The organism is Lacrimispora brassicae (assembly GCF_054772055.1).
The window spans coordinates 1-57671 of record NZ_BRYH01000057.1; the positions used below are offsets into that span (position 1 = coordinate 1).

Annotated in this window: 53 protein-coding genes; 46 read left to right on the forward strand and 7 right to left on the reverse strand. The window is 44.9% G+C overall.

From position 1 onward, the window contains the following. The first annotated feature begins 71 nt into the window (after window positions 1–71). The 7 genes from ACYVD3_RS25075 (at window position 72) to ACYVD3_RS25105 (ending at window position 5497) form a co-directional block, all read left to right on the forward strand. Window positions 72–869, forward strand: a complete 798-nt coding sequence (locus ACYVD3_RS25075; RefSeq protein ID WP_460645365.1) for an MBL fold metallo-hydrolase — start codon at window positions 72–74, stop codon at window positions 867–869. 97 nt (window positions 870–966) lie between these two features. Further along, window positions 967–1239, forward strand: coding sequence for an ACT domain-containing protein (locus ACYVD3_RS25080; RefSeq protein ID WP_460645230.1), 273 nt, complete (start codon window positions 967–969; stop codon window positions 1237–1239). 39 nt (window positions 1240–1278) lie between these two features. Further along, window positions 1279–2643, forward strand: a complete 1365-nt coding sequence (locus ACYVD3_RS25085) for a DUF711 family protein (RefSeq protein ID WP_460645231.1) — start codon at window positions 1279–1281, stop codon at window positions 2641–2643. Between the two features lie 26 nt (window positions 2644–2669). Beyond that, window positions 2670–3311, forward strand: coding sequence for a histidine phosphatase family protein (locus ACYVD3_RS25090; protein WP_460645232.1), 642 nt, complete (start codon window positions 2670–2672; stop codon window positions 3309–3311). A 58-nt stretch (window positions 3312–3369) separates the two neighbouring features. Next, a complete protein-coding gene (locus tag ACYVD3_RS25095) occupies window positions 3370–4527 on the forward strand; it encodes a class I SAM-dependent methyltransferase (protein ID WP_460645233.1) in 1158 nt (385 codons plus the stop codon). An 81-nt stretch (window positions 4528–4608) separates the two neighbouring features. Further along, window positions 4609–4953 (forward strand): phenylpyruvate tautomerase MIF-related protein, encoded by a 345-nt coding sequence (locus ACYVD3_RS25100; RefSeq protein WP_460645234.1) that lies wholly within the window; start codon window positions 4609–4611, stop codon window positions 4951–4953. Between the two features lie 37 nt (window positions 4954–4990). After that, on the forward strand, window positions 4991–5497 hold the full coding sequence (locus ACYVD3_RS25105; protein ID WP_460645235.1) for an NUDIX hydrolase: 507 nt from the start codon (window positions 4991–4993) through the stop codon (window positions 5495–5497). Here ACYVD3_RS25105 and ACYVD3_RS25110 read toward each other — a convergent pair. Beyond that, a complete protein-coding gene (locus ACYVD3_RS25110; protein ID WP_460645236.1) occupies window positions 5492–6754 on the reverse strand; it encodes a nucleotidyltransferase in 1263 nt (420 codons plus the stop codon). The two genes, ACYVD3_RS25105 and ACYVD3_RS25110, sit on opposite strands and share 6 nt — an antisense overlap. 160 nt (window positions 6755–6914) lie before the next feature. On the opposite strand from ACYVD3_RS25110, the gene ACYVD3_RS25115 reads away from it, so the two are divergent. The 30 genes from ACYVD3_RS25115 (at window position 6915) to ilvA (ending at window position 40680) form a co-directional block, all read left to right on the forward strand. Continuing rightward, window positions 6915–7484 (forward strand): PduL/EutD family phosphate acyltransferase, encoded by a 570-nt coding sequence (locus tag ACYVD3_RS25115; RefSeq protein ID WP_460645237.1) that lies wholly within the window; start codon window positions 6915–6917, stop codon window positions 7482–7484. A 20-nt stretch (window positions 7485–7504) separates the two neighbouring features. Further along, complete coding sequence (locus ACYVD3_RS25120; RefSeq protein ID WP_460645238.1) at window positions 7505–8698, forward strand: acetate/propionate family kinase; 1194 nt, start codon at window positions 7505–7507, stop codon at window positions 8696–8698. A 230-nt stretch (window positions 8699–8928) separates the two neighbouring features. Further along, complete coding sequence (locus tag ACYVD3_RS25125) at window positions 8929–9456, forward strand: YceD family protein (RefSeq protein ID WP_460645239.1); 528 nt, start codon at window positions 8929–8931, stop codon at window positions 9454–9456. Between the two features lie 2 nt (window positions 9457–9458). Continuing rightward, window positions 9459–9638 carry a 50S ribosomal protein L32 gene (rpmF, locus tag ACYVD3_RS25130; protein WP_078765159.1) on the forward strand — a complete coding sequence of 60 codons (180 nt, stop codon included), beginning with the start codon at window positions 9459–9461 and terminating at the stop codon, window positions 9636–9638. A gap of 344 nt (window positions 9639–9982) precedes the next feature. After that, the gene (locus ACYVD3_RS25135) at window positions 9983–10996 is read left to right on the forward strand and encodes a LacI family DNA-binding transcriptional regulator (RefSeq protein WP_460645240.1); all 1014 of its coding nucleotides are present in this window, start codon (window positions 9983–9985) and stop codon (window positions 10994–10996) included. An 87-nt stretch (window positions 10997–11083) separates the two neighbouring features. After that, a complete protein-coding gene (gene deoC, locus ACYVD3_RS25140; protein WP_460645241.1) occupies window positions 11084–11719 on the forward strand; it encodes a deoxyribose-phosphate aldolase in 636 nt (211 codons plus the stop codon). Window positions 11720–11737: 18 nt separating this feature from the next. Then, complete coding sequence (rbsK, locus tag ACYVD3_RS25145) at window positions 11738–12682, forward strand: ribokinase (RefSeq protein ID WP_460645242.1); 945 nt, start codon at window positions 11738–11740, stop codon at window positions 12680–12682. Then, window positions 12676–13074: a D-ribose pyranase gene (rbsD, locus tag ACYVD3_RS25150; RefSeq protein WP_460645243.1), complete on the forward strand. Its 399-nt coding sequence runs from the start codon at window positions 12676–12678 to the stop codon at window positions 13072–13074. Before rbsK ends, rbsD begins: the two co-directional genes overlap by 7 nt. 30 nt (window positions 13075–13104) lie before the next feature. Next, window positions 13105–14616 carry a sugar ABC transporter ATP-binding protein gene (locus ACYVD3_RS25155; protein WP_460645244.1) on the forward strand — a complete coding sequence of 504 codons (1512 nt, stop codon included), beginning with the start codon at window positions 13105–13107 and terminating at the stop codon, window positions 14614–14616. Beyond that, window positions 14600–15562, forward strand: coding sequence for an ABC transporter permease (locus ACYVD3_RS25160; RefSeq protein ID WP_460645245.1), 963 nt, complete (start codon window positions 14600–14602; stop codon window positions 15560–15562). Before ACYVD3_RS25155 ends, ACYVD3_RS25160 begins: the two co-directional genes overlap by 17 nt. A gap of 42 nt (window positions 15563–15604) precedes the next feature. Beyond that, window positions 15605–16633, forward strand: a complete 1029-nt coding sequence (locus ACYVD3_RS25165) for a substrate-binding domain-containing protein (RefSeq protein WP_460645246.1) — start codon at window positions 15605–15607, stop codon at window positions 16631–16633. Between the two features lie 62 nt (window positions 16634–16695). After that, window positions 16696–16902, forward strand: coding sequence for a transposase (locus tag ACYVD3_RS25170; RefSeq protein ID WP_460645247.1), 207 nt, complete (start codon window positions 16696–16698; stop codon window positions 16900–16902). Between the two features lie 254 nt (window positions 16903–17156). Then, window positions 17157–19139, forward strand: a complete 1983-nt coding sequence (locus tag ACYVD3_RS25175; RefSeq protein ID WP_460645248.1) for a sodium-translocating pyrophosphatase — start codon at window positions 17157–17159, stop codon at window positions 19137–19139. A 157-nt stretch (window positions 19140–19296) separates the two neighbouring features. After that, window positions 19297–20064 carry a MerR family transcriptional regulator gene (locus ACYVD3_RS25180; RefSeq protein WP_460645249.1) on the forward strand — a complete coding sequence of 256 codons (768 nt, stop codon included), beginning with the start codon at window positions 19297–19299 and terminating at the stop codon, window positions 20062–20064. A 63-nt stretch (window positions 20065–20127) separates the two neighbouring features. Beyond that, window positions 20128–20859: an ABC transporter ATP-binding protein gene (locus ACYVD3_RS25185; RefSeq protein ID WP_460645250.1), complete on the forward strand. Its 732-nt coding sequence runs from the start codon at window positions 20128–20130 to the stop codon at window positions 20857–20859. Beyond that, window positions 20846–21589, forward strand: coding sequence for an ABC transporter permease (locus ACYVD3_RS25190; protein ID WP_460645251.1), 744 nt, complete (start codon window positions 20846–20848; stop codon window positions 21587–21589). Before ACYVD3_RS25185 ends, ACYVD3_RS25190 begins: the two co-directional genes overlap by 14 nt. A 133-nt stretch (window positions 21590–21722) precedes the next feature. Beyond that, window positions 21723–23330, forward strand: a complete 1608-nt coding sequence (locus ACYVD3_RS25195) for a response regulator (protein ID WP_460645252.1) — start codon at window positions 21723–21725, stop codon at window positions 23328–23330. Between the two features lie 17 nt (window positions 23331–23347). Next, on the forward strand, window positions 23348–24367 hold the full coding sequence (locus ACYVD3_RS25200) for a sensor histidine kinase (RefSeq protein WP_460645253.1): 1020 nt from the start codon (window positions 23348–23350) through the stop codon (window positions 24365–24367). 19 nt (window positions 24368–24386) lie between these two features. Further along, window positions 24387–25832 (forward strand): ATP-binding cassette domain-containing protein, encoded by a 1446-nt coding sequence (locus ACYVD3_RS25205; RefSeq protein ID WP_460645254.1) that lies wholly within the window; start codon window positions 24387–24389, stop codon window positions 25830–25832. A 366-nt stretch (window positions 25833–26198) separates the two neighbouring features. Beyond that, window positions 26199–27701 carry a sugar ABC transporter ATP-binding protein gene (locus ACYVD3_RS25210; protein WP_460645255.1) on the forward strand — a complete coding sequence of 501 codons (1503 nt, stop codon included), beginning with the start codon at window positions 26199–26201 and terminating at the stop codon, window positions 27699–27701. Between the two features lie 22 nt (window positions 27702–27723). Next, window positions 27724–28731: an ABC transporter permease gene (locus ACYVD3_RS25215; RefSeq protein WP_460645256.1), complete on the forward strand. Its 1008-nt coding sequence runs from the start codon at window positions 27724–27726 to the stop codon at window positions 28729–28731. Between the two features lie 71 nt (window positions 28732–28802). Further along, complete coding sequence (locus tag ACYVD3_RS25220; RefSeq protein WP_460645257.1) at window positions 28803–29816, forward strand: substrate-binding domain-containing protein; 1014 nt, start codon at window positions 28803–28805, stop codon at window positions 29814–29816. Between the two features lie 104 nt (window positions 29817–29920). Further along, window positions 29921–30874, forward strand: coding sequence for an ROK family protein (locus ACYVD3_RS25225; protein WP_460645258.1), 954 nt, complete (start codon window positions 29921–29923; stop codon window positions 30872–30874). A 108-nt stretch (window positions 30875–30982) separates the two neighbouring features. Continuing rightward, a complete protein-coding gene (locus tag ACYVD3_RS25230; protein WP_460645366.1) occupies window positions 30983–32341 on the forward strand; it encodes an MATE family efflux transporter in 1359 nt (452 codons plus the stop codon). A 96-nt stretch (window positions 32342–32437) separates the two neighbouring features. After that, on the forward strand, window positions 32438–33436 hold the full coding sequence (plsX, locus tag ACYVD3_RS25235; RefSeq protein ID WP_460645259.1) for a phosphate acyltransferase PlsX: 999 nt from the start codon (window positions 32438–32440) through the stop codon (window positions 33434–33436). A gap of 161 nt (window positions 33437–33597) precedes the next feature. Beyond that, window positions 33598–33828, forward strand: a complete 231-nt coding sequence (acpP, locus tag ACYVD3_RS25240; RefSeq protein WP_460645260.1) for an acyl carrier protein — start codon at window positions 33598–33600, stop codon at window positions 33826–33828. A gap of 73 nt (window positions 33829–33901) precedes the next feature. After that, window positions 33902–34633 (forward strand): ribonuclease III, encoded by a 732-nt coding sequence (rnc, locus tag ACYVD3_RS25245; protein ID WP_460645261.1) that lies wholly within the window; start codon window positions 33902–33904, stop codon window positions 34631–34633. 306 nt (window positions 34634–34939) lie between these two features. Beyond that, window positions 34940–38500, forward strand: coding sequence for a chromosome segregation protein SMC (gene smc / locus ACYVD3_RS25250; protein ID WP_460645262.1), 3561 nt, complete (start codon window positions 34940–34942; stop codon window positions 38498–38500). Between the two features lie 11 nt (window positions 38501–38511). Then, complete coding sequence (ftsY, locus tag ACYVD3_RS25255) at window positions 38512–39453, forward strand: signal recognition particle-docking protein FtsY (RefSeq protein WP_460645263.1); 942 nt, start codon at window positions 38512–38514, stop codon at window positions 39451–39453. A 3-nt stretch (window positions 39454–39456) separates the two neighbouring features. Continuing rightward, window positions 39457–40680: a threonine ammonia-lyase gene (gene ilvA / locus ACYVD3_RS25260; RefSeq protein WP_460645264.1), complete on the forward strand. Its 1224-nt coding sequence runs from the start codon at window positions 39457–39459 to the stop codon at window positions 40678–40680. Window positions 40681–40717: 37 nt separating this feature from the next. Here ilvA and ACYVD3_RS25265 read toward each other — a convergent pair whose 3' ends face one another. The 3 genes from ACYVD3_RS25265 to ACYVD3_RS25275 are packed head-to-tail and all read right to left on the reverse strand — an operon-like array spanning window position 40718 to window position 45254. After that, window positions 40718–41836, reverse strand: coding sequence for an anaerobic sulfatase maturase (locus ACYVD3_RS25265; protein WP_460645265.1), 1119 nt, complete (start codon window positions 41834–41836; stop codon window positions 40718–40720). A gap of 4 nt (window positions 41837–41840) precedes the next feature. Further along, the gene (locus ACYVD3_RS25270) at window positions 41841–43463 is read right to left on the reverse strand and encodes a response regulator transcription factor (RefSeq protein WP_460645266.1); all 1623 of its coding nucleotides are present in this window, start codon (window positions 43461–43463) and stop codon (window positions 41841–41843) included. A 30-nt stretch (window positions 43464–43493) separates the two neighbouring features. After that, entirely contained in the window at window positions 43494–45254 is a 1761-nt protein-coding gene (locus tag ACYVD3_RS25275) for a sensor histidine kinase (protein ID WP_460645267.1), read from the reverse strand. Between the two features lie 318 nt (window positions 45255–45572). Here ACYVD3_RS25275 and ACYVD3_RS25280 point away from each other — a divergent pair, with 318 nt between their 5' ends. The 5 genes from ACYVD3_RS25280 (at window position 45573) to ACYVD3_RS25300 (ending at window position 51390) form a co-directional block, all read left to right on the forward strand. Beyond that, window positions 45573–46925, forward strand: a complete 1353-nt coding sequence (locus ACYVD3_RS25280) for an ABC transporter substrate-binding protein (RefSeq protein WP_460645268.1) — start codon at window positions 45573–45575, stop codon at window positions 46923–46925. A 94-nt stretch (window positions 46926–47019) separates the two neighbouring features. Then, a complete protein-coding gene (locus tag ACYVD3_RS25285) occupies window positions 47020–47937 on the forward strand; it encodes a carbohydrate ABC transporter permease (RefSeq protein ID WP_460645269.1) in 918 nt (305 codons plus the stop codon). A gap of 12 nt (window positions 47938–47949) precedes the next feature. Continuing rightward, window positions 47950–48777, forward strand: a complete 828-nt coding sequence (locus ACYVD3_RS25290; RefSeq protein WP_460645270.1) for a carbohydrate ABC transporter permease — start codon at window positions 47950–47952, stop codon at window positions 48775–48777. Window positions 48778–48794: 17 nt separating this feature from the next. Continuing rightward, window positions 48795–49973: a glycoside hydrolase family 88 protein gene (locus ACYVD3_RS25295; protein ID WP_460645271.1), complete on the forward strand. Its 1179-nt coding sequence runs from the start codon at window positions 48795–48797 to the stop codon at window positions 49971–49973. A gap of 28 nt (window positions 49974–50001) precedes the next feature. Continuing rightward, window positions 50002–51390 (forward strand): sulfatase family protein, encoded by a 1389-nt coding sequence (locus tag ACYVD3_RS25300; RefSeq protein WP_460645272.1) that lies wholly within the window; start codon window positions 50002–50004, stop codon window positions 51388–51390. A 566-nt stretch (window positions 51391–51956) separates the two neighbouring features. On the opposite strand, the gene ACYVD3_RS25305 is transcribed toward ACYVD3_RS25300, so the two are convergent. Then, entirely contained in the window at window positions 51957–52412 is a 456-nt protein-coding gene (locus tag ACYVD3_RS25305; protein WP_460645273.1) for a hypothetical protein, read from the reverse strand. Between the two features lie 500 nt (window positions 52413–52912). On the opposite strand from ACYVD3_RS25305, the gene ACYVD3_RS25310 reads away from it, so the two are divergent. From ACYVD3_RS25310 to ACYVD3_RS25320, 3 genes are read left to right on the forward strand one after another with little or no spacing between them, the layout of a single operon-like run. Next, a complete protein-coding gene (locus ACYVD3_RS25310) occupies window positions 52913–53242 on the forward strand; it encodes a hypothetical protein (protein WP_460645274.1) in 330 nt (109 codons plus the stop codon). Between the two features lie 29 nt (window positions 53243–53271). Continuing rightward, a complete protein-coding gene (locus tag ACYVD3_RS25315; RefSeq protein ID WP_460645275.1) occupies window positions 53272–55542 on the forward strand; it encodes a hypothetical protein in 2271 nt (756 codons plus the stop codon). 19 nt (window positions 55543–55561) lie between these two features. After that, a complete protein-coding gene (locus ACYVD3_RS25320; RefSeq protein ID WP_460645276.1) occupies window positions 55562–56059 on the forward strand; it encodes a hypothetical protein in 498 nt (165 codons plus the stop codon). A gap of 254 nt (window positions 56060–56313) precedes the next feature. Here ACYVD3_RS25320 and ACYVD3_RS25325 read toward each other — a convergent pair whose 3' ends face one another. Continuing rightward, window positions 56314–56745, reverse strand: coding sequence for a transposase (locus ACYVD3_RS25325; RefSeq protein WP_460645367.1), 432 nt, complete (start codon window positions 56743–56745; stop codon window positions 56314–56316). Window positions 56746–56829: 84 nt separating this feature from the next. Here ACYVD3_RS25325 and ACYVD3_RS25330 point away from each other — a divergent pair, with 84 nt between their 5' ends. Next, window positions 56830–57201 (forward strand): hypothetical protein, encoded by a 372-nt coding sequence (locus tag ACYVD3_RS25330; protein ID WP_460645277.1) that lies wholly within the window; start codon window positions 56830–56832, stop codon window positions 57199–57201. A 110-nt stretch (window positions 57202–57311) separates the two neighbouring features. On the opposite strand, the gene ACYVD3_RS25335 is transcribed toward ACYVD3_RS25330, so the two are convergent. Continuing rightward, window positions 57312–57587, reverse strand: coding sequence for a hypothetical protein (locus tag ACYVD3_RS25335; protein ID WP_460645278.1), 276 nt, complete (start codon window positions 57585–57587; stop codon window positions 57312–57314). Between the last annotated feature and the right edge of the window lie 84 nt (window positions 57588–57671).

Here is a 57671-nt window from a genome sequence, read left to right on the forward strand (position 1 = left end):
TGGGCAGGAAAGAGGAAACACCCTACGGGTATACCTTTATGCCCAAAAAGCAGGGCAGGAAAGAGGAAAGTATGAGATTGGCAAGTATTGCAAGCGGAAGCAGCGGAAACTGCATTTATGTGGGTTCCGATACCACCCATATCCTGGTGGATGCCGGGATAAGCAACAAACGGATCGAACAGGGATTAAATGAAATCGGGGTAAAGGGAAGTGAGTTGACAGGAGTCGTCATTACCCATGAACACTCCGACCATACGAAAGGTCTGGGAGTTCTGGCCAGAAAGTATGGAGTTCCCATTTACGGGACAAGAAAAACCCTGGAAGAGATATCAAAGCAGAAATACCTGGGGGAATACCCCAGGGAACTATTTTGTGCCATCAGGCCTGATGTGGATTTTTGTGTGGGGGATCTGGAAGTAAAGCCCTTTTCCATTGACCACGATGCGGTGAGTCCGGTGGCTTACCGGATCCAGCACGGGCAAAAGTCTGTTGCGGTAGCCACGGATATGGGACATTACGACCAGTATATTATTGAACATCTTCAGGGACTTGATGCAGTGCTTTTAGAGTCCAACCACGATGTAAATATGTTGCAGGCAGGGCCTTATCCCTATTATTTAAAGCGCCGGATCCTGGGGGATCACGGACACCTTTCCAATGAGAATGCGGGGCGGCTTTTGTGCTGCATTCTGCATGAAAACCTAAAGAAGATTCTGCTGGGCCATTTGAGCAAGGAGAACAATTATGAGGATCTGGCTTATGAGACAGTAAGGCTTGAAATCACAGAGGGAGATAATCCGTTTAAGGCATCGGATTTTTCCATAGAGGTTGCAAAAAGGGATCAGATGTCGGAAATTATCACAGTATAATGAGCGAAAGTGAGAAGAATGTGCTTGCACATTCGGCGAAGAGTGAATATCGATCATGATTTGCAGAATCATGCTCTAATTGAAGAGGAGAAGTATTATGAACAAAACGATTATTACAGTAGTTGGAAAAGACACCGTTGGGATCATTGCAAAGATTTGTACTTATTTGGCTGACAACAAGGCGAACATACTGGATATTTCCCAGACGATTGTCCAGGACTTCTTTAATATGATGATGATCGTGGATATCAATGACGCAACAAAGCCTTTTGGGGAGCTGGCCGATGAATTGGAACGGATTGGCGATGAAATTGGCGTAAAGGTAAAGTGCCAGCGAGAGGAAATTTTCACCAGTATGCACCGCATCTGATGACGACTGAAAGGCTTAAGAAAAGGATGGGTTCCCGATATGTTGAATATGTTTGAAGTAAATGAAACCAATAAGATGATTGAACAGGAGCGGCTTGATGTGCGTACCATTACCATGGGCATCAGCCTTCTCGACTGCAGTGACGGCGACATAAAAGCAGTAAATGAAAAAATTTACAACAAGATCACAACCGTTGCAAAAAATCTTGTGGCAGTGGGAAATGAGATTGAAAGAGATTTTGGAATCCCGATTGTGAATAAAAGGATTTCTGTGACCCCTATTGCCATGGTCGGTGCCGCCGCCTGCAAAAGCCCGTCAGATTTTGTGACCATCGCTCAGACCCTTGACCGTGCGGCCAAGGAGGTAGGTGTGAACTTCATCGGCGGCTACTCCGCCCTGGTAAGCAAGGGAATGACAGCAGCGGATAAAAACCTGATCTGTTCCATACCGGAAGCTCTTGCCTGCACGGACCGTGTATGCAGCTCCGTCAATGTGGGTTCCACGAAAACAGGCATCAACATGGATGCAGTGGCTCTTATGGGAGAGATCGTAGTGGAAACGGCAAAGGCTACGGAGGATAAGGATTCTCTCGGCTGTGCCAAGCTGGTGGTATTCTGCAATGCTCCGGACGATAATCCCTTTATGGCGGGAGCATTCCATGGGGTGACGGAAGCTGAGACAATCATCAACGTGGGAGTCAGCGGTCCGGGAGTTGTTAAGACCGCCATTGAAGAAGCAAGAGGAAAGGATTTTGGAGTCCTGTGCGAAATCATTAAAAAAACTGCTTTTAAGATAACCCGTGTGGGACAGCTTGTCGCCCAGGAAGCCTCAAAAAGACTGAACGTTCCCTTTGGAATTATTGATTTATCTCTTGCACCCACTCCTGCCGTTGGTGACAGCGTGGCTGAAATCCTGGAAGAGATCGGCTTAGAGCGGGTTGGTGCTCCGGGTACAACGGCTGCCCTTGCTTTGTTAAATGATCAGGTGAAAAAGGGCGGCGTCATGGCATCTTCCTATGTAGGCGGTTTAAGCGGTGCGTTTATTCCGGTCAGCGAAGATCAGGGAATGATCGATGCGGTGGCAATGGGAGCACTGAACATAGAGAAGCTGGAGGCAATGACCTGCGTTTGTTCCGTAGGCCTTGACATGATCGCGATTCCGGGAGATACGCCGGCCACCACCATTGCAGGAATTATTGCAGACGAATCCGCCATCGGCATGGTAAACCAGAAGACTACGGCGGTCCGCTTAATCCCGGTCATTGGAAAATCAGTGGGAGATACGGTGGAATTCGGCGGCCTTTTAGGATACGCTCCTGTTATGCCGGTCAGCAGGTACTCCTGTGAGAAATTCATAACAAGAGGCGGACGGATTCCGGCGCCCATCCACAGCTTTAAGAATTAAGTGCCGGCCAAGGAAGGATGCAGTAGATGAATATTTATTTAATTCGCCATGGACGGCAAAGCAGTAAGCTTTGTAATGTTGATGTAAATTTGTCCAAGGAAGGCCTCCGCCAGTCGGCTTTGGTAGGAAAACGCCTGGCCTCCAAAGGCATTGAAGCAGTGTATTCCAGCCATTTGATCCGGGCGGTGGAGACCGCCAGGGAGGCGAACCGTTACTGGAATGCAGAACACATCATAAGACAGGAGCTTAAGGAGATTTCCTTTGGGGAAATGGAAGGCCTGGCGGATGAAGAGATTGGGGTAAGGTTCGGGGATTTTAAGAAAGAACAGGAATGTATGGAAAAGGATCTCCCCTATCCTGGAGGCGAATGCGCCGGGGATGTAATAAGGCGGGCAATGCCGGTTTTTGAGGAAATTGCAGCATGCGGCTACAAAAATGCAGCAGTCGTGACTCACGGAGGAGTGATCCGCACCGTGACCTCCGCACTGCTTCATATGGAACCGAAATATTACCGTCTTCTTGGAAACTCGCTTGAAAACTGCAGCATCACGGAATTGCGCTGGGATGAAAAAACAGGGCGTTTTTTCGTGGAACGCTTTAATGATTATGCACATCTGGAACCCTGCCCGGAGCTTTTGCGGGCAAGCTGGGTGGATGCAGAAAACTGAAAGCAGAAACACCCTGGGGTGTACTTTTATATAAAGAAGAAAGGAATTGCCTGATTTCATGGAACAAAAGGAAAAAGAAAGTTTAATTCAGACGGTCAGAGAGTTTCTTGATGAAAATTTACTTCGGATTGTGATCAGCAATCCGGTGGATAAGCAGGGCGTTTCCAAGGTAAAGGTACGCCCGCTTTTGCTAAAGGGAAGTCTGGTTTTTCAGGCGGAGGAGCTGGTGGGAAACCAGGCCTTTCATAAAAACTATTCTGCCGGAGAATGCATCAGCTATATGGCAGATTTACTGGATGGAAGGCTGCGCCAGATGGAGCTAGAATCCGGGAAAGGCCAGGTAAGAGTTCTGATAGGCAAAAAAGGGAGCTTAAGCATCAAGGTGAAACGACTGCAAAAGATTGTGGCATCTTCTCCTGTTCCCCAGCATAACAGGCAGAAGACTTATATTTTAAAAGAAGGGACAGCCGTTCCGTTTCTGGTTGATTTAGGCGTCATGACGGAGGAAGGGAAGGTCATCGCTTCCAAGTATGACAAGTTTCGGCAGATCAACCGGTTTTTGGAGTTTATTGAGGACATTCTTCCCAGGCTCCATAAGAACAGAGAGAATGTGATCATTGATTTTGGATGCGGAAAGTCCTATCTGACTTTTGCTATGTATTATTATCTTCATGAGCTAAAGGAGTATCCCATCCGAATTATCGGGCTGGACCTAAAGCAGACGGTCATTGATGACTGCAACCGCTTGGGGGAACGGTATGGATATAATAAATTGAAATTTTATCATGGGGATATCGCTTCCTATGAGGGAGTGGATCATGTAGACATGGTGGTGACCCTTCATGCCTGTGATACCGCTACGGATTATGCCCTGGCAAAGGCAGTCCGCTGGGGAGCCTCTGTCATTTTGTCTGTTCCCTGCTGCCAGCATGAGCTGAATAAAACCATGGATCAAGAGCTTATGGCTCCTGTATTTCAATATGGACTCATCCGGGAACGGATGGCTGCCCTTTATACCGATGCCCTCAGGGCGGAAATTTTGGAAAACCAGGGATACCGCACCCAGATCCTGGAATTCATCGATATGGAGCATACCCCAAAGAATATCCTGATCCGGGCAGTAAAGCAGGGCGAAAAGAAGGAAAACCGAAAGGAGATAGAGGAGATCCTGGAATTCCTTCACGGCAAGCTGACCCTTTCGGACCTGTTGCTTTAAGAGGATACAAAATGGAAAGCAGATGGTAATTTCTGATTATATGTGGTATGATATAGAAAATTATATAAGGAGGAGCTGTCAATGCCTTTTATTAATTCTAAAGTAAACGTTCCATTATCAGAAGAAGAAAAAACAACCTTAAAGGCCAGGCTTGGACAGGCGATCAGCCTCATTCCCGGCAAATCGGAAAGCTGGCTCATGATTGGTTTTGAAGATAACTGTTGTCTTTATTTTAAAGGGAAAAATGATACAAAGATGGCTTTTGTGGAAGTGAAGATTTTTGGTCATGGATCAGAACGGGATTACGACCGGATGACTGCTGAGATCTGCAAAATCTATAAGGATGTACTTTCTATTGCCCAGGATAAAATTTATGTAAAATATGAAGAAGTAGATCACTGGGGCTGGAATGGTGGAAACTTTTAACTGCACCAGCTGATTCTTAGGTCGGGAGGAATGGCTTATGGAGCTTTGGGATGTTTACGATGAAAACAGGGTAGCCACCGGAAAAACCCATGTCAGGGGAGTTCCGCTGAACCAGGGAGAATATCATCTTGTAGCAGATGTATGGCTGGTGAAGGAGGATCAGGAAATTTTACTGACCAAGAGGCATCCGGATAAGCCCTACGGCCTTATGTGGGAATGTACCGGGGGCTCTGTTCTTGCGGGAGAAACAAGCGTGGAAGGAGCCCTTCGGGAGCTGTCCGAAGAGGTGGGTGTCCGGGCGGAAAAAGAGCAGCTCCTTCTGATCCATTCCATCCGTCAGAAAGAGCGTTTTGTAGATACCTATATCACCAGGCAAAAGATCACCATAAAAGATATAACCATTCAGAAGGAAGAAGTGGTAGATGCCAGATTCGTCACATTTGAAAAGCTCCTTGAAATGTGGAAACAAGGGATCGTAGTTCCCAAATCCCGGTTTCTTCTATATAAAGACAGGATCCGGGAATTCCTTCAGCCGTCGTCATAGGATGACGACGGATTGGGTGAACTCATTTTTCATTTTTATATGATATTTCTCCTGCACAATGGTCTGGTAGATGTGAGAACAGTAAAAATCCTGTCTGAGCATGGACCAGGCTGTGCCGGAAAGAATGAGCCTGGCATCGGCAGTTTTTGTAATGAGAGGGATGTTCCCTCTCTTTTTTATTTCTCCCATAAGCCCTGCGGAGGTTTTCTTAAAGCCTAAAACCCGGGCATATGGAGCGTAACCTGCATTCCGTCCCAAAGCGGCCTGATGGGAAGTGATTCCTAAAGCGATATGGAGAAGGGCACGGCTGATCCGGGTATAGGTATACTGTCTTGTCTTTAACTGGCTGATCCTTTCTTCAAAAGGAAGGAAATCCGTAAGCTGCTTTAAAAGCCTTGCCCCCAGTTCTTCTGAAACATCGGCATACTTATGGAAGGGAATTCCCTCATAGTCCAGCTTCAGCAGGGAGGTATTTAACAGGGCGCTGAGATCCTCAGGAAACACAGGATAGCCTTGAGACATCATCTGCTTTACAGGATCCGGTATCTGCATCAGGGAAGGCTCTGTCTGCTTTAGGATATCCGGGTTTTCGTGAAGGGCTTTCCGGATCCCGGTGGCAGAGCTGAAATGTTCTGAAATCAGGCTGGTATCGTGATAGCCGCATCCTTTCCTGGAAAGGGTGACAGGGACCATCGGGCTTTTCTGCCGGTAAAGAGCCTTGCAATATTCAATCCCTAAAATGTTGTTTGGAGATGCCAGGATGGAAGCGTCTTCATTTTTTAAGATCCCGCAGGAAATCAGGGCCTGGTTTCTGGCTTCCGGAAAGGTGGCGCCCTTTTTCAGCTCTCTGCGCAGCTCCTTCGTATAAACAGGGGGTTCCGTGGCTAAAATAGAAGCAATACCGGAAAGTTTTTCCACATCTGCGCATTCGCTTCCAAAGCAGACAGAGCCCACCACTCCCAGATTGTTTAGGAGGGCAATTCCGCAGGCGGCAAAATCCTCTGCGCTGCTGGAGGCAAAGACGGAGGGGATCTCTATCACAAGGTCGGCTCCGCAGGACAATGCCATGGCTGTCCTGGTATATTTATCATAGATGGCAGGTGCTCCTCTTTGGACAAAATCCCCGCTCATGACAGCGATGCAATAGTCCGCCTGAGTCATTTCCCTGGCCTTTTTAATGTGGTAGGCATGTCCATTGTGGAAGGGGTTGTATTCGGCGATAATGCCAACCGCAAGAGAATTTTTGTTCTTCACCATAAAAACGTCCTTTTTCTTTTTTTTATACTCTATTATGCTATTGTTTCGCAAAAAATGCAAATTATTTTAGCACAAGACTTGAAAAATTTAACGAATACACATAGAATAGAGTGAGAATCGATGAAAAACATTGATTACAAGAACAGGAGAATAGATTGGTATGAAGTTTATCGTTGAAACATCAGCTCGTCATGTACATTTATCTCAGGAACATCTTGAGATTTTGTTTGGAAAGGGCTATGAGTTAACAAAGAAAAAATATTTATCCCAGCCGGGCCAGTATGCCTGTGAGGAGAGAGTAACTGTTGTAGGTTCTAAAAGCGAGTTTAACGGTATTTCCATTTTAGGACCAGTCAGAAAAGCGACTCAGATAGAACTCTCTATGACCGATGCCCGTTCCATTGGAATTGCTGCGCCTTTGAGAGAATCCGGCGCCGTTGCCGGGAGCGGTGCATGCAAGATCATTGGACCTGTGGGTGAAATCGAAATAGCAGAGGGCGTGATTGTTGCGAAGCGTCATATCCATGCAACTCCTGCAGAAGCAGAAAAACTTGGTGTTAAGGATGGTGAAATCGTTTCTGTAAAAGTTGGCACGGACGGAAGAAGCCTTATTTTCGGAGATGTGGTTGTGCGTGTCAATGAAAATTATGCTTTGGCCATGCACATTGATACAGATGAATCCAACGCAGCAGGCTGCGGCAGAGAACAGTACGGCGAAATTATAAAATAAATAAAGGAGAATTATAAAATATGAAAATTTTAGTTATTAACTGCGGAAGCTCTTCCTTAAAGTATCAGTTGATCGATATGGAGAATGAGGGAGTCTTGGCAATAGGCTTATGCGAGAGAATCGGCATTAATGGTTCCAAACTGTCTCACAAGGCAGAAGGAAAAGAAGGAATGGCAGTAGAAAAAGAGATGCCAAACCATACTGTAGCGATCAAGCTGGTTATGGATGCATTGCTTGATCCGACATACGGTGTAATTAAGGATACCAGTGAAATTTCTGCAGTAGGACACCGGGTTCTCCATGCCGGCACGATTTACAGCGATTCCATCGTAGTGAATGACGATGTGAAAAAGGTTATTCGTGACTGTTTTGATTTAGGACCTTTGCATAATCCGGCAAACCTGGTGGGAATCGAAGCTTGTGAAGAAGCAGTACCGGGCGTTCCTAATGTAGCCGTATTTGATACTTCTTTCGGTATGGGTATGCCTGAAAAAGCTTCTATGTATGCAATTCCTCATGAATACTTTGAAAAATACAGCATTCGCCGTTACGGCTTCCATGGGACAAGCCATAAATTTGTATCCAATGAGGCTTTAAGCTACTGCGGTCTGGATCCGGAAAACGGCAAGGTAATCGTTTGCCATTTGGGAAATGGCGCCAGCATTTCTGCCTCCATCGGCGGCAAGTGTGTGGACACCAGTATGGGTCTTACACCATTAGAGGGCCTTATCATGGGAACCAGAAGCGGTGATATTGATCCTGCTGTTGTTCAGTTTATCTGCAATAAAGAAGGCAAGAGTGTTAATGAGGTATTGGATATTTTAAATAAGAAGTCCGGTATTCTGGGTATGTCCGGCGGCATTTCCAGTGATTTCCGGGATGTACAGAAGGCACAGGGAGAAGGAAACCACCTGGCTGATGTTGCCATCCAGGCCTTTGTTTACCGCGTAGCAAAATACATCGGCGCTTATACAGCAGCAATGAACGGCGTTGACGCCATCGTATTTACTGCAGGTGTTGGCGAAAACGACAAGCCTATCAGAGGCGCTGTTTGTGAATACTTAGGTTACCTTGGTATTTCCATTGATGGGGAAATCAATAAGGCAAGAGGAAAACGTGTCATGATATCAACACCGGATTCCAAGGTAAAGGTATGTGTCATTCCTACCAATGAAGAGCTGGCTATCGCAAGAGAGACAAGGGCTCTGGTATAATTCGGGTAAAACGGTACATGATGTTGTGTATGGGTTACAGTTCAGCCATACCATTCATAATTCAGCGGTCCCAGAAACATGAGTATCATTTGTGCTTAGTGAACAAGCTTCCACGTACAAATCCACAAATGGTTCTGCATGGCTGAACTGTTACTTCAAATATGGAAATATTTGTTGACAAATGATGCACCCATATGTATAATAACATAGGTGCGTATTAGGAGACTAGTATGCTTATTAATTTAACTGAGTTGTTTGCCCTGGAAGGGAAAGAGAAAACTTATACGCCTGATCTTGAAATGAAGGTCTATCACGGGCCAAACGGTGATTATGAAGTGGCGGATGCAGAACCTGTGCTGCTGCGGATTATAAATCTGGGAGACAAAAAGCTGGAAGTGGAAGGAAAGGCGAAATTAGCTTTGATCATTCCATGTGACCGCTGCTTGGATCCGGTGCGTGTTGACCTGGATTTTGATGTAATCCGTACGATTGATTTAAGTGAAACGGATACGGGATTCGTAGAAGATTTCGAAGAACAACCATTTGTTAACGGTTATAATCTGGATGTAGACCAGTTGGTTTGTGATGAACTCATACTGAACCTGCCTATGAAAGTTCTCTGCAGTGAAAACTGCAAGGGGATTTGTAATAGATGTGGAACAAATTTCAATCACGAGACTTGTGACTGCAATATTAGGTCTGCAGACCCTAGAATGGCAGTCATCCAGGATATTTTTAAACAGTTTAAGGAGGTGTAACCATGTCTATTTGTCCAAAGAACAAATCATCTAAAGGAAGAAGAGACAAACGTAGAGCAAACTGGAAGATGAGCGCTCCAAACTTAGTGAAGTGCAGCAAGTGCGGTGCACTTATGATGCCTCACAGAGTATGCAAGGCTTGCGGTTCTTACAACAAGAAAGAAATCATTTCTGTTGATTAATCTTTTTGAAAGAGAATAAGCTGTAAAAGCTGGTAAAAACAAGGCTTCCCGGAGTTCCGGGCGGCCTTGTTTTTTTGGCGTTTTTTATTTTTTGAAAGAGTTTTTATGGAAGGCGTGGAAAAACGAACATTTTCCGGTTAACTGAATTCGCCATAGTTCGTCTTGATACTACAAGACTTCCTGGATATATTATTATGTCCATCGTTGTGGCAGTAGTAGGCACTATTTTCTGCTTTCATTAAAAAGTATCAATTGTCATTGTAAAAAATGATAAAAAAAGCTTTACATCCGCCGCGCAATATGTTAATATGCATATGTAACCGGTTACATAAAGGAGATTTGACATGAACATACGGGATATTGCCAAAAAAGTAGGTGTTTCTTCTGCGACCGTGTCCAGAGTAATTAATCAGTCTGGATATGTAAAGGACGAAACCAAGCAGAAAGTTTTAGCAGCGATTGAAGAAGCGGATTTCGTACCTAATGCCATAGCAAGAAGTCTAAGTACCCGTGACTCTTCCAGTATCGGAGTTATTGTTCCGGATATAGCCAATGAATTTTTTTCCAGCGTCATAAGCGGAATGGGAGAGATAGCGGCAAATAACCAGTATAACATTGTTTTGTTTGATACAAGTGAAATGCAGGAAAGAGAGCATCTGTACCTTCAGATGGCAGAGGGCCAAAGACTTTCCGGTTTAATTATAACCCCGGTTTCTGAGCTTGATATGGTGACCCGGGATAAACTGATACAATTTGAAAATAAGGGCATTCCAGTGGTTTTAGTTGACCGTAATATTAAAAATTCCACTTTGGATGGGGTTTTTGTAGAAAATGCTGCCGCTGCTTATAAAGGAGTGGAATCGTTGATCCAGGCCGGTCACCGTAAGATTGCAATCATTACAGGTCCCAGCACTTCTATGCCGGGGAAGGACCGGTTAAAGGGATACAAGGCAGCCCTAAAGGATTATAAGATTGAGCTTAAGGAAGAGTATATTGTATCCGGAGATTTCAAGATCATCAAGGCATATGAACGGACAAAAGAATTGCTGGAGCTTCCGGATCCTCCGACTGCAATTTTTGCCTCCAATAACCAGACCAGTCTGGGAGTGCTTAAGTATCTCACAGAACATAAACTTAAAATGGGCAGGGACATATCAATGGTAGGCTTTGACCAGATCGAGTCCCTTAAAATAATTGATTACAGGTTATCTACTATCGAGCGTGATGCAAAGAGACAGGGACATGAAGCAATGGCAATGCTCATTGACAAGCTGTCTCATAAGGAGAGTAAAAGCTCCGGCAGAAAAATCTTTGTTCCGTATCAGGTAGTGCTTCGCGGGTCAGAGTTAATAAAATAGGCTGCAGTTAGCAGTTTATTTTTACCCCGGGTATGTAACCGGTTACATACCCGGAAAAATAGATAATAAGAAAAAGAGGAGAAGAAAATGGACATTAAAAAAATGGTAGATCACACGATGCTGAAGGCAGATGCTACATCAGATACAATCAGGAGATACTGTTCAGAAGCAAAAGAATATGGATTTGCATCGGTGTGCGTGAATACATGTCAGGTACCTCTCGCTGCAGAGGAATTAAAAGGCAGCGGCGTAGCTGTTTGCTGTGTGGTGGGATTTCCTTTGGGAGCGATGCTGACTTCTGCAAAGGCCTTTGAAGCCTCCGAAGCAGTGAAGGCAGGGGCGGAAGAAGTGGATATGGTAATGAATATCGGCGCCATGAAGGACAAGAATTATGATATGGTGCGTGACGATATAAAAGCAGTTGTGGAGGCTTCCCAAGGTAAGGTTGTTAAAGTTATTTTAGAGAACTGCCTTTTAACAAAAGAGGAAATCAAAATGGCCTGTGAGATTTCTGTAGAAGCCGGAGCTGATTTCGTAAAAACATCCACAGGTTTTAGTACAGGCGGTGCTGTAACCGAGGATGTGGCACTTATGAAGCAGACAGTAGGGGACCGGGCAAAAGTAAAGGCAAGCGGAGGGATCCGCACACCGGAAGAGGCTCAGGCCATGATAGAAGCCGGAGCAGACCGGATTGGGGCAGGGAATGGAATCGCCTTGTTATAAGGAGAGGAGAGAAAGGTCATGGGAAAAAAAGTAACAGTTTTTGGAAGCTTTGTAGTGGACCTGATGGGAAGATGTCCTCATCTTCCGGTTCCTGGAGAAACCGTTAAAGGAAGTGTTTTTAAAATGGGTCCGGGCGGCAAGGGATTCAATCAGGGGGTGGCCGCCCATAAGGCGGGAGCCGATGTGACCATGGTAACGAAACTTGGAGAGGATGCATTTGCAGATGTGGCCTTAAGTACCATGAAGAAGCTGGGAATGGATACCGGACGGATATTCAGCACCTCCCAGACAGAGACCGGCAGTGCACTGATCATGGTGGATGAAAACACCAGCCAGAATGAGATTGTTGTCATTTTGGGCGCCTGTGACACGATTACAGACGAAGAAGTTGAATCCATTTCAGACCTGCTGGATCAATCGGAATTTTTGCTGACACAGTTGGAAACTAATCTTTCTTCCGTGGAAAAAGTCATTGATATTGCATATGAAAAAGGCGTAAAGATCATTTTAAATACTGCTCCGGTACAGCCGGTCAGTGACAGCATATTAAGTAAGGTGGATTTAATCACGCCCAATGAGGTAGAAGCTGAAATATTAACCGGGATACCGGTAGATGGGGAAGAAAATGCAGGAAGAGCTGCAGACTTCTTTTTTGAAAAGGGAGTTAAAAATGTACTGATTACCATGGGGGGAAAAGGGGTTTACTTAGCAACTCCTGAGAAGAGGGGCATCATTCCCGCATACCGGGTCAACGCAGTTGATACAACAGGTGCGGGGGATGCATTTAATGGCGGCCTGGTGGCAGCCCTGGCAGAGGGAAAGGATTTATGGGAGGCAGCAGCCTTTGCCAATGCATTAGCAGCTATTTCGGTACAGCGAATCGGAACGACACCGGCCATGCCTGACCGGGAAGAAATTGACTCATTTATCAGAGAGCAGGAGAAGGAGGAACGGTCATGTTAAAAACAGGAATTTTGCACCCTCAATTGGCAAGGGTCATGGCAGAGCTCAGGCATATGGATATGCTGGTAATCGGTGATGCCGGGCTTCCTATTCCAAAGGGAGTGGAGCGGATAGACTTAGGCTGGAAGCCGGGAAACCCTTCTTATCTGGAGGTATTGGAAGAAATAGAAAAGTATATGGTAACGGAAAAGGCCATATTTGCAGAAGAGGCCCTTGACGTAAGTCCAGGACTTCATGAGAAGGCACTGGCTCTCTTGCCGGAAGGAATCCCGGTGGAGTATGTTCCCCATAAGGAATTAAAAAAGATCACGGAAGGGGCCAAGGCGATCATCCTGACAGGCGAATTTACAGGATATACTAACGTAGTACTGGTCTCAGGCTGCGCATATTGACCGGAAGTAAAGGGGAAATGGTGAAATCATATGGGAGGAAGGTTAATTTTAAAACTGGAATCAATCGTAAAGACGTTTCCAGGTGTCAAAGCTCTTGACGGGGTCCATCTGGAGATTTTTGAGGGTGAAGTCCATGCCTTGTGCGGAGAAAACGGGGCAGGGAAATCCACCTTGATGAAAATAATTGCAGGAGCCCAGCCTTATACTTCCGGCGCCATGTATCTGGCTGAGAAAGAGGTAGTGTTCCATTCTGCCAAGGATGCGGAAAAACATGGAATCGCCATGATCTATCAGGAATTTAATATGGTTCCGGAATTGTCGGTGGCAGAAAACATGTATCTTGGAAGACTTCCTGTGAATCAGTTTGGGAAAGTGGACTGGAACAGGCTGTATCGGGATGCACAGGAAAATCTGAATCATCTGGGTTTAAAGTTCAGTGCAAGGACCAAGGTCCGGAACTTATCTGTGGCAGAGGCTCAGATGACAGAAATTGCCAAGTGCCTGACCATCGGGGCAAAAATCATTATTATGGATGAGCCTACTGCAGCGCTGGCGGAAGAGGAAATCCAAATCCTCTTCCGGACGATTGAGGAACTGAAGAAAAAGGGAATTGCGATCGTTTACATTTCCCACCGCATGGATGAGATTTTTCAGATTTCAGACCGTCTTACGGTTTTCCGTGATGGAAAATTTGTCGCATCAAAACTCATTGGTGAGACGGACTATGATGATGTGGTATCCATGATGGTGGGACGGAATGTATCCAATCTGTACCCGGTAAGGGATTACAAGCCTCAGGAAGTGGTATTTGAAGCCAGGAAAGTAAACAGCCGCGGGGTCCATGACGTCAGCTTAAAGCTTCATAAAGGGGAAATTTTAGGGATTACAGGTCTTTTGGGTGCAGGTACCATAGAACTCTCCAAGCTGATTTATGGCGCTATGCCAATGGACAGCGGAGAAATTTACGTACATGGTGAAAAAAAGAATTGTTCTTCTCCAAGAAAAGCATTAGAAGCAGGAATTGGATTTGTTTCAGATGACAGGAAGCAGGAGGGGCTGGTTTTAATAAGAAGCATCAAAGAAAATATTTCCCTGTCCTCTTTAAAAAAGCTGTCAAAAGGATTCCGGCTGGATAACAGGCTGGAAATGGAACGTGTAAAGGAACAGGTTAAGGCGTTGAATATTAAAGTCAGCTCTGCGCAGCAGCTTGCCGGAAAGTTAAGCGGCGGGAACCAGCAGAAAATAGTGTTTGCAAAGGTACTGTTAGCAGATTCTGATATTCTGATTTTAGATGAACCCACACGGGGAGTAGATGTGGGGGCCAAGGCAGAAATCTATACCATTATGAACAAGCTGACAGAGGCCGGCAAGAGTATCCTGGTAATTTCCACGGATCTGCCGGAGTTGATTGGAGTCAGTGACCGTGTCATTGTCATGCGGGAAGGACGAACGGTATTAGAAATCTCCAAACAGGAAATGAATCAGGAAAAAATATTAGCGCATGCATCTGGAGGGGTAAGCGAAAATGAATCAGGAAACTAAGAAACGGTTAATCAACCAAATAAATATATATCGCTCGGTTTTGATCTTACTGGTAATCTGCACCTTTGCCGCTTTTTTTTCAAAAAGCTTTTTAAGTGTTTCCAACCTGTTTAATGTTTTTAAGCAGGTGACAGTTGCCGGTATCATTGGATGCGGCATGACCTTTGTAATTCTTACCGGCGGAATCGATCTGTCCGTTGGTTCCATTCTGGGGTTTGCCGGAGTTGTGGCCTCCGGTGTGCTGGCTTCCACGGGTAATACTCTTTTGGCAGTATTTACAGCAGTAGCAATCGGAATTACCTGCGGGATCATAAATGGATTTTTTATTTCTGGGTGTGGGATTCCCCCGTTTATTGCCACCTTGGGCATGATGACTCTGCTTCGGGGCTGTGTTTTGATCTACACCAAAGGCTCCCCCATTCCGGTCAAGATAGATTCCTATAAATTTATCGGAAAAGGTACGGTTCTGGGAGTTCCGGTGCCTGTTATCATACTGATAGCGCTTTTCCTGCTGGCTCATTATATATTGACGCAAACCAGCTTTGGACGCAGCATTTACGCATTTGGCGGAAACCGGGAAGCTGCCCGTTTATCCGGAATTTCAGTAAAAAAGACGGAGTGGATGGCTTACATCATCAACGGATTCTTAAGCGGCATTGCGGCAGTGGTTTTAACAGCCAGACTGGGGTCTGCCCAATCAACCAGCGGACAGGGAATCGAGATGGATGCCATTGCAGCCGTCATACTTGGAGGAACCAGCTTAAGCGGTGGAACCGGATTTGTGCTTCCTACGGTGGTAGGTGCCATGATCATGGGAATTATTGATAATATTCTAACGCTTATGAACGTAAATCCCCATGCCACCAATATTGTAAAGGGCGCAGTTGTGCTCATTGCAGTTCTGGTGGACAAAAAGGTCAAGGATTTATCTGCGAAAGCAGAATAAATAAAACTATTAATGTAAAAAGAGAAGGGAAGGTAAAAAATTATGACGAAAAGAAAACACATGACAGCAGTGGTAGCAGCTGCAGGACTTGTTCTTGCATCATTGGCAGGATGCAGCAGCGGAGAGAAGGCGGCTGAAACCAAACAGGAGACCACACAGACAGAAGCAGCTACCACAACAGCAGAAGCTCAGACAAAGACAGAGGCTAAGTCAGGGGACAAGAAATACGTAATAGGACTTGCTATGAATACTCAGACGAATCCGTTCTTTGTAGATGTAAAAGATGGGGTGCAGAAAGCCGCAGAGGAATTAGGGGTGGAGCTTTATATCACTGATGCCCAGGATGACCCTGCAATTCAGATGAAGGACGTAGAAAACCTGATCACCAAGAAGCCGGACTGCATCATCATTGATACCTGTGATTCAGATGCAATCGTATCTTCCATTGAAGCATGTAACGAAGCCGGTATCCCGGTGCTTACCATGGACCGTGAGGCCAGCGGCGGGGAAGTGGTTTCCCATATCGGTTACGATGCCATTAAATCCGGTAAACTGGCCGGACAGTATCTGGTTGACACACTGGGCGGAAAAGGTAATATCGTTGAAATCCAGGGCATTATGGGAACCAATGTAGCCCAGAGCCGTTCCAAGGGCTTTAACGAAGTCATAAGCCAGAACCCGGACATGAAGATCGTTGCATGCCAGGTTGCAGATTTTGACCGTTCCAAGGGCATGAGCGTAATGGAAAACATTCTTCAGGCCAATGACCACATCGACGGATTATATGCAGCCAATGATGAAATGCTTCTTGGCGCATTGGAAGCAATTGAAGCTGCCGGCCGTCTGGATGAGATCACCATGATCGGATGCGATGCCATTGATGATACCATTGAAGCCATTAAAGAAGGAAAGGTCGAGGCAACGATTGCAGAACCTCCCTTCTTCCTGGGAAAAGCGATTTTGAATGCTGCATACAATTATCTTCAGGGGAAAGAAGTAGACAAGTATGTGATCCTGGACAACGAACTGGTAACAAGTGATAACGTAAATGAATTAGTTACAAAAGAATAATCAATATTTATGCTGGCAGCGGCATCGGACTGGGTTGATCGGTCTGGTGCCGCTGTTTTTTAATGGGGTGTGACCCAGTTGAGACTGCAAAGTGCGGGAAACAGCTCCTTGATATTTTGAAGCAGTTATGCAATGATAAAGGTATAGAAATGTTGAAAGGACATATTATGGATCATATGCACATGATGCAAGATATAGGGCCGGAAACAACTGTTAAATGGATCGTGAAGAAATTACATGATAGTTTTTTTGTCATGAAAGCAGTATAAACATTTAGAAGGGAGGAGCCAGGACTATTAATTTTTCTATATAGAAGGAGGGAGAACAGAGCGGTTTATAACATGGCTGTGTGGGTATATTAATTAAAATATACTGTAGCAATTTGCATGGAGATAATAGAAAAGGGGGAGGGGAAGATGCTATGTTTAAGACGAGGATTAATGTCATTATAATGGAATAAATTAGATTTTTGCAGACCTGCTTCTGTATGTGTTAATGAATAAACATAGGTAAGGAGAATGGTATGGACTATTTATTATATCTGATTCCGGTTATAGGAATATTAACACTTGTTTTTGCTTATTACCTGGCCGCAAAAGTGTCTAAAGAAGAAGCCGGCAATGAGAAGATGAAGGAAATCGCTGAAGCAATCAGCGAGGGGGCGACTGCATTTCTAACGGCAGAATATAAAATATTGGTTATTTTTGTTGTTGTATTATTCTTTTTAGTTGGCTTTGGGATCGGGAATTGGATGACTGCGTTCTGCTTTGTGGCAGGTGCTGTATTTTCGACTCTGGCCGGTTATTTCGGTATGAATGTAGCAACAAAAGCAAATGTTAGAACTGCAAATGCTGCAAAAGAAAGCGGTATGAACAAAGCTCTGTCAATTGCATTCTCCGGAGGAGCTGTCATGGGGATGTGTGTGGCTGGTCTGGGTGTGCTTGGGGTAAGCGGTATTTATGCTTTGACAAAAAATCCGGATATTATATTTGGGTTTAGTTTGGGAGCGTCATCCATTGCGTTGTTTGCCCGTGTGGGTGGAGGAATTTATACAAAAGCAGCCGATGTAGGAGCAGATCTGGTTGGTAAAATAGAGGCTGGAATCCCGGAAGATGATCCCCGGAACCCGGCAGTTATTGCGGATAATGTAGGGGATAATGTAGGGGATGTGGCTGGAATGGGAGCTGACTTGTTTGAATCCTATGTGGGTTCACTGGCTTCTGCATTGACCATCGGGTTATTGTATGACAAAGCCGCCGGTGCGCTTTATCCCCTGGCAGTTGCAGCTCTTGGTTTATTAGCTTCTATTATAGCCACCTTTTTTGTGAAAGGGGATGAAAGATCAAGCCCTCACAAAGCATTGAAAATGGGAAGCTATGTATCATCACTTCTGGTGGTTGTGTTTTCGCTGGCGTTAAGTAAGTTTTTCTTCGGTAATTATAATGGGGCCATAGCGGTTATTGCAGGACTCATTGTCGGTATATTGATCGGAGTTGTTACTGAACTATATACCTCTGCCGATTATCGGTTTGTAAGAAGGATCGGCGAGCAGTCGGAAACCGGTACAGCGACTACGATCATAAGTGGTATTGCAGTTGGTATGCAGTCTACTGCAATGCCGTTGATTCTGATCTGTATTGGTATTTTTGCAGCATATCAGGCCTGTGATTTATATGGAATTGCATTGGCAGCCGTTGGGATGCTTTCTACAACAGGTATCACAGTGGCTGTGGATGCCTATGGTCCCATTGCTGATAATGCAGGAGGCATTACTGAAATGTCCGGCTTAGATAAATCCGTCCGTGAGATAACGGATAAGCTGGATTCCGTAGGGAATACCACTGCAGCCATGGGGAAGGGGTTTGCCATCGGATCTGCGGCTCTGACTGCGCTGGCACTTTTTGTATCCTATGCAGAGGCTGTAAAACTGAAAACCATTGATATCCTGGATTACCGTGTAATTATAGGATTGTTTATTGGCGGCATGCTTCCATTCCTGTTTTCTTCGATGACCATAGAATCTGTGTCAAAGGCGGCCTATAAAATGATTGAAGAGGTAAGAAGACAGTTTAAGGAAAATCCTGGGATCATGGAAGGGACTGCAAAACCGGATTATGCTTCTTGTGTTGCGATCTCAACAAAAGCGGCACTGAAAGAAATGCTTTTACCAGGCATCATGGCTGTGGCAGCTCCCTTAGGTGTAGGGATTCTCCTTGGAACCCAGTCTTTAGGGGGTATGCTTGCAGGTTCATTAGTGACCGGCGTATTGCTGGCGATATTTATGTCCAATGCCGGAGGAGCATGGGATAATGCCAAAAAGCATATAGAAACAGGGCACCATGGTGGCAAGGGCAGCGAGGCCCATAAAGCTTCCATCGTAGGCGATACGGTAGGGGATCCATTTAAAGATACCTCCGGTCCTTCCATCAATATATTGATAAAGCTTATGACAGTAGTAGCCTTAGTATTTGCTCCGTTGTTTATTGCAATCGGAGGAGTGTTATAAATTTAACATCTATTTAAGTTTTTAATACCTGTTAATTATCGCCGGCCGTTTTATTGTATTTTTTATTCTTATAAGTTACAATGATAACTCTCCATTATAACACCAGACTTTTAAGTCATGATAATATGGTGGAATAGAATGGCGGTGATAGAAGAGAATGAATATTTACAAGACATCTGAAATTGCACACAGTACAGGAATCCATCCCAATACGGTTCGCCTTTATGAGGAGCTTGGGCTTATTCCAAAACCAGAGCGAATGGCGAATGGCTATCGCATTTTTACAGATTTTCATATGGAACAGATTAAGTTTGCAAGAACCGCCCTAAAGGTTGAGGTCCTGCAAAATGGACTGAGAAAGCAGGCAATTGTTATTATTAAAACCTCGGCTGCCGGGAATTTTGACAAAGGGATTCAGTTGACGGAACATTATCTGCACCAAATAAGAAATGAACAAAGAAACGCAGAAGAAGCCATTGAGATCACTGAAAAGCTGTTATCAGGGAACGGCCAAAGACAAAAAAATGATACTATGGTTTTAACCAGAAAAGAAACGGCCGATTATTTACAGATCTCAATGGATGCCTTAAGAAATTGGGAAATGAACGGCTTGCTGACCATAAAACGAAAGCAAAACGGTTATCGGGTTTATAGGGATGAAGATATCCGGCGGCTCAAGATCATACGCTCCCTGCGCTGCGCCAACTACTCCCTTTCGGCAATTTTGCGAATGCTGAACACCTTATCCCAGGACCCCAAAGCAGATATCCGGCAAGTGATTGATACGCCAAAGGAAAGCGATGATATTATTTCCGTATGCGATAAGCTGCTCACCTCTTTGCATTACGCTGAGGAAAACGGGGAAGTTATGTTGGCCCATCTTAAGAAAATGAAAAAACAATTTGATACAAACCCTACACTTTGACACCAGACTTTGTTCTGGTGTTATTCTTTTTATGAAAAAAGAAAACAGGAGGGATTTCAACACATGGAAACAACCATTGAAGTCAAAGGGCTGTGTAAGTCCTACGGCCATGTCAAGGCGATAGAGAATATTAATATCTCAATTTGCCGCGGAGAAGTATTTGGATTGCTGGGAGCCAACGGTGCAGGTAAAAGCACTGCAATTGAATGTATTCTGGGAACGAAAAAACAGGATAGGGGAACAATATCCATTTTGGAAATGGATCCCAGAAAGGACAGGAAAAAGCTTTTTGAAAGGGTTGGCGTTCAATTTCAGGAAGCCAATTATCAGGACAAAATCAAGGTGGCTGAACTTTGTGAAGTCACATCTTCCCTTTACAAAGCCTCCCTGGATTATGGTGTTCTTCTGGATCAGTTTGGACTTTCCGGCAAACTGGAAAGCCTGGTCAGCGAGCTTTCAGGAGGCCAGAAGCAGCGGCTTTTTATCGTGCTTGCGCTGATCCCCAATCCTGAAGTGGTGTTTTTAGACGAACTGACAACAGGGCTTGATGCCAAGGCACGGCGGGACGTGTGGAAGAGCCTTTCCCAGTTAAAAGCGAAAGGGATCACCATTTTGCTGACCTCTCATTTTATGGATGAGGTGGAAGCCCTTTGTGACAAAATCATGATACTGAAAAATGGGGAGAGCATATTCGGCGGCAGGATACAAGAAGCAATCGCAGCAAGTCCTTATAAAACATTGGAAGATGCATATCTTTGGTATACCGACGGGGAGGGTGAACATGGGAACATTTAAAACGTTACTGAAAATTGAAGGAAAGTTGTCCCTTCGCGGGCTGGATATGTTTATTTTTGCCATCTGCATGCCTGTTGCCGTTGTTGTCATCTTAGGAGGAGTCTTTGGAAATAAGCCCGCTTTTGACGGCGCAGAATATACGTTTCTGGAACAGTCCTTTGGTGCCGTATCTTCCATAGCCATTTGTGCAGGCGGTGTGATGGGCCTTCCTCTGGTTGTGTCTGATTATCGAAACAGAAAGATATTGAAGCGGTTTAAGGTAACGCCTGCTGCGCCTGCCCTTATCCTGGCAGTACAGGTTGTCATTTATGCTCTTTATTCCATTGCATCCCTTATTCTTATTTACACAACAGGGGTGATATTTTTCGGTTACCAATTAAAAGGCTCTTGGCTTCAGTTTCTGGGGGCATACTTACTGGTTATGCTGTCCATGTTCAGCATTGGGCTGCTGGTTGGAGGAATTGCGCCTAACACAAAAATAGCCGGTGCAGCCGCCAGTCTGTTATATTTTCCAATGCTTATTTTTTCAGGTGCCACCCTGCCTTATGAAGTAATGCCCGCTGGGTTTCAGAAAGCCGCAGATATACTGCCGTTAACACAGGGAATTAAACTTCTAAAGGCTGCTTCCCTGGGTTTGCCCATGGAGGATGTTTTTGTGCCTGTTATGGTGATGCTTGTGATTGCAATGGTATGTATCAGCATTTCACTCCGCTTTTTCAAGTGGGAATGACAAATGCCATTAAGCTGATTAAGGAAATGAAACCTCTCCAGGCATTATGCCTGCTTTTCTTTTAACACTACTTCCTTCACCCGGACGAACATGTTATAATGGCAGAAGAAACGGGGACAGCAGGGGGATAAACATGTTAAAAGTATTGATAGCAGACGATGAAGAAAAGATCTGCCAGTTGATCGAGAAGCTGATCGACTGGCAGGCACTGGATATGAAGCTTTGCGGTGTGGCCAACAATGGGATCGAGGCCCTGGAAAAGATCGAAGCCCTTTCTCCTGATGTGGTGATTACGGATATCCGGATGCCGGGATATGACGGCCTGGACCTGGTAAAGAAAACCAGGGAACTGAATGTTGGCGTGGAATTCGTGATCATCAGCGGATACCGCCATTTTGAATATGCCCAGACAGCGATCAAGTACGGAGTCAGCGATTATTTGTTAAAGCCCATTAAAAAGCAGGAACTGACGGAAACTCTGGAGAAATTAAGAGAGCGGTATAATGAAAGAAATGAACAGTTGACCTATGAAGAACGGGTCAGACTTGTAAGAAAAAGTGATGCGGAAAGGCTGCGGACCACCTGGTTTTCCAGTGTTCTGTACAGGGACAGGAGCGAACAGGACCGTTCCGGTCTGGAAGAAATCAACAAGCAGTATTACTATCAGCTAAAGCCGGGATGTTTCCAGATTGTTTGTGTCAAATTTGATGGAATTTCCATGCCTGATGAGAAAAACCTGGAATTTCTGACAGAAAAGACAACTCAGATTGCGGATCAGATGCTGAAAAGCCAGGTATTTGACTGGGAATTGTATGTGGAAAACAGCCATATTTATTTATTCCTGAATTATGGAGAGGAAAGCAGGAAACTTATCCGCAGGCAGTGTAAAAACATATTAAATGAGCTTGCTGTGCTGGAATCCATTTTGGAAGGGCTTCGTGTGACCATTGGCTTTGGAACACCTGTAAGGGATGTGGCCCAGCTAAGAGTTTCCTTAAAATCAGCCAGGCATCTGGTAGAACAGCGGCTGGTGGCCGGAAACGGCAAGCTATTGGAAGGAGAACTGCGCAGCTCCCTTCATCTGGCATCAAGCCAGTGGTTCACCCAGTTTAACCAGAACATGAATACGGCCCTGGAAAGCCTGGACCGGCAGCAGGTGGGGGACTGCCTGATGAAACTGAAGGAAGGGCTTTTGGAGCAGCCGGATATGACAGGGCATGAAATTTTGCAGATGTGCCGGGAAGTGTGCAATCTCTATCTGTTTTTCATGAAAAATCATAAGATCCCCATTGAGCAGAATTTCATGGAACGGTTTAACCAGGGGGTGGAATTTTGTTCCTCTGCAAGAGAGGTCCTGCGCTATCTTATAAAAGAGATCTCCGCTTCCTATGATAAGGCCGTAGCCGGAAAAATCCAGGAGAATAACCGCCCCATCCGCATGGCAAAAAAATATATCAGGGATCATTACAAGGAAGCCATTACCTTAGAAACTGTCAGTGAAGTCGCCGGATTTAATCCAACCTATTTCAGCTCCCTGTTTAAGAAGGAGACAGGTAAGAATTTTCTGGAATTTTTATCTGAGGTGCGCATGGAACAGGCGAAAAGCCTGCTAAAGGAAACGAATTTAAGTGTGGCGTCCATATGCGGGGAAGTAGGATACAGCGATGTAAAGTATTTTACTAAAAACTTTACAAAATATTCCGGATTAAAGCCAAATGAGTACCGGAAGCTTTATTCCTGACAGGAAGGAGACGTATCATGAAGGAAAAGTTTCGGTTTCTGTCCGTGAGAGTGGTTCTTCTCTTATCAGGCCTTTTTATTGGATTTTTACTTTTGCTTGGGTATGCCCTGTATCTGACCGTGGGGCGGCCGGAACAAATGTGGCTTTTGATGGCGGCCTCAGTTCTGATTGCGCTGTTTATATACGGCGGATATTATGGGATTTATAAGCCCATGGAGGAAACAAAACGGGTGGAGCGGCAGTTTGCTTCCGGCAGCGTTTTAAATGACATATTTAAAATACGCTATCCCTACGGCCCGGAATCCGAACAGGTAAATCAAAGGTTTCTGGAGATGCTGGGAACCAGGGAGCTTATTAATGTATCAAAGAAACAGGCGGAATACCTGGCTCTTCAAAACCAGATCAATCCCCACTTCCTGTATAACACCCTGGAGGGCATACGAAGTGAGGCCCTGACCCTGGGAGTTGACAGTATTGCGGAGATGACAGAGGCCCTTGCCACCTTTTTCCGCTATACCATTTCCAATGTAGACCATCTGGTGAACTTAGAGGATGAGCTTGCAAATATAGAGAACTATTATTACATCCAGCAGTTCCGCTTTGGGAAAAAATTGCAGTTAAGCATCCAGTATGCCTTTTCCGAGGAACTGGATGAAATGGAGATCCTCCAATACCGCCTGCCAAAGCTGACCCTTCAGCCGGTGGTTGAAAACTCCATCTATCATGGGATCGAACGGAAAATAGGAGAAGGGCATTTAATCATTAAAATCTCTGTGACAGATTCCAGGCTGATCATCAAGGTATCTGATGATGGGCTTGGCATGGAGGCGGACAGGGTGAGAAAGCTGAATGAAAAGTTGAAAAGCCTGTCCTTAGATGACGTTAACCCTGATACGGACCGGAAAGGCGGCATTGCAATCCAGAATGTCAACAACAGGATCAAGCTGCTCTTTGGAGAAGAATATGGCATCCATGTCTACAGCCAGGTAGATGCAGGGGCGGATGTGGAGATATCCCTTCCCCTGGTAAAGGACTGACCAACTGTGAGGTGATGAGATGAGAAAGGAAATTCTCCGGCTGAATCATGTTACCCTGGAAGAAAACGGGGAGCGTTATCTGGATAATCTGGATTTTTATATTCTCCAGGGTGAGATTATGGGCTTCCTTATATCTGATGCAAAGGGCTGTACCCAACTGATCCGCCTCATCTGCCATAATATTCCCATTAATTTTGGCGGAGTCTATTACGAAGGGAACCGGGTAAACCATTATTCCTACTCGGATTTCACGGACAACCGGGTCTATGTGATCGAGGAGGGGGGAAGGCTCATAGACAGCCTGACCATATCGGATAACTTATTTGTCATGCGGAAGGGGTTTAAAAAGTATATCATCAACAGCAGGGTGCTGGATCATCAGGTGGAGCTTTTGATGGGGGAGTTGGGGCTGTCCATTGATCCTAAGCGCCGGGTTTCCACCTTAAGCGCCTTTGAACGGTGTGTGACGGAGCTTTTAAAAGCCATTTTAACGGGGTGCCGGTTCATCATCCTGGACCGGATCAGCAATTTTTTAAGTCAGATGGAGCTAAAGCAGTTTCAGGACATTATCCGGGAGCAGGCAAAGCGGGGGATCGCATTCCTGTATATGGGAAACCACCATCAGGAGGTGTTCCAGATCGCTGACCGGGCGGCTCTTTTTCATCATGGGACCATCTGGAAGGTCTTCGAGAAGGAGGAAATGGTGGAAACTGCCCTTCAGCCATATACCATATCCTTTGACTTATCCGGCAGCCGGATCCGGGAACCAAAGGAGGAGGCTGTCCTTAAGCTGGAAGGAGTGCACTTGAATGGGAAAGAGCTGGTGGACTTTTCTTTAAGAAAAGGGGAATGCCTGATGATACTGGATACGGATAACCAGACATGGGAGCCTTTGGTGGAAGTTCTCTCCGGCCGCAGGGGAATCAGCGGAGGCAGGATCTGTCTGGGGGAACGGTTCTTTTCAGGAGAGGAGCCTAAGGACTTTTTTAAGGAAGGGGTAGCCGTCATCCCCGATGACCCGGCAGAAACCTTCCTGTTCCGGGATATGAGCTACATGGAAAACCTGACCTTTCTACTGGACAGGAAGGTGCGGCTGGGGAATTTAAAGCGCAGCCATCTTCGCAGTGTAGGTCAGGAATATAGGAAAAAGGTGGGGGCCTGCATTGATGCGGCCAAGATTGACCATTTAAGCCTGCGGGAAAAATACGGGCTGGCTTATTACCGGATCCATCTGCTTCACCCCAGGGTCGTTGTATGCGTCCAGCCTCTGGCAAAGGGAGATATGTACTTAAGGCGTTATGTGCTGGATTTAATCCAGGAATTGAAAAACAGCGGGATCTCGGTGCTTATTCTCACCAGTAACCTTGCTGACAACATGGATGTATCAGACCGGATGATAATCCTCCAGGCTGGAAAGGCGGCGGTAGAGTATATGAAAGAGGAATTTTATAAAGTAGGCTGGTGACAAAAAAGATTAACAGGCGGTTTGGCTGCCTGTTTTTCATTTATGCAGGCAATGAGCCAGATGCAGGATTGTTTTTACTCCTGCACTTGCCAAAGATTGCCCCCCTTAAACGAAAGAATCTCCCCTACTATCCGTAGGCTTCCGATGATATACTGATTGCAGAAGTTACAACAACTGGAATTTAAGCCACAGTTCAGCCTGGATGCAGTAAATCCGCTGCTCCATGAGCAGAGCAGGCGGCGGATGAGAGGGCCTTCCTCCTTTGGAGGCAAAACCATACGCCTTCCGGGAATATATTCTGTCCACCAATGGTAAGTGGCATGGCTGAACGACAACGAATTTAAGAGAAGTATGAGGGTGAGAGTTATGCAGGAAGATATTGTGCGGATGCAGAATATTACAAAGACATTCCCTGGTGTAAAAGCGCTTGACGATGTTTCCTTTTACTTAAAATCAGGAGAAGTTATGGCATTGCTAGGTGAAAACGGTGCGGGAAAATCAACACTGGTGAAAATATTAAGCGGTGTCTACCCAAGGGATGGGGGGACCATAGAGGTATTCGGTGACCATATCCGGGAAATGACCACACAGAAAGCAAAGGAACTGGGAATAGCGATCATCCATCAGGAACTGAACATGTGCCAGCATTTGACCGTGGCGGAAAATATTTTCCTGGGACGGGAACGGACAAAGGGAATGATCCTTTCTGAAAAAGAGATGAACAAGGCGGCGGCCGAGATTCTGAGCCGTATGAATATTGAATTAGATCCTGAGGAGCTGGTAGGAAGCCTGGCGGTATCCAAGCAGCAGATGGTGGAGATTGCCAAGGCTCTTTCCATGAATGCCAGGGTATTGATCATGGATGAGCCTACATCGGCACTGACATCAAAGGAGATCAATGATCTTTTCACGATCATTAGAAAGCTGAAAAAGGAAGGCTGCGGAATTGTATACATATCTCACCGCCTGGAAGAACTGAAGCATATTGTGGACAGGGTCACCATCATGAGAGACGGAAGATTCATCACATCCATGGATTTCGATCAGAACCGGATGGAAGAGATCATCTCCCATATGGTGGGACGTGAAATCAAACAGAAATTCCCCAGGGTCACCTGCAAAAAGGGGGAAAAGATCCTGGAGGTACGTAATCTAAATGCCGGACGCCTGGTCCGGGACATCAGTCTGGAGCTTCACGAAGGCGAGATCGTGGGCATTGCAGGGCTGATGGGAGCGGGAAGGACGGAGACCACCAGAGCCATATTTGGGGCAGATCCCAAGGAATCGGGGCAGATTTTCCTGGATGGAAAGGAAGTCGTCATTCATAGGGTGGAGGATTCCATAAAGGCCGGCATCGTGCTGGCTCCTGAGGACAGAAAAAAGGATGGCCTCTGCACGAAGCTCAGCATACGGGATAATATTGCCCTTCCCAATCTGGATATGCTGTGCGGAAAGCTGGGGATTGTCAACAGGAAAAAAGAAAGGGAAATGACAGATAAAACAGTGGTTTCCTTAAAAATCAAGCTGCCGAACCCAGAGGTGGATGCAGGAAGCTTATCCGGCGGCAACCAGCAAAAGGTGGTGGTTGGAAAATGGCTGGCACGAAATTCACGGGTGGTGATTTTCGATGAACCCACCAGAGGCATTGACGTGGCGGCAAAAGTAGAGATCTATAACCTGATGAACGAATTAAAGCAAAAGGGCATCGGCGTTTTGTTCGTCTCATCGGAAATGCCGGAAGTTCTGGGCATCAGCGACCGGATCATTGTCATGTGCGACGGGAAGATTACAGGGGAACTGATGACGGCTGAGGCAACCCAGGATCTGATCCTGAAATTTGCGACTCAGTTTGAAAGTAAGATCAGTTAAGAAAAGGGCAAGGAGAGGTAACATGAATAGTAAAAGACAGAGTTGGTATAAAAGGCTGTTTGCCGTTCGCGGGATGGGGCAGGTAGTTACCGTAGGTTTAGGACTTATCGTTATGTGCGTTGTTTTTGGCATCATAAACCCTACATTCTTTTCCGGGAAAAATGTTGCGAACCTTTTACGCCAGATTGCGCCGATTCTGTTAATCGGCATCGGCCAGTCCTATGTATTGATCACCGGCAACATTGACTTGTCTATCGGTTCTGTAGTGGGCATGAGCTGTATGATATCTGCGACAATGATGACAAAGGGCATGAATCCATGGGTCGCAGTACTTGTCACCTTGCTGTGCTGTCTGATCGTAGGTATCGTCAACGGCCTTTTGGTGGCAAAATGCAAGCTTCCCCCCTTTATTGCAACCTTAGGCACCATGACAATTGCCAGAGGCATTGCCCAGATCGTCAATAACAACTACAATACCGATGCCATCGGAGACGGGGCAAAGAGATTTCGGGATTTCTTTTATTATGGAAAGATCGCCGGAGTGTACAATACGGTAATCATATCCATTGTATTATGGCTGGTATTTAATTTCTTATTGAGTAAAACCAGGACCGGGCGGCATATTTATGCAATCGGCAGCAACATAGAGGCTTCCAAGCTATCCGGGGTAAATATCGTTGCAACCACAATAAAGGCTTATCTGGTCAGCGCCTTTTGCTCCTGCATCGTAGGACTGGTGATCTGTGCAACAAGCGGTATGGGCACCATGGATGCCGGCAATGCCTATGAAATGTATGCTGTGGCTGCTTCCGTAATCGGAGGGGTATCGACCTTAGGAGGCCAGGGAATCCTTATCGGTACGGTGATCGGCGCTTCCATCTGGGGAGTGCTGCAGAACGGGCTTCAGTTTGCAGGGGCTCCGGTTGCCATCCGAAATATTGTCATTGGCGCCATTGTGGTGATCTCCGTATTGATTGATGTGATCGTAAGAAGCGGAAAGCTTGGGAAGAAAAGTAAGTTAGAATCGTAAACATGGTATTGGAGCCTGAGGCTTTAATATAGGTAAATTTAAAATATCCAAATTTAAGGAGGAAAAGGTTTATGAAGCGAAAGGTATTGGCGGCTGTTCTTTCTATGGGAATGATTGTATCCATGTGCGCAGGCTGCAGCAGCGGGCAGAAGGAGGCTGCTGCTACGACCGGGGCAACCACTGCGGCTGCTACGGAAGCAGCGGCTACTACAGCAGGGGAAACAAAGAAAGAGGAAGCTTCAGGAGGAGGCTCTCACAAGGTTTATTTAATCACTATGGATCAAATGGACCAGCACTGGGTAAACGTGGATGCAGGTGCTCAGAAAGCGGTGAAGGAGCTTGGGAATGTAGATTATAAATGGCTGGCTCCTGATGTGAAAGATGATGCAAAGCAGATCGAATGTATTAATAATGCAGTGGCAGGAGGTGCTGAGGCCATTTTACTGGCAGCCAACGGTCCTGATGCAGTTACCGCATCCTTACAGGAAGCCATGGACGCAGGAGTGAAAGTGGTATACGTAGACTCCGCAGCATCCCTGCCGGCCATCCAGACCCTTGCAACAGATAATAAGGCTGCTGGAAAAACCGCAGGAGAAGAAATGATCAAAGCCTTAAAGGAAAAAGGAATTGAATCCGGTAAGATCGGTATCGTCAATGTCAATGCTGCTACTGCATCTACAGTAGCCAGAGAAGAAGGCTTCCGTTCCGCATTTGAGGGAACAAAGTTTGAAATTCTGGAAACCCAGTACGGGGAAGGCGATGCGGCAAAATCCAAGGATATTGCAGCAAACTATATCACCCAGGGCTGCGTAGGCATCTTCGGAGCCAATGAAGGCTCTACCGTTGGAGCCGGCAATGCCATTCAGGAAGCAGGCGAGACTGTTATCGGCGTGGGCTTTGATAAATCCGACATGATCCTTCAGTTGATCAAGGAAGGCTATCTCCTGGCAACCATGGCTCAGAATCCTGACGTTATGGGATATGAGGGAGTGAAGACAGCAGTTAATTCCCTGGAAGACAAGGATACAGGAGACAAGAACATGGACACAGGAGTTTCCGTTCTGACAAAGGAAACACTGAAGTAATATGGGGGTAACCCCATAGACAGATTTCATGACAGAGATAGAGCAGGGCCGGTACGCCGGTTCCTGCTCTGTTGGCATATTTTTAGAAGGACTGAGGTATTACAATGCATATCATAGGGTTTGATATTGGAGGAACAAAGTGTGCAGTGCTGCTTTGCCGCTTGGATCGGGAAAATGTCGTATGGAAGGACCGGGTGGAAATACAGACAACACCGGACTGGAAAGGAGTTTTAGACGCCTTATGGGGCCATGCAGAAGGGATGCTGAAAACTCATGGAGTCTGCCGGACAGACTGCCGCATAGGAATCTCCTGCGGAGGCCCTTTGAGCCAGGACCGCATGGTCATCAGCTCACCCCCAAACCTGCCGGGCTGGGTTAATGTCCCTGTTGTGGTTTATCTGTCGGAAAAGCTTCAGATCCCTGCCAGGATGTTAAATGATGCCGATGCCTGCGCCCTGGCCGAATGGAAGTATGGAGCCGGAAGGGGATCTCTTCATATGATATTTCTCACCTTTGGCACCGGTCTTGGGGCAGGACTTATTTTAAACGGCCGTTTATATACGGGAGCCTGCGGCATGGCAGGAGAAGTGGGGCATATCCGCCTTAAAGAGGATGGACCGGTGGGGTATGGAAAGGCAGGAAGCCTGGAGGGATTTTGCAGCGGCGGAGGAATCCGGCAGATGGCAGTAAAAAAGGCGGAGCAGATGGAAAAAGAGGGGAGAAGAGCCTCCTTCCAGACGGGAGAAAAAGGGGCGATTAAAGCAAAGGATGTGGCGGATGCCGCCAGGGCAGGCCATGAGGATGCCATAGAATTGTTAAGGGAGTCGGGAGCATATTTCGGGAAAGGACTGTCCATACTTATCGATATCCTGAATCCGGAAGTAATAGTGGCCGGAAGCATATACGCCAGAAGTCATGAATTCCTGGAAACAGCCATGTGGGAGGAAATCCGCAGGGAGGCTCTTGCCTCTTCGGCTGCCACGTGCAGGATCGTTCCTGCCCTGCTTGGGGAGAGAATCGGGGACTATGGAGCTGTTATGGCTGCGGTCTATGAATAAGGTATGGGATTTTTGAAAAAGAACGGTGACAACTGAGAAGGAACGTGGTAAAATAGCCTTTGCGCCTCATAAAAGGCGATAAAATTTATGAGCTTAGGATGGAAAAAAATGGAAACCGATATGACAAGAGGCAATCCGCTTCCCATCATTTTAAAATTCACACTTCCCCTTCTTATGGGAAATATCTTTCAGCAGCTTTATAACATGGTTGATACCATTATCGTGGGCCGCTTTGTAGGTCCGGATGCCCTGGCTGCCGTTGGCTCCACCGGCACGATTATGTTTCTGGTCATAGGATTTTCCCAGGGTATGAGTACCGGGTTTACGGTCCTTACCAGCCAGCGGTTTGGAGCAGGGGATGAAAACGGCGCAAAACGTTCTGTGGCCAATGGGATCATCCTGTCATCTTTTGTTGTTGTGTTTATGACGGTTTTAAGCCTTTTCTTCATGAAAACGCTTTTAAGAGTTATGAACACGCCTGAAAATATTTTCCAGGATGCCTATACTTATATTTCTATCATCTGTATGGGAATCGTTACAAATGTATTTTACAATTTGTTTTCCTCTTATCTCCGTTCCGTCGGGAACAGCCGGATCCCTCTTTTGTTCCTGATGTTTTCTGCCGGCCTGAATGTGGTACTGGATCTGGTTTTTGTTATTAATTTCAAAATGGGAGTGGCGGGAGCTGCGTGGGCGACCAATTTATCACAGGGAATATCCGCGGTTCTTTGCATTTCTTATATCTATAAAAAGGTGCCGGTTTTAACTCCAAAGAGGCATCACTGGAAGCTGAATGAGACAGACACAAAGCGTCAGCTTTCTGTGGGGATTCCCATGGCTCTTCAGTTTGGGATCACGGCTTCGGGAACCATTATCATGCAGTCGGCCGTTAATCTATTCGGTTCAACTGCAGTAGCAGCCTACACGGCCGCCAATAAGTTTCAGGGCATGGTTCTTCAGGGAATGGTAGCCATGGGTCAGACAATGGCTACGTATTCGGGTCAGAATTATGGAAAGGGAGATATAAAAAGGATCCGCTACGGCGTCAGGCTTGTGCTGGTGACAGAGATCGTTTATTCGGCTCTTTCTTCTGTCATAGTCTGCCTGATCCTTCCTTACGCATTAAGACTGTTTTTTTCCGGTGATGTGGATATTACGGAAATGCTCCCATGGGCCAAAACCTATATTTACTTATGTGCAGTTTTTTATATCCCTCTCGGAATGATCTTTATATTCAGAAACACCATGCAGGGATGCGGTTATGGTTTTCTTCCCATGCTGGGAGGAGTCGTAGAGCTTGCTGCAAGGCTGATAACCGCTGCATTGGCTATCCGGCTTCTTAGCTTTCCTCTGGCCTGCGCCTGCGATCCGGCAGCCTGGACAAGCGCCGGAGTGTTTACGGGAATTTCATATTTCTACATTATGAAGAAGGTGGAAAAAAGCAGGAAAAACAGCGGTTCTGCATGATCTTTTAAATTTCTTAATTTATTATTGATTTATAGATTAATATTTAGTATATTATGTAATAGATTATCTTAGGCAGTTATCGAAAGGAGGATCACGATGATAAAAGTAGCTGTAGACGCCATGGGCGGCGACAATGCACCGGCTCAGATAGTTGCCGGAGCCGTAGAGGCGGTAAATGCGAATAAAGAAATTCAGGTTCTCTTAGTAGGGCAGGAACATATTGTATCAGAAGAACTGAAAAAGTATACGTACCCAAAGGAACAGATACAGGTTGTGAATGCGTCAGAGGTAATCGAGACGGAAGAACCTCCGGTTAATGCCATACGGAAGAAGAAAGATTCTTCCATCGTTGTGGGAATGAATCTGGTAAAACAAAAGGAGGCGGATGCGTTTGTATCAGCCGGCAGTTCAGGCGCTGTATTGGTTGGCGGACAGGTGATTGTCGGACGGATCAAAGGGGTGGAACGACCACCGCTGGCATCGCTTATTCCTACGGAAAAAGGCGTTTCCCTGCTGATTGACTGTGGAGCCAATGTGGATGCAAGGCCTTCCCATCTGGTACAGTTTGCCAGAATGGGATCCCTTTACATGGAGCATGTAGTGGGGATCAAAAATCCAAGAGTGGCTATCGTCAATATAGGAGCAGAAGAGGAAAAGGGAAATGCGCTTGTAAAGGAGACCTTTCCACTGTTAAGGGAGTGTGAGAATATCCATTTTACCGGAAGCATTGAAGCCAGGGAAATTCCCCGTGGCGGTGCAGATGTCATTGTTTGTGAGGCATTTGTAGGCAATGTAATCCTGAAGCTTTACGAAGGAGTAGGTGCGACCTTAATAGGCAAGGTGAAAAGCGGTATGATGGGAAGTTTAAGGAGCAAGATTGGAGCTCTGCTTGTAAAGCCTGCTTTAAAGGAAACCCTAAAATCATTTGATGCATCCCAGTACGGCGGAGCACCGCTTCTGGGGCTGAATGGCCTGGTAGTAAAAACCCATGGGAATTCTAAAGCAATAGAAGTAAAGAACTCCATACTTCAATGTGTAACCTTCAAAGAACAGGGAATTAATGATAAGATAAGAGAAAGTCTTATAAAAAAATGAAGGAATGCTCTTCGAGCATACCGCTACACCCGATATAGCGGGGTGGGTTCTGCCCAAAAAGAATGGGCAAGAATAAGGAACGCCCTTCGGGCATACCATTATGCCCAAAAAGAATGGGCAAGAATAAGGAAATCAAGATTAGGAGAGAGGAAGGAAAAAAGATGGAATTTGAGAAGTTACAGAACATAATTGCAGAGGTGTTAAATATTGAGCCGGATGAGGTGACCATAAACTCCACATTTGTGGATGACCTTGGCGCTGATTCCCTTGATGTGTTCCAGATCATTATGGGCATTGAGGAGGAATTTGATATTGAGATTCCGACGGAAGTGGCAGAAAACATCGTAAGTGTCAGCGACGCAGTAGAACAGATCAAGAATGCTTTAAATTAATAGATGTGGGTGCTGCCAGGGACTTTTTAGTCTGTCCGCAGCACCTTCTTTCATAATGAGAAAGAGGTGTATAATGAGCAGAAATTTAAAAGAACTGGAGGAGCGGATTGGCTACCGTTTTTCGGACAGGCATCTCATGACACAGGCCATGACTCACAGCTCCTTTGCCAACGAACACCGGTTAAACAAGCTGGAATGCAACGAGCGCCTGGAATTTTTGGGAGACTCTGTTCTGGAAGTGGTTTCCAGTGACTGCCTGTATCACAAGTATCCGGAAAATCCGGAGGGGGATTTAACAAAGATACGCGCCAGCATCGTCTGCGAGCCGACTCTTGCCTATTGTGCAGAGAATATAAGGCTTGGAGAATACCTGCTTTTGGGCAAAGGAGAAGAAGCCACAGGAGGCAGGGGGCGTGCGTCGATTGTGTCTGATGCTATGGAAGCGCTGATTGGGGCCATTTATCTGGACGGTGGTTTTGCTAATGCAAAAGAGTTTATCCTTCGTTTCATCATGAATGATCTGGAACATAAACAGCTCTTTTATGATAGCAAGACTATCTTACAGGAGATCGTACAGAGTAAAACGGACGAGCCATTAAGCTATGAACTTTTGCGGGAAGAGGGACCGGATCACAACAAGGTGTTTGAGGCTCAGGTCCTTATCGGCCAGGAGGTAATCGGCCGGGGAACCGGACGGACGAAAAAGGCAGCGGAGCAGGTGGCTGCCTATCATGGGATCCTCAGTGTTAAGAATATGGAAACACCCTCCGGAGATACCTTTATGTCCGAAAAGCATGGACAATAAATAGGAAATACCCTTCGGGTATACCTTTATGTCCAAATAGCATGGACAAGAAATAGGAAACACCCTTCGGGTATACCTTTATGTCCAAATAGCATGGACAAGAAATAGGAAACACCCTTCGGGTATACCTTTATGTCCAAAAGGCATGGACAAGAAATAGGAAACACCTTTCGGGTATACCTTTATGTCCAAAAAACGTGGACAATAAATAGGAAACACCCTTCGGGTATACCTTTATGTCCAAAAGGCATGGACAAGAAATAGGAAAAGAAAGGGCAGGCCCTGTAAGGTCTGTCGGCGTGGGATATGTATTTAAAAAGTATTGAAATCCAGGGTTTTAAGTCTTTTGCAAATAAGATTGTCTTTGAATTTCATAACGGGATCACCGGCATCGTCGGCCCTAACGGCAGCGGCAAGAGCAATGTTGCCGATGCCGTGCGCTGGGTGCTTGGAGAGCAGAAAGTAAAGCAGCTTCGAAGCTCCAACATGCAGGATGTGATTTTCTCCGGTACAGAGACGAGAAAACCTCAGGGCTTTGCTTATGTTGCCATTACCCTTGATAATTCCGACCACCATCTGGCCATTGATTACGATCAGGTGACGGTTTCCCGAAGGGTTTACCGTTCCGGTGAAAGCGAGTATATGATCAACGGCAGTGCCTGCCGTTTAAAGGACATTTTTGAATTGTTCTATGATACGGGAATCGGAAAAGAAGGCTATTCCATCATCGGGCAGGGACAGATCGATAAGATTTTAAGCGGTAAGCCGGAGGAACGCAGGGAATTGTTTGATGAGGCCGCCGGCATCGTTAAATTTAAACGGCGCAAGCTCATTGCCCAGAAAAAGCTTGAAGATGAAAAACAGAATCTCATCCGTGTCAATGACATCCTTACAGAGCTTGAAAAGCAGGTAGGGCCTCTTGCAAGGCAGTCTGAGGCGGCAAAGGAGTATCTTCGCCTAAAGGAAGAGTTAAAAAGATACGATGTGAACCAGTTCCTGATGGAGACAAAGGGGATACAGATCCAGGTGAAGGAAAACCGGGAAAAGGAAACCATTGTATCCCATGATCTGGAAGACGCAAAGCAGGCATCGGAAGGGATCCGGGAAGAGTATGACGTTCTGGATACATATTTAGCAGAGCTGGATGAAGCCGTCAGCGGAGCCAGGAATGAGAAAAATAAATCCAATGTGGAAATGGGAAGCTTAGAAGGCCGGATCAATGTATTAAAAGAACAGATCAATACAGAACAGATGAATGCGGAACACATTGCCGGGCGTATGAGATCCATTCATGGAGAGATCCAGATGAAAGTGGATCAGGAGACTTCTTACGAGGAAGAACGTTCCCTGATCGCCGGCCAGGTGAAAGCTGCGGTAAAGGAGCTGAAAGAGGCGGAAGAGATCCTTGGTTCAGAGGATGAGAAAATCCGCCTTTTGGAGCAGCAGATCGAGGAGGGAAAGGGCGGCATCATTGACATTCTCAATGAAAAGGCTTCCCTGACTGCAAAACAGCAGCGGTATGAAACCATGCTGGAACAGGTGAATGTACGCCGCTCCGAGGTTTGCCAGAAGCTATTAAAATTTAAAAGCGATGAATCGGAGCAGGATGAACAGTTGGCGGCTCTTCAAAAGGAAGCTGATGAGATCGAAACCGGGATCGCCCAGGGGGAGAGCGCCCAGGCTTTCAGTGAGAGCAAGGCAGAGGAGCTGGAAGGTGAGGTCAAACGGCTCAATAAAAATTTAAATGATAAGCAGCAGGAATACCATACCAGCTATACAAAGCTGGAATCCTTAAGAAACATTGCCGAACGGTATGAAGGCTACGGCGGAAGTATCCGCCGGGTAATGGAGGTAAGGGACCGGATCCACGGCATCCACGGAGTTGTGGCGGATCTGATCGCAGTCCCGAAAAAATACGAGGTCGCCATTGAGACCGCTCTTGGAGGAAGCATCCAGAATATTGTTACTGATTCTGAGGCAACCGCAAAGCAGTTGATCGAATACTTAAAGAAAAACAGGTACGGAAGAGCTACCTTCCTTCCATTAACCAGCATTGCCAACAGGGATTCCTTCCGTCAGGACCGGGTGTTAGCGGAGCCGGGAGTTTTGGGGCTTGCCAATACCCTGGTGAAAGCGGATGACCAGTATGAAGGCCTTTTAAATTATCTGCTGGGCCGTGTGGTTGTAGTGGATACCATTGACCACGCCATTGCCATTGCAAAGAAATTTCAGTATTCTGTCAGGATCGTAACCCTGGAAGGAGAACTCTTAAGCGTAGGCGGTTCCATGACAGGCGGCGCTTTTAAGAATACCAGCAATCTTCTGGGACGTAAACGGGAAATGGAAGAACTGGAAGGGATCTGCACCAAGGCCCTTTCTGATGTGGAACGGCTGGAGAAGGAGCTGGTGATAAATGAGGGACTCCTTGCAGAATGCAGGGAAGAACTGGAAAAGATCCGCACGGAAAAACAGCAGCTTTATTTAAAGCAAAATACGGTTAAAATAAATATACGCCGGATCGAAGATAAAAAAGAGGAAATCAAGGAATCCTACGGAGACTTGGAACGGGAAAACGGCCAGCTTGAAGTACAGATACGGGAGATCAGCGCCAGCCAGCAGGAGCTTTTTTCTGCCGTAGACAGCCTGGAAAAACAGAACCAGGAAACCGTTGGAGCACTGGAACGTTTAAATGGGCAGCTTGAAAAGGCCAGGGCAGACAGGGAGCAGTATTCCAAGGATCTGTCGTCCGTCCAGCTTAAAGCTTCAGGTTTAAAGCAGAAGGATGATTTTGAACTGGAAAATATCCGGCGCATAAAGGAAGAGATTCATCGTCTGGAAGAAGAACTTGACGGACTTTCAAGCGGAACCAATGGTCCCAATTCCATTATTGAAGAGAAACAAAAGGAAATTGAAGGCTTAAAGGGCAGGATCCAGGAGGAAATGATACGATCGGAAGAGCTGGAGCGGATCATAAATGAGAAGTCCGCACAAAAGGAAACCAGCTCCAGGGAGCAGAAGGAATTGTTCCAAAAGAGGGAAGAACTTACCGGCCGGATCAGCCTTTTGGATAAAGAATTATTCCGTCTGCAAAGCCAGAAGGAAAAGCTGGATGAGTGGATGGAGAGCCATGTCAATTACATGTGGAATGAATATGAACTGACCTATTCTACCGCAGAGGACTTGAGAAATGAAGAATGGACGTCTCTGCCTGAGATCAAACGAATGATCCAGTCCTTAAAAGAAGATATCCGAAAGCTTGGCAATGTCAATGTCAATGCCATCGAGGATTACAAGGAGGTATCAGAGCGCTACGTCTTTATGAAGACCCAGCACGATGATCTGGTTACAGCCGAAGCCACCCTGTTAAAGATCATTGATGAACTGGATATTGGAATGAGAAAACAGTTTGAAGAAAAGTTCCGTGAAATACGGTTGGAGTTTGACAAGGTGTTTAGGGAGCTTTTTGGAGGAGGACGGGGAACCTTGGAGTTGGTGGAGGATGAGGACATCCTGGAAGCAGGAGTCCAGATCATATCCCAGCCCCCTGGCAAGAAGCTTCAGAATATGATGCAGCTTTCCGGTGGGGAAAAGGCATTAACAGCCATTGCGCTGCTGTTTGCCATCCAGAACCTAAAGCCCTCACCATTTTGCCTGCTTGATGAAATTGAGGCGGCCTTAGACGATTCCAATGTGGACCGTTTTGCAAAATATTTGCATAAGCTGACAAAATATACACAGTTTATTGTCATTACACACAGACGTGGTACAATGGTTTCTGCGGACCGTTTGTATGGTATTACCATGCAGGAAAAGGGCGTTTCGACGCTTGTTTCTGTAAACCTGATTGAAGAAGATTTAGAAAGTTAAGGAGGCCGACTATGGGTGAGAAAATGGGATTCTTTGGGAAGCTGGTTGCTGGACTGCAGAAGACAAGGGATAATATTATCGCAGGCGTGGATTCCATATTCAGCGGATTTTCAGCCATTGATGATGAGTTTTATGAAGAGATTGAAGAGATCCTGATCATGGGGGATTTAGGCATTCAGACCACCATGTCCATTATGGAGGATTTGAGGAAAAAGGTAAAAGAACAGAACATCAAGGATCCGCTGGAGTGCAAGCAGCTTCTCATGGACAGTATCATGGAGCAGATGGACCTGGGGGAAAATGCCTATGAATTTGAAAAACAGCGGTCCGTTCTTTTGGTGATTGGCGTAAACGGAGTGGGAAAGACCACATCAGTGGGCAAGCTGGCCGGGCAGATGAAGGATGACGGTAAAAAGGTCATCGTTGCCGCAGCAGACACTTTCCGTGCGGCAGCCATTGAACAGCTAAGCGAGTGGGCCAGAAGGGCAGGAGTGGACATCATAGCCCAGCAGGAGGGCTCTGACCCTGCGGCAGTTGTTTTTGATGCAGTAGCTGCGGCAAAATCCAGACATGCGGATATTTTGATCTGCGATACTGCAGGCCGCCTGCATAATAAGAAAAACCTGATGGAAGAGCTAAAAAAAATCAACCGGATCATTGATAAAGAATATCCGGAAGCCTACCGGGAGACCCTGGTAGTGCTGGACGGAACCACGGGACAGAATGCTCTTGTACAGGCAAAGCAGTTTATGGAGGTTGCCGACATTACCGGTATTATTCTGACAAAGCTTGACGGTACCGCAAAAGGGGGAATTGCAGTGGCGATCCAGTCGGAGCTGGGGATTCCAGTCAAATACATTGGGGTAGGAGAGAAAATTGATGACCTGCAGAAATTCAATGCAAAAGAATTTGTAAGCGCATTGTTTCACGTAGAAGAGAAAGTAGAGGCGTAAAGTATGTTGACATTGGAAAAGTTTGAAGAAGCATCGGAAGTCGTTAGCAAGGTTATCCTGGAAACGAAGCTGATATACAGTGAATATTACTCCAACCAGACTGGCAATAAGGTATATTTAAAGCCGGAGAATATGCAGTATACCGGTGCGTACAAGGTGAGGGGAGCTTATTATAAGATCAGCACCCTTTCAGAGGAGGAGAAGTCAAAGGGCCTTATTACCGCCTCTGCAGGAAACCACGCCCAGGGTGTCGCCTATGCGGCAAAGCTGGCAGGAATTCCGGCGACAATCGTCATGCCTACAACAACGCCTCTTATGAAGGTCAACCGCACTAAAAGCTATGGTGCCGAAGTGATACTGGAGGGAGACGTATTTGACGAGGCATGTGATTACGCCAACAAGCTTTCCGAGGAAAAGGGACTGACCTTTGTCCATCCCTTTAATGATCTGGATGTGGCTGCCGGGCAGGGAACCATTGCCATGGAGATCGTGAAAGAACTTCCTACGGTTGATTACATTCTGGTTCCCATCGGCGGCGGCGGCTTATGCACCGGAGTTTCCGTTTTAGCAAAAATGCTGAATCCTAAAATCAAGATCATCGGCGTGGAACCGGCCGGCGCCAATTGTATGCAGGAATCTCTGCGCCAGGGAAAGGTGGTGGAATTGCCCACCGTCAACACCATCGCCGACGGCACGGCTGTAAAATGCCCGGGAGACAAACTTTTCCCTTACATTCAGGAAAATGTAGATGATATCATTACCATTGAAGACTCTGAACTGATTGTCGCATTTCTGGATATGGTAGAAAACCATAAGATGATCGTGGAAAATTCCGGACTTTTGACAGTTGCGGCCTTAAAGCATATGAACGTGGAGAATAAAAAGGTCGTTTCCATATTAAGCGGAGGAAATATGGATGTAATCACCATGGCATCCATCGTTCAGCACGGTCTGATCCAGAGAGACCGTATCTTTACCGTATCCATTCTTCTGCCGGATAAACCAGGAGAGCTTGCAAAGGTATCTGCACTCCTTGCAAAAGAACAGGGGAATGTCATCCGCTTAGAGCACAACCAGTTTATCAGCATCAACCGGAATGCGGCAGTGGAGCTTCGCATCACCCTGGAGGCATTCGGAACAGAGCATAAGAATGCCATTATGGCTGCCCTTACGGCCCAGGGTTACCGGCCAAAGCTGGTGAAATCAAAAGGAACTTATGGGGATTAAAATTTATGACAGTTGGATGAAAAAAAGGGGTAGAAAGCTACCCCTTTTTTTGCATCCAGAAGGCCGCCTGTTTAAGCCTCGGAAGGCAGCGGTCAAAAAATATCTGATAAGATTTGCAGAAGTAATTGCGTTGGTCCTCTTCCGGAGACATGATGCGGTGGCGGTAGCAGCCGCCCCGGCACAGAGGAAAGTAGGAACAGGCCTGGCACTGGCCGTCAGGCGCTTTTTGGGAAGAGAGAAAACCGGTTTCCATTCTCTTTTTGTGTATTTCATCAAAATCTGTATTGTTTAAATTGCCCAGCTTGTATTCATCCAGAACAAAGAAGTCACAGGGATAAACCTCGCCATCGGCTTCAATGACGTTTTGAATGCTGCATAAGCCGTTCATATCACAGGATTCCGCGTTTCCGGTCAATATAATGGAGAGGTAATTGTAAAACTGGCGGATGTAGATCTCATTTCCGGCACTTAGATCCTCATACCACAAGTCAAACAGATCACACAGGAATTGCCCGTATAACTCCGGCGTCAGGGAATATGCCATGGTTCCTGAGGGAGTATCCAGCGGATCCAGGCAGGGAATGAACTGGAGATAATGAAAGCCCATCTTCTTATAATACTGATATATTTTTCTGATGGAAGAAGCAGTTCTCCGGTTCACCACGGTGAGGATGTTATATTCCACACCATATTGGTTGAAGCTGTCCACTGTTTTCATGATATTTAAAAATGTATCTTTGCCATCTCCGCCTTTCCGGTAAGAATCATGGGTATGTATGGTCCCATCTATGGAAATTCCTATCAGAAAATGTTCTCTGGCGAAAAATTCCGCCCATTCAGGTCCCAGGCTATAGCCGTTGGTCTGAAGGGCGAAGTGTATTTCCAGGTTTTTCCTATTATATTCCTTTGAAAGCTTGACGGCCTGCTCAAAAAAGGGAAGACCAGCCAGGGTGGGTTCTCCACCCTGAAAGGCGATGGTGCAGGCGATGTCTGCGTGGTCAAGGGCTTTTTCCAGGACGTTTTTTAAAGTTTCCTCCGACATGAAGCCATAAGAACCTTGCTCTCTTTTTTCCGTAATATCATGGTAAAAGCAATAATGGCATCTCATGTTGCACATGCCGGAAGCTGGTTTGATCAAAAGATTAACTGGAGGCATGGATTTAACTCCCTTCATCTGTAATTGGATAGATGATCCGGTTTTCGTGTTCTCTTGGTGATATGCCTGTAACTTTTTTAAATACCTTGCTGAAATAATAGGGGTTATCAAAGCCCAGCTTATCAGAGATTTCATACATCAGGTACTGGTGGGTATCAATTAGTTCCATGGCATGCTGTATCTTCACTTGTGCAATGTAATCGGACAGGGTAGTCCCTGTCAGTTTCTTAAAGGTATTGCTTAAATGGCCGGAGCTGATGTTTAAGGCTTCCGCAACATCGGCCAGGGTCAGCTTTTCCATGTAGTGTTCTTTAATGTAGTTTCTGGCTAAGTCCACCAGCTTGTCGGAACGGGTGGATTTCCGGTCGTTTAAAAGCCGGCAAAGCTTCTGACAGAAGCTTCTCAGCCATTCCAGGATGTCTTCCAGGCTGTTAAAATGATTTAACTGCTCGGCAATGTTGATGGTATAGGGAAAGATGTCCTGGTAACTGTCATCCCCTGTTTCAAAAAATGAATAAAGGTAGGTGTAGATGTTGATGCAGGCGCTGGTGGCCTGTTCCTTACGCGGCTTGTTTTCCCGGAACAGGATGATGATTTCTTCAAAGATGGTGGCCAGCTTTTCACTGTCGTTTTGGCTGATATAAGCGGTCAGCTCCTTTTTAAATACATTGATGTTGAATTTCTTTGCCTGGCTGAAATGGGAGGCCTGCCCCTCATAAAACACCACCTGGGATGAAGAGTCAAAGTAATAGTATTCCAGCGCTGTCAAGGCCTCGGAGAATGCTTGGGGAAGCTCTGAAATCGTTTCCTTTCCCCTGCTGACCCCATAAACGGCAGATAGTTCGAAATAGGTTTTTAATGCAACGCTGAATTTCTGGCAAAAATCCCTTATAACGCTTTGGGAAAAAGCTTCCCCTTTTAAGGAAGCTGTGGTGAGAAAGGTATCCTGCCGGTATTCAAGAATCGTATAATGAAAGAAAAACCTTGCTGCGATCCCGCCCAGTATGTCAATAAGCTGCCTGCTGACGGAATGCAGGTCATAGCTGCCCCCGCCTGTCTCAAAGTCTATATGAATAGGGTTTAAGGAAAACAGAATAACAAAAGGAGCCGGATACTGTTTCTCCAGTTCTTCCGGAACTTCAAAAACCTCCTCCTGAGAAAGAAAAAGGTGGCGAAACATGGTCTTTGCCAGGTCCTCCTGATTGCTTTTAAGCTGGCTGTCCGCAATCCGCTGCTGTTTATTGACAAGCAGTTCGCAGGCTTCCTTGGCCCGCTCCAAAGCGGCCACAAGAGCTTCTTCATTTAAATCGATTTTTACCAGATAGTCAGAGGCACCCAGGGAAAGGGCCTTTTTCACCAGATGGAATTCCTCTAAGTTGGTCAACACGATAAAAGCAAAGCTGCAGCCGCTTTCTTTACATTTTTCCACCAGATCCAGCCCGCTTAACACAGGCATCCGGATATCCGTTATAACGATATCCGGATGAAGATCCATGATCATGTCATAGGCGGAAGGGCCGTTGGTCGCCTTTCCGATAATGGTGCATTCATAATTTTCCCATATGATCAGGGAAGCGATGCCGGCCAGAATGAGCGGCTCATCGTCTATAATAATAATTCGGTACATGCTGTTTTTATACCCCTTTGTCAGCCCTTTCTAGAATTCCAGAGGAAGGGCAATGGTAATCAATGTGTATTGATCTAATTCGCTTTCCAGTTTTAATCCGTATTCTTCTCCGTAAACCAGCTTTAACCTCCGGTCTACATTTGGAAGGCCGATTCCGCTCATGTTGCTTCTGGTGATGCGGGAGGTATCCGTCAGCAGGTTTTCAATGTTTTCCGGAGAAATGCCGATGCCGTTGTCCCTCACAGTAATATAAAGAACGCCGTTTTGGGCAAAAACGTGTATCTGTATGAGCCCGTTTCTTCCGCTTGGCTCGATTCCGTTAAAGATGGCGTTTTCCACAATCGGCTGAAGGGTCAGCTTTACGATTTTGGCATCATAAAGAATCTCCTGGTCAACATCAGTGGTCACATCAAAGAGTTCAATATATCGGATCTTTTCTATAATAACATAATTCTGTAAAAAATCCAATTCCTGACGGAGGGTCACTTTTTCGTTGAAGCCTTTTGCCATGTTTTTTAACAGGGAGGACAGGGCAGTGACTACCTGGACGATCCCGCTGTTTTTCTGCATGGTTGCGATCCATTTTATGGAATCCAGGGTATTGTAAAGGAAATGAGGATTGATCTGTGCCTGAAGCATTTTAATTTCTAAGTCCCGTTTTTCTTTTTCGCTTTGGACCCTGGTTTCCAGGAGGTCGGAGATCCGGTTGGACATCTGGTTGATCTGCTTTCCTATGCTTCCGATCTCGTCGTCTGTCTCAATGGAACGGTCCGGATCGAAATTTCCCATGGATATGAATTCCAGGCGTTTTTTCAAGCGGCCGATGGGAGCGCTTAACTGGCGGGATATGAACCAGGATAAGGTCAGGCCGATGGCAAAGCAAAAAAAGAATATAAGGGCAATGGTGCCCCCGATCACTCCGTGGTCCAGGTTTAAATCTGAAATCGGAAGGATCTGAAAGAAGATCAGCCCGCTGACGGCTTGTCTTTGATAGGCAATGATGCATTCTTTTCCATTCAGCCAGGTGCGGAAATTGCCCTGGGGTTCTTTAAAGTCTTTCAGAGCGGCCAGCAGATTGGAGACATCAAAAGAATCCCCGTTCACAGAGGAAATAATACTTCCATCTAAAGTGGCTGCATAAAGGATCTGCCCATCCCCCATGCTTTTCAGTGTATCGGAAAACAGACGGGGCGAAATGGCCAGAAATATCCAGGCATCTTCCGGATGGCCGCCGGAGACATATTTTAAGGGCCTTAAAAGAGGAAGAAGCTTTGGCGTGTAATTCGTCGGAGAAAAGGGGTTGTCCTCCAGAGAAAGGAGATACTGGGTATTCTCTCTGGAAATCAGATCATGGAACCAGGGGGCATTTTGGATGTCTCCGGCATCGCGGGTGGAGCCGTAAGCATTCCCGGCCTGGAGGACTTCCCCATTGTTATAAAGTGTGATTTTGTAAATATATTTGCTGTAGCCTGAAATCGCACAGAAATCCCTCAGCACATTGGAGGCATACAGCTTAATATAGGCAGATTCCCCATTGTCCGACCGTCTTAAGGAGGAGGAAGAAAATAAAGACTTTCTTTCGGAACAGGTCACAACGATATTGACCATTTCCTCATAAGCCACTTCCATCCGGTCTGACAGTATCTGGATGCGGTTGACAGTATTTTCCGTTTCGTTTTCAATAGCATCCTTATAATAGGAGTGATAATTATAAAAACTTACGGCGCAGGCAATGCTTATAACTACCAGAAGATTATATAGAAGAAATTTATACTGGAATGTGCGGGGCATGGCAAGGATCCTTTCTGAACCCCGTGAGCAGTCGCCAAAGTCAAACAAGCTTGACTTTGGCTCGTTGTTTTCACGAGAATAAATTCAGTAATATCATATCCTTTATTCCAAAGAAATTCAATGAAATAGAAATTAATCTTAAAAAAGTATAAAAATCTGAATAAAATATATGTTTGGAAACATGAAAACCTGGGAAGCGTAAAAAAAATAATAGAATTATGCAAATCGTTTATTCCGATATGACCCCAAATCTGGTATCCTTTATAACATAAAGAACACATACGCGCGTAGTTCTAAAAAAAGGGAGGTTTCAAATCAATGAGATTAAGACGAGTTTTAGCTATTGTTTTAGCAGCCGGTATGGCTTGCGCATCTCTAACAGCATGCGGCAGTAAGACTGCTGAAAGCAGTGCTGCAGATACAACCGGAGCAACATCTGCTGCAGAAACAACAAAGGCAGACGAAAAAGCACAGGGCTCTGGCGAGAAGAAGGTTCTTTCCGTTACTACATGGGACTATGATTCATCACCTCAGTTCCAGGCAGTTGTTGACGCTTATATGAAAGAAAATCCAAATGTGGAGATCAAAGTCATCGACACATCAGCCGACGAGTACAACAATTCCTTAGGAATCAGCTTGTCCGCAGCACAGCCGGATCCGGATATCATCTGGGTAAAGGATATGGGCTCCATGCTTCAGATGGCAGATAAAAAGCAGCTCCTTCCTTTGGATGATTTCATGAAGAAGGATAACTTCGATACATCAGTTTACAACGGTGCGGCAGAACAGCTTCAGTACAGCGGAGTTACCTATGGACTTCCATATCGTTCCGACTGGTATGTGTTGTATTACAATAAGGATCTTTTTGACGCTGCAGGCGTTGCCTATCCTTCCAATGATATGACCTGGGATGAGTATGATGCTCTTGCAGCAAAGATGACCTCTGGAGAAGGCAGTTCAAAGGTATACGGAGGACATAACCACACATGGCAGGCGCTTGTAACAAACTGGGCCGTTCAGGATGGCAAGCACACAGTTGTTGACAAGGATTATTCCTTCTTAAAGCCATGGTATGAAGCAGCTCTTTCCTTACAGGATAATGGTTATATTCAGGATTACTCTACTTTAAAGACAGCGAATATCCATTACTCTTCCGTATTTAAAAACCAGCAGTGCGCTATGATGCCTATGGGAACCTGGTTTATCTCAACCATGATCCAGTCCCGTGCATCCGATGAGACTTCCTTTAACTGGGGCATTGCAAGGATCCCTCATCCGGCTGATACAGAAACCGGTTATACAGTAGGAGCTCTTACTCCCCTTGGAATCAGTGCTTACACTGATGAGCCTGACTTATCCTGGGATTTCGTAAAGTTCGCAACCAGCAAAGAGGCAGCAAACATCCTGGCTGAACAGGGCGTATTTACCGGTATCCAGACAGAGGAATCCTTAAAGACTATCTCTTCTGCACAGTTCTTCCCAGAAGGAGAATCAAATGTTGAAGCACTGTCTTATACACACTACTCATTTGACCGTCCTTTAGACCCACAGATCGAAGAAATCCGTAAGGTACTGGATGAAGTTCATGAAATGATCATGATCAAGCAGTATACCGTTGATCAGGGGATTGAAGAACTGAACAAACGTGTTACGGAAATCAAAGGCTGGTAAAATATAATTGCTTGCCCGGAGAGCGCCTTTTCTAAAATTACAGCAAGGCGCTCTTTTTGCGGCAAGAAGCAGGTGAAAAGGAGGTAAATCCTGTATGAAAGAAGTAAAAAAGACACTGACGTCACACCAGATGAAGGCAATCCGAAGTAACCTGATCGGTTATTCCTTTATTCTGCCTAATTTAATCGGGTATGCTATTTTCGTATTCATTCCCGTTATCTTTTCCTTTATTTTAAGTGTTATGAAATGGGATGGCTCTCAGGCTCCCATGGAGTTCGTAGGATTACAGAATTTTGCCCAGATTTTTAGTGACAGGATATTTGTCCAATCTTTTGTTCACACCATTCAATACGCACTGCTTACAGTATTCCCGACCTTAGTACTGTCGCTTTTACTGGCAGTTCTTTTGAATCACAAACTAAAGGGAATCGCCATTTTCCGTACTGCATTGTATTTCCCATATATTGCTTCCATCGTGGCAGTAGGAGCGGTGTGGAATATGTTGTTCCAGCCGGATTTTGGACCGATCAATGAATTTTTGAAATTCATCGGCATTTCCAAGCCTCCCAGATGGGTCGTGGATGTGAAGTGGGCCATGGTGGCCATTTCCGTGGTAAGCATATGGAAATACATGGGATACTATATGATCGTGTATCTGGCAGCCCTTCAGGGAATCTCAGGTTCTCTTTACGAAGCGGCCGGCATAGACGGTGCCAATGGCTTTCAGAAGCTGCGGTATATTACCATTCCCATGCTGACGCCAACCACATTCTTTGTTCTGATCATGCTGACCATCCAGTGCTTTAAGGTATTTGACCTTGTATACGTAATGACAGGCGGAGGTCCTGGCAACGCCACCAAAACCCTGGTCAATTATATTTATGAAAAGGCATTTACCTCATGGCAGTTCGGACCGGCTAGTGCGGGAGCCATTGTTCTGTTTTCTGTAGTGCTTATTATCACCCTGATTCAGTTTGCCGGTGAAAAAAAGTGGTCTAAGGATTTGATGTAAGGAGGGAAAGCGATGAGAACAAAAACAAAGGATTTAAGGATACTTCTGTATCTGGGATTGATTGCTTTATCCCTTTTTATGCTGGTGCCCTTTTACTGGATGGTAATTTCTTCTTTAAAGCTTAATAAAGACGTATTTTCCATACCAATGAAGTGGTGGCCGGATTCGATGCATTGGGAGAACTATAAAATAATCTGGAAGAAGCTGCCCCTTGTAACCTTCTTTTTTAATACCGCCAAGCTGACGGTCATTACGACCATCATCCAGTTGTTCACCAGTTGTTTTGCTGCTTACGGTTTTACGAAGACGCGCTTTAAAGGCAGGGACTTGATCTTCCTTATGTATGTTACCACCATAGCCGTTCCGTGGCAGGTCTACATGGTTCCCCAGTTTATTCTGGTTTCCAAGCTGGGCCTTAACGACACTCATTTAGGATTAATCCTGATGCAGGCCTTTTCCGCATTCGGTGTGTTTTTGATCCGCCAGTTTTATATCAGCATCCCTGATGAATTGTGCGAAGCAGCCAGGATCGATGGATTGAATGAGTATGGCATATTCGGAAAAATCGTATTCCCTCTTGGAAAACCTGCAATGGCGACCTTGACCATCTTTACATTCACCAATGTATGGAACGATTTTATGGGACCGTTGATCTATTTAAAGACAAAGGAATTAAAGACCATCCAGTTGGGTATCCGGATGTTCATATCCCAGTTCGGAGCGGATTATGCATGGATCATGGCAGCCTCCGTATGCTCTCTGATCCCGGTCATCATTGTGTTTTTAAGCTGCCAGAAGTTCTTTGTAGAGGGCGTTGCGGCCAGCGGAATCAAGGGTTAAATGGAAAGGGGAAGTATATGGCACAGACATTGGAACAAATAAAAACCTATCCTGGAATGGAAGAGGGCATGGTTCAAAAGGCTCTTGACGATGCCGTAAAGATCGTCAAAGAAAATCTTACGGAATTTACCGATAAATTCCAGTCTTCCAACAGTTTCGACGGATTTTATGAAGCAACAGAAAATGTGGAATGGACAACAGGATTCTGGACAGGAGTGATCTGGCTGGCTTTCGAGCATACCGGTGATGAGTCATTCCGGAAAGCTGCAGAAGTACAGGTAGAAAGCTTCCTTAACAGAATTGAAAATAAAATCGACGTAAACCATCATGACATGGGATTTTTATACAGCTTATCCTGTGTGGCAGCCTATAAGCTGACCGGCAATGAGCACGCAAAAAAGGCCGCCCTTCTGGCGGCGGATCATTTGGCAGAACGCTACAGGGAAAGAGGCAGATTTCTTCAGGCCTGGGGAAATCCGGGAGAACCGAAGGAATACCGTCTGATCATTGACTGCCTGTTAAATCTCCCCCTGCTTTACTGGGCAACGGAAGTGACAGGAGATCCCTCTTATGAAGAAAAGGCGGAGAACCACATAAAAACCGCCATGAAATGCATTCTGCGTCCGGATCATTCCACCTACCATACTCATTTCTTTGATGTGGAAACAGGGGAACCAACTTACGGTGTGACCCACCAGGGAAACCGCAACGGCTCTGCATGGGCCAGAGGCCAGGCCTGGGGCATATATGGAATCGCCTTAAGCTACCGGTATTTAAAAAATACAGAATACATGGATCTGTTTTGCTGCGTAACCGATTATTTTATCCAGCACCTGCCGGAAGATCTTGTTCCTTACTGGGATTTTGACTTTGATACGGGAAACACAGAGCCGAGAGATTCTTCAGCTTCTGCCATTGCTGTGTGCGGAATCCTGGAAATGGCAAAATATTTGGAAAAAGATAAGGCCATGGTATACTTGGATGCGGCTGACCGGATGCTTCGGGCCCTTGTGGATCATTGTGCCAACAAGGATTACAAAAAATCCAACGGACTGCTGCTTCACGGCACCTACGCCAGGGATTCCAAAGAGAATACCTGTACCAACCGGGGCGTAGACGAGTGTAATACCTGGGGCGATTATTTTTACATGGAGGCACTTACCAGGCTTTCACAGGACTGGGAGCTGTACTGGTAGGAACTGGTGGAAGAGTAAGGAGAAAAAAATGAAAACAAATCTGCTGTATGTTTTTGCCGATCAGTGGCGGGCTCACGCCATGGGATTTATGAACATGGACCAGGTGGTGACTCCAAACATTGACTCCTTTGCCCAGGAGAGCATGAGGTTTACCAATGCTTACAGTACGTACCCCTTATGTTCTCCTCACAGAGCTTCTCTGATGACGGGGAAATACCCTTTCCGTGTAGGAATGTGGACCAATTGCAAAATAGGATTGGAAGAGAAGGTCATGCTAAGGCCCCAGGAGATCTGTATGGGAGATGTACTAAAGGACGAAGGATACCGGACGGGCTACATTGGCAAATGGCATCTGGATGCTTCAGAACTTAACTTTACCTCCAGCCCAAAATCAGGGGCAAGAGACTGGGATGCCTATACGCCCCCTGGAGAAAGAAGGCATGGATTTGATTACTGGCTGTCCTACGGAGCCTGGGATGACCACTTGGACCCCCATTATTGGCAGGATGATGAAAGACAGATAAAACCGGGAAAATGGTCTGCGGAATTTGAGACAGATAAGGCCATTGAATATATGGAATCCAGGAAAGATGAAGAACAGCCCTTTGCCCTGTTTTTATCCTATAATCCGCCCCATCTTCCTTATGAGCTGGTGCCGGACCGGTATTATGAAAAGTTTAAGGATTTGGAAGTTAACTACCGTGAAAACGTTCCTGAGGAGATGAGGGAAAAGGGAGGGCTTCTGGAAACTCAGACAAGACAATATTATGCTGCGATTTACGGGATGGACGAACAGTTTGGAAGAATCCTTCAATATTTAAAGGATCATGACATGGAAGAGAATACCATGGTCATCTTATCGGCGGACCATGGAGAAATGCTTGGTTCTCACGGGCTGATGAGTAAAAATATCTGGTATGAGGAATCCATTCATATCCCTCTTATGATCCGCCAGAAGGGAAGAATTAAGAATGTGGAAAATGACGGGATATTTGCCAGTCCGGACCACATGCCGACCATTCTGGAGCTCCTGGAAATTCCCGTACCTGAAACATGTGAGGGCTATGGCCATGCTAAGGGGATGTTCGGTAAGGACGAGAACGAGCCCCGGGATATGCTGATCTGCTCTTATCCAGGCGGTGCGGAGATGGTAAAAGCATTTTCCGACAAAGGCCTCAGCCATAAGGCTTATGGCTGGAGAGGCATCAAAGATAAGCGATATACCTATGTCATTTTCAACGGCTATACTCCGGGAGAGGAGCAAAAGGAATATCTTTATGATAATATAGAGGATCCTTATCAGGTTAATCCGGAGGTATTGGAGCCGGATTGCCAAAGGGCGGAGATTCTGGTATACCGGGAAACGCTTAAAAACTACCTGAGTCAAACGGATGATCCGTTTTTGTGGGAGCGATAGAAGATCAATAGAACAGGGGGGCGTTGCACAATCAATGCTGTCAAGTTAGGAAAAAAACGTACGAGAAATAAAATCTAAGAAATTAATTTTCTCATGATAATTATTTCAGGCGTGGTTAAAAAATGGTATACTATATACCTCTGTCATTGGAAACAGGATCAGAATGCTCTTTTTTATTAGAGATGTGTTTTTAGATTCATATCAAATGTTTTCCAATACTGGGCACCAGAGCGTTCGCATTTTCTATTTGGTCGTAGGGGCGAACGCTCTTTTTGTGCCTTTTCAATTATTTTAGCCAGTATCCCTTTCATATTTTCTAGTAAAAGAAAGAGAATTGCTCTTGCTGTAAGGCCACACAAGTAACTCCGATTTGTCTGATAGTCTCTTTTTTGTTTCCCTTTTGCCGTATCTTTTCCTTTTTATTACTTTCTTTTTTCAATATAGATACGATATTTGCCCATAAATAAATGTGCATAAAACTCCTGACGGATACATTCTGGCTTTTTTCCACAGAATTTTTCAATCAATAATCAATCTTTCAGCTCTCCATACTTTGTTTCTATCCCTCAACGCCGGAAATAAAGTTCCTTATAATCACTGATTTTCAGTTTCGAATCAAATATGTTTGTAACAAGCATCTCTATTTCTCCACTTTCAAGTGGAAATTTAATAATCATTAATGGAATTTCTAATCCTTTATGTATGTCCATAACCACGCTTTCACCCAGTGATGCATCATTTACACATAGGAAAGAAAAGACTTTGAACATCTCATTAAATAAAACAAATCCTTTTGGTGAAGAGCTTGAATGATTTTTTGCGATGGATACCCATGGTCGAACAACAAAACCGGCCGATAACAGGAATCGCTCTCCAAGGCAGGGGAATCCAGTAATGATTCTGTGTGTGCCCGTTCTCCTGAACAGACATTTCCAAAAATGACATCTGAAATCAGATGATTTGTCACATTGTAAAGCATAGATACTTTCGGAATATGCAGGATTTGGAATACCATTTTTCATTGATTATGCAACATCCCCATTATTATTCTACAAGCCGATATACTATGGTAAAATTTATACTTATGTAATCAATTAGTATTTTAATGTATCCAATAGTAATTGGAGAATTCTTGTTTAAATGATAAAATATAAAATAAATAAAAAATTGTAAAATAAAGGTAAAGATTTGTTAATTGTCAAGTAATTTAGTAAACAGACTGTTTTTAGCAGTGGGTATATTTACTCCCATCATAAAGAAGAAATAGTGTGGATTCGCTTCGTTGAGACCGACAGACTCTGTTGCCTTTTCAGGAGGTCTGCCAAGCCTGGACCCTAGAAGAAAGCCTCTTCGTGTTCAGATTGATCAGGTTGGTTTTTGGGGAATATATTAATTAACATGTTGTGATAAATGAAGTAAGAGAAAAACTATAAATACGGTGAACAAAACCAGGTAATTTTATTGGAAAGAGAGCATCTATGCTCATACAATGGGGAAAAAGAGAGGAAGGGAGGCAAAAAGAGTGTCTTGTTATTGCAGAGAAATAAGAAAATGTGAGGCTGATATTAGAAAAATATCCCATGCACGCAAGCGTTTCCAGGAAGCGAGCCAATGCAATGATGGAAGGGTTAAGAATCATATAAATAATCTGGAGTTAAACCACAGTTTGTGCATAACACCCGATAATATCGGGGTACTGTCCGAGGCTATTTTACTCAGCAACAGGTTGTACCGACAAAGATCCGGGGATCTGCTGGACCACTGTGAACAGGAATTAAGCAGTCTGGAAGAACGATTATCTGACATGGAACGCTGGGATTATAATTATCATGAGCGTGAAGAGGATGACTAAAGAAGATAAGAATGGGGGGAGTGACCCAGATGGAACTGTTTCAAATAAGTATACCGGTGTTGGAAGAAACCTGTAAAGGACTTAGCAAAGATATTGAACATTATACCCGGATTGCAAATGAGGTAAAAGTATGCTGTAATACCCTCACAAGCGGTTCATGGGAAGGATATGCAAGGGATTGTTTTGTAGAAAAGAGTCAGGTGTGGTACAATGAGACAAAGCAGTTTATCAATCAGTTGACCGCACTGCATCTTACTTTATCCGGGAAAGTACTTCCAAGAGCCATAGAATTAAATCAGAAAGCTTTGCGGTTTCCGGAAATACTGGAGGGAGGGGGAGGAGGATCTGGAAGTGAAAACCTCTTAACCTACAATGAAGACAGTCAGGAAACCATTGATTACTGCCACCGGATGCTGCAGGCAGATTACGAGGAGGTATGGGATCTGCTGGAGTCAGGGAGAAAAGAATTAAGCGGACTGTCCTATGCAGAAAGAACAAAAGATAAGCTAACCAGTGAAATTAAGGAATGCATCGAAGAAATTGTAACACAGAAAGCCAGGCTCCAGGCATTGCAGTCAGAAATGAGAGAATACGGCGAAGGAATCAGGGAGCTGGAATCAGAAGTCATAAAGGATATGTCCCAGTACGAGATGCCGGAAGGCTGGACCAGTGGGATGGTAGAGATACACCGGCAGTTTGGAAGCTTTAAGACGATAGAGGCTGGTGTGCTGACCCATAACTGGAGTCAGATGCAGGAATACATTGATAAAGTATGGGAGACCCTGCCGGACCGGGAACGGAAGGAGCTGATCGACCAGTTAAAGCAGGAATTAATGGGGAAGGAGATTTTGGGAGTTAATGACCCCAGAAAGCAGCTTGCAATCGTAGTTCTGGAAGAAAAGGGATATCTTGTGATCAACAACCGGCAGATATCTTTGCAGGCAGGATACATAGAAGAAGCAGTCGGCGCATTAAGCGGTATCCAGATGAAAGACGGATCATTCCAATATAGCTGGAATGATAACGGGAGGCTGCTGGAACAAGGGCAGAATAGTCAGGAGGCGTTATTAAAGCTGGTTGAGATATTTAAATTACTGCCTGTGGAAACAATGGCAGAATTAAAGCAGTTAGTTGGAGCAGACCGGATATCCATGGAAGCATATGAGAGATTGAAACAGATGTGTCAGTGGTATCAGCTGCCAAAGCTGGAGCAGGAAAAGCTTCTGGTTTTGCAGGAACTGGAGGCGAACAAAGACCGTTTGATGACAGACCTGGGTCTGGATGAAAAGGCGTTTGAGCAGATGAAGGCTCATCATCTGGTCATAGTAGAGCTCTGGGGAGAATATGAGAAGGCCATCGAAGCTTACCAGCGGCTGGATGTGGAAACCAGACTGGATCTCTATGGTTTGGAGGGAAATCCTGAAACAGAGTACATATTTCTGACAGATCCGCTGCTGATGGAGTATGGAAAAGAGGAACGTCTGGCAATGCTCAGGGAGATCCAGGGGCAAAACGGAGTACTTAGCCGGGAAGCATATGAAAGAATAACGGGAAAGTCAGATCCTTATGGGATGATGTGTGCTAAAATTGAGATATCGCATTCAGGCAGCCTTTGTAAAATGACGTATGGAGATGTGGGAATTTCCGTGGCACAGTCAGAAAATGAAAGAATTAGTGGGTTCGCGTTTATCCTGCTGGCAGCATTAACCGCCACATATTCATATAAGAGCAATAATCCGGAAGCATACGAAGGGAATCTGGATTCAATATATCGTCTGGACCGGATGGAACTTGACAGTAAAAATGGTTTTAAGAGCTATGAATATGTGCCATTGACACCAGAAACGTTAAAATGGCTGAATGAAAAGTATCCAATCGCCGGGGACCCTAATTTTGTTGGGCCAATTGCTAATGAGGGTTCGGGGCAGGCAATAAATGCTGGGTTTGATACTACGAGAATTAATGTAGCAAATGGTCCGACTAGATTCAGCCCATCAAATAATGCAGGTTTGGAACATGTTAAAGGCAGACATTTCTCACCTGGAAAAAATGCAGGACAATTTAGTATAACAGTTGATGAATTGAAAGATATTCTAGGAAGAAAAGATGTAATAAATACTGTTGGTACAATTTCTCAAGAGTCGGGACAGTATGTAAGAGTCGTAGATGTTGGACAAAATATAGGAACAGTAAAACCAAGTATTCCAGAAGTTGGAGGTCAAAGTACCTCTTGGATTGCAATTTATACGGATGTAAAAGGGAATTTAATTACAATATATCCGGTTCCAGCCCCACATTAATTTTTCTAAGGAGAGTTTTATGGAAAGACAAGAAGAACAATTATGGCAAGAGTGTAAAATGGTTTTTAGTCAAACCAAGAACATCAAAACAGACGAACTGTTGAGTGCAATAATTAATATTGTGAAAAAATATGAAAATATTTTAAGTGATGTAGCAGACAAGGATTTTTTGGATTACATAACGAATATGGACTTTTCGGATTTTATTACAGGAACAAATGGTGATAATTATGAATTGATTTTAAATGGTTACATGAAAACAGATAAATGTAGCCTAAGTGAAATATGGAGAATCTTATCACAGCTCATTTGGGATCTTAGTGCGATGGTTTCCGATAGGGTTTGTCCAAGTTGTAGGGGAGATAATCTTGCTTATTACACAGATAAAACGGATACGCATTTGTATGAATCATGTTTGGGATGCTTTTCTACTTGGGAAACTTCAAAGTTGATTAAAAGACCGAAAGAGATATTTCCAGCTCCTAAAAGTGTTCTAACTAGGTTCCGGATAATTTAGTTAAGTTCATAATTTATGCGTTAAATGAAAAGGTAAATTCATATTTTGGGGGTGCGTGAACTGCCCCCCCAAAAGTTAGACCTGATATGATCCTCTTAAAGTCAATGTCATTAAGTTAAGAAGAAAGTCGATAGATAAGATTATGAAGTAGGTGGCGAATTCAATTATGAGTTCGCCACTTTTGTGTAAAAGCACATGCCAAAAACAGATGAGCATTTATGATCATCTGCAAATTCGTATTCCATTAGTAGTGACTAGGAAATCCGGTATACAAATCCAATTGCATTTTTTATGTTTTGAAATCTCTTATATATCCTATCAGGACGTATAGAAGATAAGTACTTTGGTATCAATGCAAGCAAAATTTTTTCAGTTATCTTCCCGTTGTAATACTGACGACAAAAGTTTACTGCATTTGAAAAGTCAATCCTTTTGTTTGGAGGTGTTTTTATCTGATATGCTATTAATGCAGAAAAATTATACATAATCAGTTTTGAGAAAATCTCTTGAAGTATCAAATCATATTTCTTGCTATGAATACTAGCCAGGCCAATATTATACTTTAGCTCCCGAAAAGATGTTTCAATATCCCACCTCATTTTATATAAGAGTTTTAACGTTTCTGCCGGAAAAGCATCTGCTGGTAAATTAGTAAAGAGTGTTTCATATGATTGGCAACAAGCAATAACAGCCTTTCAAAACGGTATTGCAACAGAAGCACAAAAAAGTTATTAGAAAGCGGACATTGGGTTGCTCCATAGGGGGTAAAAATGGATAATATAATTTGGGATTTTTATAAAGGGTATGAAGGAGAAGGTGAAATTCAATTTATACAGGTACTTGACAATGATAATAGAAATGTCATAAGAATATGGGATGGATATTTTGACGACATCATGGAAAAAATTGAACCAGAGGCAAGTGGATGGACTGGCTTGGCGTATTGTTATAACCTTGTTGAAGGATGGTATGATGAAAGTCCATGGCAAATACCTAATCTTATGAAAGCATTTCAGCAGATTAAACAAACTGAAAATGCAAAATTTCGATTTCTCAACTCTAAAAAGGTAACAGATGAAATTTGTAATCTTCTGAGTAATGCACTTGACAATGACAATTATGTTTATATTGCAAGAGAATAAATTGAATTTTTTCAATTGGATTTTTTAACAATTGTAAAAGTTTTTTGGACCTTTAAACCAGGGTTATTATTTGGTTTGAAGATCTGTTTCGTTGATTTTGTTTTAAATTATTATAATTTATAGATAAATATTAACAGTTTAACCCCATGCATAAATCCATGCTGATACAGAAAATTTTCTTCTGATGTAAGTAAATTCGTGAGAGAATCAATGTAATATTCAACCAGTTCCTTCTCTTTGCTGGGTAAATGTTCGATAAAAATTTCAGCCTGCAAAATTTGTTCATCTTCCTTCTTTGATTTGTCAGGCTGATTTTTATTGAATATATCAAGTAGCATGTTGATACGTTCCTGAATGAACATATCCAATAATTCCTGTTCTGTCATAATACTCCCCTCCTTTGAAAACATACGATGCCGGAATAATTACAGAAAGTCGATACCAGAAACTACTAAAAATCGGTGTTTTAA

Excerpts from the sequence above, each read along its gene's own strand:
- ACYVD3_RS25075 (WP_460645365.1), top strand. The coding sequence starts at position 72 with ATGAGATTGGCAAGTATTGCAAGCGGAAGCAGCGGAAACTGCATTTAT.
- ACYVD3_RS25080 (WP_460645230.1), top strand. The coding sequence starts at position 967 with ATGAACAAAACGATTATTACAGTAGTTGGAAAAGACACCGTTGGGATC.
- ACYVD3_RS25085 (WP_460645231.1), top strand. The coding sequence starts at position 1,279 with ATGTTGAATATGTTTGAAGTAAATGAAACCAATAAGATGATTGAACAG.
- ACYVD3_RS25090 (WP_460645232.1), top strand. The coding sequence starts at position 2,670 with ATGAATATTTATTTAATTCGCCATGGACGGCAAAGCAGTAAGCTTTGT.
- ACYVD3_RS25095 (WP_460645233.1), top strand. The coding sequence starts at position 3,370 with ATGGAACAAAAGGAAAAAGAAAGTTTAATTCAGACGGTCAGAGAGTTT.
- ACYVD3_RS25100 (WP_460645234.1), top strand. The coding sequence starts at position 4,609 with ATGCCTTTTATTAATTCTAAAGTAAACGTTCCATTATCAGAAGAAGAA.
- ACYVD3_RS25105 (WP_460645235.1), top strand. The coding sequence starts at position 4,991 with ATGGAGCTTTGGGATGTTTACGATGAAAACAGGGTAGCCACCGGAAAA.
- ACYVD3_RS25110 (WP_460645236.1), bottom strand. The coding sequence starts at position 6,754 with ATGGTGAAGAACAAAAATTCTCTTGCGGTTGGCATTATCGCCGAATAC.
- ACYVD3_RS25115 (WP_460645237.1), top strand. The coding sequence starts at position 6,915 with ATGAAGTTTATCGTTGAAACATCAGCTCGTCATGTACATTTATCTCAG.
- ACYVD3_RS25120 (WP_460645238.1), top strand. The coding sequence starts at position 7,505 with ATGAAAATTTTAGTTATTAACTGCGGAAGCTCTTCCTTAAAGTATCAG.
- ACYVD3_RS25125 (WP_460645239.1), top strand. The coding sequence starts at position 8,929 with ATGCTTATTAATTTAACTGAGTTGTTTGCCCTGGAAGGGAAAGAGAAA.
- rpmF (WP_078765159.1), top strand. The coding sequence starts at position 9,459 with ATGTCTATTTGTCCAAAGAACAAATCATCTAAAGGAAGAAGAGACAAA.
- ACYVD3_RS25135 (WP_460645240.1), top strand. The coding sequence starts at position 9,983 with ATGAACATACGGGATATTGCCAAAAAAGTAGGTGTTTCTTCTGCGACC.
- deoC (WP_460645241.1), top strand. The coding sequence starts at position 11,084 with ATGGACATTAAAAAAATGGTAGATCACACGATGCTGAAGGCAGATGCT.
- rbsK (WP_460645242.1), top strand. The coding sequence starts at position 11,738 with ATGGGAAAAAAAGTAACAGTTTTTGGAAGCTTTGTAGTGGACCTGATG.
- rbsD (WP_460645243.1), top strand. The coding sequence starts at position 12,676 with ATGTTAAAAACAGGAATTTTGCACCCTCAATTGGCAAGGGTCATGGCA.
- ACYVD3_RS25155 (WP_460645244.1), top strand. The coding sequence starts at position 13,105 with ATGGGAGGAAGGTTAATTTTAAAACTGGAATCAATCGTAAAGACGTTT.
- ACYVD3_RS25160 (WP_460645245.1), top strand. The coding sequence starts at position 14,600 with ATGAATCAGGAAACTAAGAAACGGTTAATCAACCAAATAAATATATAT.
- ACYVD3_RS25165 (WP_460645246.1), top strand. The coding sequence starts at position 15,605 with ATGACGAAAAGAAAACACATGACAGCAGTGGTAGCAGCTGCAGGACTT.
- ACYVD3_RS25170 (WP_460645247.1), top strand. The coding sequence starts at position 16,696 with ATGGGGTGTGACCCAGTTGAGACTGCAAAGTGCGGGAAACAGCTCCTT.
- ACYVD3_RS25175 (WP_460645248.1), top strand. The coding sequence starts at position 17,157 with ATGGACTATTTATTATATCTGATTCCGGTTATAGGAATATTAACACTT.
- ACYVD3_RS25180 (WP_460645249.1), top strand. The coding sequence starts at position 19,297 with ATGAATATTTACAAGACATCTGAAATTGCACACAGTACAGGAATCCAT.
- ACYVD3_RS25185 (WP_460645250.1), top strand. The coding sequence starts at position 20,128 with ATGGAAACAACCATTGAAGTCAAAGGGCTGTGTAAGTCCTACGGCCAT.
- ACYVD3_RS25190 (WP_460645251.1), top strand. The coding sequence starts at position 20,846 with ATGGGAACATTTAAAACGTTACTGAAAATTGAAGGAAAGTTGTCCCTT.
- ACYVD3_RS25195 (WP_460645252.1), top strand. The coding sequence starts at position 21,723 with ATGTTAAAAGTATTGATAGCAGACGATGAAGAAAAGATCTGCCAGTTG.
- ACYVD3_RS25200 (WP_460645253.1), top strand. The coding sequence starts at position 23,348 with ATGAAGGAAAAGTTTCGGTTTCTGTCCGTGAGAGTGGTTCTTCTCTTA.
- ACYVD3_RS25205 (WP_460645254.1), top strand. The coding sequence starts at position 24,387 with ATGAGAAAGGAAATTCTCCGGCTGAATCATGTTACCCTGGAAGAAAAC.
- ACYVD3_RS25210 (WP_460645255.1), top strand. The coding sequence starts at position 26,199 with ATGCAGGAAGATATTGTGCGGATGCAGAATATTACAAAGACATTCCCT.
- ACYVD3_RS25215 (WP_460645256.1), top strand. The coding sequence starts at position 27,724 with ATGAATAGTAAAAGACAGAGTTGGTATAAAAGGCTGTTTGCCGTTCGC.
- ACYVD3_RS25220 (WP_460645257.1), top strand. The coding sequence starts at position 28,803 with ATGAAGCGAAAGGTATTGGCGGCTGTTCTTTCTATGGGAATGATTGTA.
- ACYVD3_RS25225 (WP_460645258.1), top strand. The coding sequence starts at position 29,921 with ATGCATATCATAGGGTTTGATATTGGAGGAACAAAGTGTGCAGTGCTG.
- ACYVD3_RS25230 (WP_460645366.1), top strand. The coding sequence starts at position 30,983 with ATGGAAACCGATATGACAAGAGGCAATCCGCTTCCCATCATTTTAAAA.
- plsX (WP_460645259.1), top strand. The coding sequence starts at position 32,438 with ATGATAAAAGTAGCTGTAGACGCCATGGGCGGCGACAATGCACCGGCT.
- acpP (WP_460645260.1), top strand. The coding sequence starts at position 33,598 with ATGGAATTTGAGAAGTTACAGAACATAATTGCAGAGGTGTTAAATATT.
- rnc (WP_460645261.1), top strand. The coding sequence starts at position 33,902 with ATGAGCAGAAATTTAAAAGAACTGGAGGAGCGGATTGGCTACCGTTTT.
- smc (WP_460645262.1), top strand. The coding sequence starts at position 34,940 with ATGTATTTAAAAAGTATTGAAATCCAGGGTTTTAAGTCTTTTGCAAAT.
- ftsY (WP_460645263.1), top strand. The coding sequence starts at position 38,512 with ATGGGTGAGAAAATGGGATTCTTTGGGAAGCTGGTTGCTGGACTGCAG.
- ilvA (WP_460645264.1), top strand. The coding sequence starts at position 39,457 with ATGTTGACATTGGAAAAGTTTGAAGAAGCATCGGAAGTCGTTAGCAAG.
- ACYVD3_RS25265 (WP_460645265.1), bottom strand. The coding sequence starts at position 41,836 with ATGCCTCCAGTTAATCTTTTGATCAAACCAGCTTCCGGCATGTGCAAC.
- ACYVD3_RS25270 (WP_460645266.1), bottom strand. The coding sequence starts at position 43,463 with ATGTACCGAATTATTATTATAGACGATGAGCCGCTCATTCTGGCCGGC.
- ACYVD3_RS25275 (WP_460645267.1), bottom strand. The coding sequence starts at position 45,254 with ATGCCCCGCACATTCCAGTATAAATTTCTTCTATATAATCTTCTGGTA.
- ACYVD3_RS25280 (WP_460645268.1), top strand. The coding sequence starts at position 45,573 with ATGAGATTAAGACGAGTTTTAGCTATTGTTTTAGCAGCCGGTATGGCT.
- ACYVD3_RS25285 (WP_460645269.1), top strand. The coding sequence starts at position 47,020 with ATGAAAGAAGTAAAAAAGACACTGACGTCACACCAGATGAAGGCAATC.
- ACYVD3_RS25290 (WP_460645270.1), top strand. The coding sequence starts at position 47,950 with ATGAGAACAAAAACAAAGGATTTAAGGATACTTCTGTATCTGGGATTG.
- ACYVD3_RS25295 (WP_460645271.1), top strand. The coding sequence starts at position 48,795 with ATGGCACAGACATTGGAACAAATAAAAACCTATCCTGGAATGGAAGAG.
- ACYVD3_RS25300 (WP_460645272.1), top strand. The coding sequence starts at position 50,002 with ATGAAAACAAATCTGCTGTATGTTTTTGCCGATCAGTGGCGGGCTCAC.
- ACYVD3_RS25305 (WP_460645273.1), bottom strand. The coding sequence starts at position 52,412 with ATGAAAAATGGTATTCCAAATCCTGCATATTCCGAAAGTATCTATGCT.
- ACYVD3_RS25315 (WP_460645275.1), top strand. The coding sequence starts at position 53,272 with ATGGAACTGTTTCAAATAAGTATACCGGTGTTGGAAGAAACCTGTAAA.
- ACYVD3_RS25320 (WP_460645276.1), top strand. The coding sequence starts at position 55,562 with ATGGAAAGACAAGAAGAACAATTATGGCAAGAGTGTAAAATGGTTTTT.
- ACYVD3_RS25330 (WP_460645277.1), top strand. The coding sequence starts at position 56,830 with ATGGATAATATAATTTGGGATTTTTATAAAGGGTATGAAGGAGAAGGT.
- ACYVD3_RS25335 (WP_460645278.1), bottom strand. The coding sequence starts at position 57,587 with ATGACAGAACAGGAATTATTGGATATGTTCATTCAGGAACGTATCAAC.